This window comes from Streptomyces sp. NPDC025273 (assembly GCF_040638585.1).
In the GTDB taxonomy this organism is placed as follows: domain Bacteria; phylum Actinomycetota; class Actinomycetes; order Streptomycetales; family Streptomycetaceae; genus Streptomyces; species Streptomyces cinereorectus.
In genome coordinates, this window is the sequence record NZ_JBEZYP010000018.1 from 55,865 (window position 1) to 113,535 (window position 57,671).

Below are 57,671 nucleotides of genomic sequence, written 5' to 3' on the forward strand. Positions count from 1 at the left end.
CGTCGCCCTCGCGGCCCGGGGCGAGCTGGCCGACTGGCTCTCCCCCAAGGGCCGCGGGCACGTGCGGAAGGTCTTCGAGAAGCTCGGCATCACCGTGCACGAGCACACCGTCGTCACCGGCGTGGAGGCCGACCGCGTCGCCACCGCCGACGGCACGTCCGTCCCGGCCGCGGTCACCGTGTGGACCACCGGCTTCGCGGCCCACCCGATCGCGAAGGCCACCGCTCTGGAGGTCACCGGCACGGGCCAGATCGTGGTCGACGGGACCATGCGCTCGGTCTCGCACCCGGAGGTGTACGCCATCGGCGACGCCGCCATGGCCGTGGGCCCCGGCGACAAGCCGCTGCGGATGTCGTGCGCCTCGGGCGGCTTCACCGCATGGCAGGCCGCCGACGCCGTAGCGGCGCGCCTGACCGGCGGCAAGCTCCCGAACGTGCCGATCCGCTACTTCAACCAGTGCATCTCGCTGGGCCGCAAGGAAGGTGTGATCCAGTACGTCACCGCCGACGACCGCGCGGTCCGGGCAGCCCTGACCGGGCGGCTCGCCGCCGTCTACAAGGAGTTGGTCTGCAAGGGCGCGGCCTGGGGCGTCGGCAACCCGACGCTCGGTATGCCGACCCGGCGCCGCCGCGTCGTGCACCAGCCGACCGCCCGGGCGGGCTCGGCGGCCGAGGCGTCGGCCTGACGACAGCTCGGTCTCAACCCACGTGGGCTTCACGGCCGTCGGCGCACAAGCGAGAGGCCCTCAGGATTTCTCCTGAGGGCCTCCGGCCTGCTGTGCACTCGGCAGGATTCGAACCTGCAACCTTCTGATCCGTAGTCAGATGCTCTATCCGTTAAGCTACGAGTGCTCGTCCTCGGCCTGAGCCTCGGTCTCGCTTCCCGGGCTTTTCTGCCTGGTCGGCGTTGCGGGAACAACATTACATGACCTGCGCCGTCACGCGAAATCCATTAGCCGCACTGCCCCTGACCTGCGAAAACTCCATCCTGGAGCCTTGTTGGCGACCCCTGCGCGAGCATGCGCCGGCCCGAACACGACCGAAGCCCCGTGCCAGGGGCACGGGGCTTCGGGATCTTGCGGAGGCGGAGGGATTTGAACCCTCGATGGGCTTTAAAACCCAAACCGCATTAGCAGTGCGGCGCCATAGACCGGACTAGGCGACGCCTCCAGCACACCCCGCGTGAGCGCGAGTGGTGCGTGCAGATGATGACACAGTCGAGCGTGCTGTCACCAATCGCCGCCCACCGTACTAGGCAGGTGGGCGGCGAGGCAAAGCGCCCGGCAGGCCTGTTCCGTCCGGCCCCCCATGAGTTGCGCAACGTGCGGACGTGCGGAGCGTTAGACAGGGCGAGGGCTCCGCCCTCCGTCCGCCACCGACCACCTGTCCCGGCGCGCACGCACACAGCGGGGCGCGCAGGAGAAACCCGGCGCGCCCCGTCGCGCGCCAGAACAACAGGAGCCCGCATGCTGCGCCGTCTCACTCTCACCGCCGTCGCCTCCCTGGCCGCGCTGTCCGCCGCCGCGCCCGCCGCCACGGCCGTCTCCCCTCTCTTCCCGCTGCCTCCGCTGCCCGTGTTCCAGGGGGACCGGCTGGGGGGCCAGGACGCGCGGACCCGGCTCACGGTGACGGTCTCGGAGTCCGGCAATCCGGCGGCCGACGGAACGTTCGAGCTGGAGTGCGGTCCGGCGGGCGGCAGCCACCCCTCGGCTCAGCGGGCCTGCGAGCTGCTGGACGAGGCCGCGGAATCGGGCGAGAACCCCTTCGTACCGACGGACCGGAACGCCATGTGCACCCTGCAGGCCGGAGGGCCGGCCGCCGCCCGGGTCAGCGGGACCTGGGAAGGAGAGAGCGTGGACGCGCGGTTCAGCCGCGCCAACGGCTGCGAGATCGCGCGCTGGAACAACCTCGTGCCGGTGCTGCCGTCCGCGAGGTAGCGGCGATCGGCGGCTGAATCGCCCCGGCGAGTCGCCCGGTGGCCTGCGGGCGACTCACCGGCGGCACCCGGGCAGGCTGCCGCGGGGCGTGCGCCGGGGCTCCCACGACGGGGGCGGGCGTATGCCGGCGCACGTCACAGGGGGCGCTCGCGGTCAGGTCACAGGTCACCGGCGTACACCGTGTGCACAGAACCTTGGTGAGAGCTCCCCCTCATCCGCCGCCGCGCAGGCCGTCCCTGCCTTTAGACTCGTCGCGTGACAGCCTGAGGCCCGAGGGGCAGGATGGGGCCCGCTGTCGGCAAGGTGCGGTATTCAGGGAGGAAGCGTCTCGTGAGCAGCAGGCCATCCCGAGGCGCTGCTCGCCTCGCTGCCATACTCGACGCCCTCCCGGACGGGCTCCTGCTCGTCAACTGCAACGGCACGGTCGTCAACGCCAACACCATCGCCCTCGAAATGTTCGAGACCCCGGGCACCGCGCTCGTGGGCCGCGGACTGCTCGATCTGCTCCCCGAGTTCGACTCCAGGCTGATCCCGGGGTCGATGCGCAGGCCGGACGCCGCGGACGAGCAGGGCAGGACCAAGCCGACGCGGATGACCGCGCGCCGGACCGACGGCACCGAATACCCCGTCGAGGTCACCAGCGCCAGCCTGGACAGCGGCCAGGCCGGGTACAACGACATCAACTCCAGCTACACCGGTGACGAGCTGCTCATGCTCGTCGTACGGGACCTCTCCGGCACCGTCGACACCGAGGCCGAGCTGGCCCGTTCGCAGCGCCAGACGGAGATGATCCTGCGGGCCGCCTCCGAGGGCGTCGTCGGTACGGACATGGACGGCCGGGTCGTCCTGGTGAACCCCGCCGCCGCGCAGATCCTCGGCTTCCGCGCCAGCGACCTCGGCGGCAAGGAACTGCACACGCTGATCCTGCACTCGCGGGCCGACGGCGAGCCGTTCCCGTACGACGGTTCCCCGCTCGCGGACACGCTCAAGTCCGGCCGCAAGCACCGGGTACGCGGCCAGGTGCTGTGGTCCAAGAGCGGCGACCCGGTGCCGGTCGACCTCACCACCGCGCCGGTGCGCGACGGGGACCAGCTGGTCGGCGCCGTGATGACGTTCACCGACCGCAGGCCCTACGAGGAGCTGACCCACCAGCACACCGACGAGGTCACCGTACTGACCGACCGGCACGCCGCCGAGGTCGCCGAGCTCACCGAGAGCCACCGGGCCGAGGTCGCCCGGCTGACCGAGCAGCACGCCGCGGAGCTGGCCGACCGGTCCGAGAGGTACGCCTCCGAGCTGGAGGAACAGGGCGACCGCCTCACCGGACTCGACGCACGGCACACGCAGCTGACCGCGGTCCTGGGCGAGTCCCTGCGCGGTCCGCTGGAGGAACTGCGCGGCGAGCTCTCGACGCTCGCCGCCGATCCGGCCGGCCAGCTCTGGCCCGAGGCCAACCAGATCCTGCACCACCTCGCCGCGGGCTACGCCCGGATGACGACGCTCGTCGACAACGTACTCAGCTACCAGCGTCTGGACAGCGGCACGGAGGAACTCGTCAAGCAGCCGGTGCTGCTGGACTCGGTGGTGACCGCCGGCATCGACGGCGCGGTCGAGCTGATCGGGCCCGGCCGCGCGCAGTTCGCGGTGCACGCGCCGCCGATCGAGGCCGAGGTCGACGCCGGTCGCCTGATCACGGCGCTGGCCCATCTCGTCGCGGACGTCGCCGGTGTCGACTCGACCGGCAAGGCCCGGCTGGTGCCGGGCGGCGGTTACGTCGATTCGACGATCGTCGTCGCGGCGGCACAGCGCGGGGAGGTCGTACGGATCGAGGTGCGTGGGCCGTTCGCCGGGGGCGACCCGGTGCACGTACCGATCGTGCGCGGGATCGTACGGGCGCACGGGGGCGTGCTCCAGACGCACGAGATGCCGGGGATGAGCGGCAGCGCGTACGTCCTGGAGGTGCCGCTCGGCGCGGGCGCGGGGACGATCGCGCCCGCACCGGTACCGGTGGCCGAGGAGGCCGCCGCTCCGGAACCGGCTCCCCAGCCCGCGCAGGGCGCTCGGCGCAGGGCGCGCAGGGCGTCGACGGACGCGTTCCTGGAGAGCCGTCCGGACGGGGCCGGGGACACCGCGGCGGCCGAGCCGACCGGGCGCCGCAGGGCGCGCCGTGAAGCCGGCCCCGCGCAGGACCAGCAGGGCCAGGGCGTGATCCCGCCCCAGCAGGGTGAGGGCTCCGGGCGCAGGCGCGGCTGGCCCAGCCCGGCGGAGACGGGTGCCGAGGTCCGGGCGGAACAGCCCCGGCAGGCCCTGGCTCTCCCCGCGGCTGCGTCCGCCGCCCCTTCCGAGGGGTCCGTGGTGACGGCGGCCGAGGGTGCGCAGGGTGGTGGTGGCCGGCCGCAGCGCGGGCAGACCGTGCCGCCCCAGGGGGTGCCGCACGAGGCCCAGGGGATGCGTACGCGTCCCGGCGGCGGGAATCAGACCGCACTTCCGGCTCTCGCCCCGGCCGAGGCGCCGCAGCAGGGACATCAGGCACAGCAGTCCGGAGGGCGGCGGGCCCGCCGGGCGCTCGCGGGCCCCCAGGAGCACTCCGCTCCGGCCGAGGCCGCGGCGCCGCGCAGCGCGTTCGCGCTGCCGCCCGCCGACGCGGACCGCGTCCAGCCGGGGGCGCCCGGCGCCCCGGTTCCGCCCGTCGTGCCCGGTGCGACGGTCCCGCCGGTCGCTCCGGGGGCCGCGGTCGCGCCCGCCCCGCCCGTCGTACCCGCCCCGCCCGTCATGCCCGAAGCAGCACCCGTCGTGCCGGAAGCTCCCGTCGCCGGTGGTCAGTCCGTTCCCGCCGTACCCTCCGCGCCGGCCGGTCCGCCGCCGGAGCGCCACGACGTCGTACGGGCCGCGCCGGACGCGGACCACACCCCGGTGCGGGCGCACCCCGTGGCGTCCGGCCGCCGCAGGGCACGCCCCTCGGACACGCCGGAGCAGCCTGGTCAGCCGGCCGGTCCCGGGCAGCCCCTGCCCGCCGTTCCTCCACAGCCCGACTGGGTGGAGACCGGCGCCTCGGGGCAGGGCCCCGCCGCGCTCACGCCGCACGACGACGCGCCCGACGGAGCCGACGCACCGGCTTCGGCGGCCGACGGGTCCTGGGTGGGCCCCGGCAGCACCACGCACACCACAGGCACCATCGCCGCGCCGGCCGGGACCGGTCCCGTGACCGCGCCGGTACCGGCGCCTCGTCCGGACGACGACGCCCACGGCCCCGTACCCGAAGCCAGGCACCGGCCGCTGCCCGCCGAGGAGCCGATGCCCGCGTCCGCCTCGTCGGACTCGACGCAGGGCCGCGCGTTCAGCGTGCGGACCCTGGGGCAGGGCGTGCCGTTCGCGCAGCACCTCGCGCATCAGCAGAACCAGACGCTCGGCGGCGCCGGTCGCCGGCGCAAACTCGCCGCCCCGCCCGAGAGCGAGCGCCCGGCTCCGGCCGCCCCGGCGCAGCCCGTGGCACCGGCTCCCGTCTCGCCGCAGCCGGGCGCCGCGGGCGCGCCGGGAGGCGCCGTAGCGGGCGGCACGACGCAGGGCTCCGGCTCGGGGCAGCTGCTGTCCGCCCCCGCGGCCGAGGGGCGCGCTTACGCGATAGGGGCGCCCGACGAAGGTGCTGCCGAGGGACCGGAGCCGCTGGACGGGCCGGGTGGGGCCGTCGAGGTGGCCAACCGTCCGCAGCCCCGGCCCGTCGACGACGAGCTCCCTCCGGAGCCGTTGGACAACCCGCGGCGGCTGCTCGTCTGGCCCGCCCCGGACGTATCCACCCAGCAGGCCCTCAGCGACCGCGGCTACCGCCCGGTGATCGTGCACTCCCGCGAGGAGGTCGACGCCCAGATCGCGGCGTTCCCCGCCGCGCTGTTCGTCGACCCGCTGACCGGGCCGATCACGCGTACGGCGTTGCAGTCGCTGCGCCAGGCGGCCGTGGCGGCGGAGGTCCCGGTGCTGGTGACGGCCGGTCTGGGACAGGCCACCCGGGAGGCCGCGTACGGTGCCGACCCGGCCGTTCTCCTCAAGGCGCTCGCCCCGCGGGACAGCGACCAGCACCCGCCGCGGGTGCTGGTGATCGAGGAGCACGAGGAGATCGCGCTCGCCCTGACCGAGACGCTGGAGCGTCGCGGCATGCAGGTCTCGCGGGCGGCGGGCGACAGCGAGGCGGTCGACCTCGCCACCCGGATGCGGCCGAACCTGGTGGTCATGGACCTCATGCAGGTGCGTCGCCGGCGCGCCGGGATCATCGACTGGCTGCGGGCGAACGGCCGGCTGAACCGCACGCCGCTCGTCGTCTACACCTCGACCGGTATGGACGAGGCGGAGCTCGGGCTGCTCGCTTCGGGCGAGACCGTGCTCTTCCTGGCCGAACGTTCGACGAGCGACGAGGTGCAGTCCCGCATCGTCGATCTGCTGGCGAAGATAGGGACGAACTGACGGCAGGCGCCGTCATCGGACGACGCACGGGGCGAGGGCGGTACGGGACTTCCCGTACCGCCCTCGCCCCGTCGTGCCGACGCTCCGGTCAGAGCTGCGTGATGTCCAGCTCGCCGTCCGCGTACTGCTTGCGGATCACCTTCTTGTCGAACTTGCCCACGCTCGTCTTCGGCACCGCCGCGATGATCGTCCAGCGCTCCGGCAGCTGCCACTTGGCGATGGACTGGGCGAGGAAGGTCTTGAGCGCCGCGTGGTCGGCGGTGGCGCCCTCCTTGAGGACGACGGTCGCGAGGGGGCGCTCACCCCACTTCTCGTCGGGGACGGCGACGACCGCGGCCTCGGCGACATCCGGGTGCGCCATGATGGCGTTCTCCAGCTCGACGCTGGAGATCCACTCGCCGCCGGACTTGATGACGTCCTTGGCCCGGTCGGTGAGCGTGAGGAATCCGTCGTCGCTGATGACGCCGACGTCGCCGGTCTTGAGCCAGCCGTCCTCGCTGAACTTGTCCTCGGGTCGCAGGCTCTCGGCGTCGGCGCCGCCGTAGTACGCACCGGCGATCCAGGGTCCGCGGACCTCCAGCTCACCCGCTGACTCACCGTCCCACGGCAGGAGCTCGCCGCCCGGGCCGACCAGCCGTGCCTCGACACCGGCCGGGAACCGGCCCTGGGTGATGCGGTACGGCCATTCCTCTTCATCGGTCAGCCCGGCGGGCGGGTTGGCCATGGTGCCGAGCGGCGAGGTCTCCGTCATGCCCCAGGCGTGGCAGAGGCGCACACCGAGCTTGTCGTAGGCCTCCATCAGGGAGGGCGGACAGGCGGCACCTCCGATGGTGACGCGAGCCATGGACGTCAGGTCGCGCGGCTTCGCGATGACCTCGGCGAGCAGGCCCTGCCAGATCGTGGGAACGGCAGCGGCGTGCGTCGGCTTCTCCTGCTCGATCATGTCGGCGAGCGGAGCCGGCTGCAGGAAGCGGTCGGGCATGAGCATGTTGACGCCGGTCATGAACGTCGAGTGCGGCAGACCCCAGGCGTTCACATGGAACTGCGGGACGACCACGAGGGTGGTGTCCTTGTCCGTCAGGCCCATCGACTCGGACATGTTGACCTGCATGGAGTGCAGGTAGATCGAGCGGTGGGAGTAGACGACGCCCTTGGGGTCCCCGGTGGTGCCGGAGGTGTAGCACATGGCGGCGGCCTGGCGCTCGTCCAGCTCGGGCCAGTCGTAGGTGGTGGGACGGCCGGCGAGAAGCTCCTCGTACTCGTGCACCCGCGGCGCGACACCGGCGAGGGCGGAGCGGTCGCCCGGACCGGAGACGACCACGTGCTCGATGGAGGGCAGGTGGGGGAGCAGCGGCACGAGCAGCGGCAGCAGCGAGCCGTTGACGAGGACGACCTTGTCGTCGGCGTGGCCGACGATCCAGACCAGCTGTTCGGCGGGGAGCCGAAGGTTGAGTGTGTGCAGCACGGCCCCCATGGAGGGGATCGCCAGATACGCCTCGACGTGCTCGGCGTTGTTCCACATCAGTGTCGCGACCCGTTGGTCGCCGTCGACGCCGAGCTCGTCGCGGAGGGCGTTGGCCAGTTGCGTGGCCCGCCTGCCGATCTCGGCGAAACTGCGACGGTGCGGCTCGGGTTCGCCGGTCCAGGTCGTCACCTGCGACTTCCCGTGGATGGTCATCCCATGAGTGAGGATGCGGGTCACAGTCAGCGGTACGTCCTGCATGGTGCTCAGCACGGCGTCCTCCCGGTGGGCGCTACGCGGCAGTAAGGTTCCGCTGATTCTGCGCACATACCACTTGGTATGTCACTACTCCCCGGAGTACGAATCGGTCTCGGTCGGCAGAATCGGGCTACGGCGTACGCCCCTGCGGCTCAGCGGACCGGGTGCAGCTCCGGGTCCTCGCGGAGCTTCCCGAGCGCCCGCGACACCGCGCTCTTGACCGTACCGACGGACACACCGAGGACCTCGGCGGTCTGGGCCTCGCTCAGATCCTCGTAGTACCGCAGGACGACCATGGCCCGCTGCCGGTCGGGAAGCCTCAGCACGGCGTGCCACATCGCGTCGCGCAGCGACTGCTGCTCGGCAGGGTCGGGGGCGGGGGCGGCCTCCCCCTCGGGCAGCTCCTCGCAGGCGAACTCGTCGACCTTGCGCTTGCGCCACTGCGAGGTGCGCGTGTTCACCAGGGCGCGGCGGACGTACCCGTCGAGGGCACGGTGGTCCTCGATCCGCTCCCAGGCGACGTAGGTCTTGGTGAGAGCGGTCTGCAGCAGATCCTCGGCGTCGCTCGGGTTCGCGGTGAGGGAGCGTGCGGTGCGCAGCAGTACGGGTCCTCGTGCCCGTACGTACGACGAGAACGATGCGTAGCGACGGTGTCCGGCGGAGGCAGCGACCGCCCTGGAGGCGCCGGTGCAGACTGGCGTGGTCATGACTCCACGCTAGGAGCGGGCGCCACCGAGGGGATCGGCCCCAGGTCCCGAAGGGGCGTCCGCCTCAGGTTGTACGGGTGGGGCGGGCCCCACCTCCTGAAGGTGGAGGGACCACAGGCCCGCCTCAGGGTCCGCTCCCCGAGGACGGACCCCCGCCCCCGCCTGCGGGCGGCGGTCAGGGCGACGGCCCCGGGCACGCCGCCGCCATGGGGTCCTCGCGCGGACCGTCAGCCGGCCCGGCGCCTCACCAGAGCGGCGAGAAGTTCACCGCGACGGTGCTCGTGGACTGATCGATCACCGTGAAGGCCGATCCGCTCACCTGGGCCGCATTGCTGTGGTTCGACGCGCCGGCGCCGACGGCCTGCTGCTGCGACGTGGACGCATTGCCGAAGTTGTCGCCGCCGACACCCCCGGCCCCGATCGTCGCCACGGCCGCGTTCGACCCGTCGTTCGCGAAGGAACCGTTGTCCGCCTCCGCGACCCCACCGAACAGTGCTGCGGCAAGAGGCAGGGCGGCAGCGGCGGCGAGTGCACGAGTGGTACAGGTGCTTGCCATGTCAGTTTCCTCCGGGAAGCGAAAGTGCGGCTGGTCCGGGGCGAGTTGGCCGACTGCCCCGGTACTGGTCACGACGTCGCGAGAGCAGAACTGCCCACCGGATCCATGGCGAACCACCCGTGATCCCCGATTCACCCTCAGGCATGAGGAACGACCGGCAAACCCCTCGCCCATCCCCCCGGCCCAGCACCCGCGCCGCGCCGGGGACACGCGACACCCCTCCCACCCCCTTCCCTTTCTCGAACACACGTACGAACATAGAGCTCATGGCCATCATCGACCGGCAGACCGCCACCCTGGCCCTGGCCCATGCGCTCTCCGCCGCCGAGCGCGGGCTCCCCGTCTTCCCACTGTCCGCCACGAAGCTCCCCGCGCTGCGCTCCCCCCACCGCGACGAGGTCCCGCCCGCCCGCTGCCGAGGTGCCTGCGGACTGCCCGGTCACGGCGTCCACGACGCCACCACCCACCCCGCCGCGGTCCGGGCCCTCTTCGCCGCGGCGCCACGGGCCACCGGGTACGGCATCGCCTGCGGACGGCCGCCCCACCACCTGATCGGCATCGACCTGGACATCGACACCACCCATGGCAACGACTCCGTGGCCGCGCTCCACCAGCTCGCCCTCCAGCACCTCTTCACCATCCCCGCCACCGTCACCGTGATCACCCCCAGCGGCGGCCGGCACCTCTGGCTGACGGGGCCGTCCGGCATCGACGTGCCCAACTCCGCGGGCCGCCTCGCCCCCGGCATCGACGTCCGCGGAGCGGGCGGCTACCTGGTCGGCCCAGGATCCGTCACCACACACGGCAGCTACCGGCTCGCCCCCGGCACGGCCCACCTCCCGCCCGCCCCCTGCCCCCGCGCCCTCCTGCGCCTGCTCACACCCCCCAAACGCCCCCACCACCCCACGGGCAGCCCCTCCCGGACGGGCCATGAGGGAAGGGGACTGGTGCAGTTCGTCCTCGCGGCCCACGAGGGACAGCGCAACACCCGCCTCTTCTGGGCAGCCTGCCGCGCCTACGAGAACGGCTTCGGCGACGCCCTGGCGGACGCCCTCACCGACGCGGCGGTCCGCACGGGCCTCTCCGAACAGGAAGCCCGCGCCGCCATCGCCTCAGCCGCCCGGCTGACCACGAAACGTCCCTGACGGACCCTCGCGGTCAGTCCCCGCCCCGCCGGCTTCCGGGATCCTCATCGCAGGCGCGCCGCCTCACGTGCCTCGACGACGCGGGTCTGCACGTCCAGCACCACATCGCGAAGGCGCCCCGGCTTCACACCTTCGGCGTCCAACAGCTCGTCCAGGCGTGGATGCGTCAGGTACCTGACCATCCAACCACCGTGGCGCCGCAGCACCGAGCGGTCGACCGAGATCACTTCCTGGACATCCCGCCGCAGCTCGTCGGTCCAGCCCTGCTCACGGTCCACCTGCCCCAGAGGGGCCTTCAGGGCTGCTACGGCCTCGCCCAGAAACTCCGTCAGATCCATGGCGCTCCCCCTGTGGTGCCCGCTGTGCCGCCCGAACCGACGGGCAACCATGGTGCCCGCCGGCAGCGGACATGGGAACGGCCCCTGACCGATACACCTGGTCAGGGGCCGTTCATCTGCGGTGGGTGTGGGATTTGAACCCACGGTCACATCGCTGCGACGACGGTTTTCAAGACCGTTCCCTTAGGCCGCTCGGGCAACCCACCCCGCCTCGTGGCCCGACCCGGCAACCGGATCCGCCTCGACGCGAAGGACAGCCTAGCCGGTCAGCTGTCGCCCTTGCGCTCGCCCAGGACGAGCTCGGCCGTGGCCGTCCTGCCGTCGCGCTTGTAGGTGAGCGTGACCTTGTCGCCCGGCTTGTGGGTCCAGATCTCACCGATGAGGGTCGGTCCGCTCTCGACCACGGTGCCGTTGAACTTCGTGATCACGTCACCGGCCTTCAACCCCGCCTTGGCCGCGGGCCCGTCAGGCGTGACGGCCGGGGTGCCTTCAGCGCCCTTCTCGGAGATCGCGGCGCCGCCGGTCTTCTCCTCCATCGTCACCATCGCACCGATCACCGGGTAGACCGGCTCACCGGTCCTGATGAGCTGCTCGGCGACGTTCTTCGCCTGGTTGACCGGGATGGCGAAGCCGAGGCCGATGGAGCCCGCCTGGGACTGGCCGGCACCGCCTCCGCTGGTGGACTGGATCGCCGAGTTGATGCCGATGACCGCGCCGCCGGCGTCCAGCAGCGGACCACCGGAGTTGCCCGGGTTGATCGACGCGTCGGTCTGCAGGGCGCTCATGTACGAGTTCTTGTTGCTGGAGCCGTCCCCGGAGGCGACCGGGCGGTTCTTGGCGCTGATGATGCCGGTGGTCACCGTGTTGGACAGCCCGAACGGCGCACCGATCGCGATGGTGGAATCGCCCACCGCGACCTTCTCCGAGTCACCGAGGGGCAGCGGGGTCAGTCCGTCCGGAGCGTCCTTGAGCTTCAGCACGGCCACGTCGTAGCCCTGTGCCCGGCCGACCACCTCGGCGCCGTACTTCTTACCGTCGGAGAACGTCGCGGTCAGCTGGCCGCTGTCCGCCGCGGAGGCCACCACGTGGTTGTTGGTGAGGATGTGGCCCTCCTTGTCGTACACGAAGCCGGTGCCCGTACCGCCCTCACCGTCGCCGGACTGCGCGTCGATGGTGACGACGCTGGGCAGTGCCTTCGCCGCGACACCCGCGACGGTGCCCGCGGCGCGCTTGAAGTCCTTCGGGCTGTTGGAGGCCGCGACGGTGGTGGAACCCGAGGAGGAGCCGTCGTCGTTGCGGTCGGCGGCCCAGAAGCCGAGCGCACCGCCGACTCCCCCCGCGACCAGGGCCGCCACCACGACGGCGGCGACCAGGCCGCCCGCGCGGGGCTTGCGCGCCGGCTCGGCCGCCACCGGCGCCGGGGCGCCCCACACCGGGGTGCCGGTGCCGCCGCCGTCCGCGTACGACGGGACCGCGGGCGGGGGCGGCGGCCAGGCCGCCGAGGCGGCCTGGGGCTGCTGCGGCGGGGACGGGGGCTGGTAGGCCTGCTGGTCGTACGCGGTGGGGGACGGCTCGGGGCCGTCCTGGTGCGTTGCGGCCGGAACCTGGGCCGTCGGCACGTCCGCAGGCGGGGTGGACTCCGGCACGGACGAGCCTCCCTGCGGGGCGCCCCCGGGAGCGGCAGCCGGCACGGGAGGTGCTGACGGAACAGACGGTACGGACGGAACCGCGTTGCCCTCGTTGCCCTCGTTCTCGGTGCTCACAGCTCTTTACTCCTCGGTTCCACTCGGCATTCGGCAAGAGATCCGCTGTGCACGTGTCTGCGGTCAGCCTTTCCCACAGCACGTCAGGCCACTGTAAGCAGGACCTGTGCATCCGCACACCAATCTTTACATCAGGCAAAACGGTCTTACACAACAAGGGGTACGCACCCACCGCGTCCCGGTGACACCATGACGCCGTGACCCACGCACCCCGACCCGCCGCAGCCCCTCCCATCCAGGTCATCGCCCATCGCGGGGCCTCGGAGGACGCCCCCGAGCACACCCTGGCCGCGTACCGGAAGGCGATCGAGGACGGTGCCGACGCCCTGGAATGCGATGTTCGCCTCACCGCGGACGGCCAGCTCGTCTGTGTGCACGACCGCAGGGTGAACCGCACGTCCAACGGCCGGGGCGCCGTCTCCGCCCTGGAGCTCGCCGATCTCGCCGCACTCGACTTCGGCTCCTGGAAGGACCGCGAGGAGTCCCCGGACTGGGATCCGCTGCCGGGTGAGCTCACCTCCGTACTCACGCTGGAACGGCTCCTCGAGCTGGTCACCGAGGTACGGGCGGCCGGGCGGCCGATCCAGCTGGCCATCGAGACCAAGCACCCCACGCGCTGGGCCGGGCAGGTCGAGGAGCGGCTGCTCCATCTGCTCAGGCGGTTCGGGCTGGACGATCCGTCGGCCGACCGACCGTCCCCGGTACGCGTCATGAGCTTCTCCGCGCGGTCGCTGTACCGCATCCGGGCCGCCGCACCCGCTCTGCCCACGGTCTACCTGATGCAGTTCGTCTCGCCGCGACTGCGCGACGGACGGCTCCCCGCCGGAGCCCGGATCGCCGGCACGGGGATGCGGATCGTACGCAATCACCCCGGACACATCGAGCGAATGCACCGCGCGGGCCACCGTGTGCACGTCTGGACCGTGAACGAGCCGGAGGACGTCGACCTCTGCGTGCGCCTCGGAGTGGAAGCAATTATCACAAACCGCCCCAAACACGTCCTGTCGCAACTAGGCCGTTCTTAGCATCAGTCACAGGGGGTGCACCGGCGCATTCACTCCGCACCCGATCGTTACGAGTGCATCACCAGCGGGGCATGGGCCGGTTTCCCGCGAAGCCCAGGAGGGCATCCAATCCGTGGCGTGGGGCGAAGGAGGTCTCGGGGGTGGCGTTTGTGGTGGCACAGGAAGTGCCCACGTCGTCGAGCATGGCCGTACCCCATGGCCCTGCCGGCGTGGGGCAGGCGCGGCATTGCATGCGTGAGCAGCTGCGCAGCAACGGCGTGTCGGACACGGTCGTCGACGATGCTGTATTGATCCTTTCCGAGCTCCTCAGCAACGCCTGCCGGCATGGCAGGCCGCTGGGTCAGCACACAGAAGTCGGTGACGGAGACATCCGCGCCGCCTGGCGCGTGGACAGAGCGGGCGGCCTCACCGTCGAGGTCACGGACGGCGGCGGCCCGACCAGGCCTGTTCCGGCCACCCCGTCGGTGACCGCGCGTGGCGGACGCGGGCTCAACATCATCAGTGCCCTCGCGGAGAAGTGGGGCGTACGGGACGACACCTCGGGTGAGGTCACGGTCTGGGCCCTGGTCTCCTCGGACCATGGACGCAAGGCCTTCCCGGCACCCGCCGCGCACCTCGGCCGCACGGCGCCCGGCCGTCGCGAGCGGGACGGGCTGCACGGGCGGAGCGGACGCGGCCCGCTGGACGAGTTGGACTTCGCCGACGTTCTCGACGCCTTCGACGACGCGGGCTGAGGGCCGACGGCGGACCACACGGCGTAGCGGGGCCGCGGTGGGCACACCGGCAGGTGTGCCCCGGCGGTGGCAGGGACGGCTAGGCTCGCGGCCGAGACCTCACTGTCGCAATCGGGAGAACGCCCACCATGGCCAAGAAGCGCCCTCAGTCCAAGGCCGGGAAGCAGCAGCTCAAGGATGGTGAGATCCCGGTCGTCGGGGCCCGCGAGCCCTGCCCGTGCGGTTCGGGCCGCCGGTACAAGGCGTGTCACGGACGCGCCGCGGCCCAGGCCGTGACCGAGCTGGTCCAGCGCCCCTTCGAAGGGCTGGCCGGCGAGTGCGACTGGATCGCCCTGCGCGAACTGGTCCCCGCGGCCACGGTCGAACTGACCCTGAAGGACGGGCTGCCCGAGGGTGTGCCCTCCGTGAAGCTCGCGACCGTGCTGCCGATGGCCTGGCCGGCACTGCGCCGTGATGACGGGTCCGTCCTGCTCGCCCTGCAGAACGACACCTCGTCCGGCGACCTCAGCCGCGACCTCGCGGACACCCTGCTGCGCGCGCTGGAGGCGGAGCCGGGTTCGCCGGTCGCCGCCCGCCGCGTACCCGCCGACGGCCCCCGGCTGCAGGACGTCCTCGACCCGGCGGCCACGTTCGAGCCGGTCGTGCACTCCGGTTTCGAGTTCTGGGTACCGGACGCGGAGAACGCATCGGCCGAGGTGTCCGCCTCCCTGGAGCGCGCCAACGCCGCGGCGATCCCGACCACTCTGCTCTCCGGCGTGGATGCCGCCTACTGGTGCGAGACGCCGGAGAAGAACCATCTGCGCTGGGTCATGCCGCACCCCGAGGAGCAGCTCCTCGACGCACTCGCCCGGCTGCACGCGGCGGGCGCCTCCTCGCTCGGCGAGGACACCCGTCTCGTCGGATCGTTCCGGGCACACGGGCTCATGGTCCCGGTCTGGGACCTGCCGAGCACGATGGGCGCCGAGGAGTGCGAGAAGCCCGCGGCGCAGTTCGCCGAACGGCTCGCCGAGGCACTCGCCTCGGACGCCCCCCTCACCGGCGAGGAGCGTCGGGCGCGCGGCGGGCTCACCAACCGTCAGGTGACGCTCAGCTGACGGTGACGAGCACCCGGGGCGGGTGCGGTGACACCGGTCACACACCCCGTACTCGTCGGTAAATCGCTGTCCGAATAGGCGAGATCGAATTTGCTAACGGCAGATCTCTTGTTACCGTTCTGGAAGCCCGGTCGCTGGTGCATCCCCCGTCGCCAGCGATCGGGCGTCCTCATTTCCGGGCAGGGACAGCAGGGGCGCACGCCGGAGCACGTACGGATCCGGCGCACCCACGGCACTCGCCCCGCTCCACGTCGGCGCTCCGCCCCCTCCACAGGCTCGGCACAGGTCCACGCCCCGGGCGGCTCCGCGTGCAGCGTGAGTCGTGGTCACGCCGCGGCGCCCCCTGACGACGCGCGCCCCCTCGGCCACGGTCCTCCGCGATGCCGAGCCATTGACTTTCGGACAGAAGTGCGAGCCCGGGGCCGGAGGGAACACCGCGCCCGGCACCTCGGGAAGCATCGGCTTCAGCGTCCGCGCACGCGCCCCGCTCACGCGGAACTCGGGCGGACCCACCCCCTGACGAGTGAGCCGCCCTTTGTTCCCGCGTCTGCCGTTCGTGCGTCAGTACGTGAGCCGGCTTCCGCCGTCCGGCGCGCCGTTGCTCGCCTCGACCAGTGCGTCGAGGACCGATTCCACATCCGGGAGCCAGGGCACGGCAGGCCCCGCCGCCGGTGCCCGTTCCCAGCGCACCTGCCCTGTGCCCACCTCGGAGGGAGGCAGGACGAGGTAGCCGCCCTCGCCGTGGAACCGCAGCGAGCTGGGCACCCGGTCCTTGGCGTGCAGCAGCTCTCCGAGCCGCTCCAGGGTGTACGGGGCCACCAGCAGCGACCACCGGGTGGGCGTCGCCACCACGGGGCCGAGGCGCAGCCCCATGCCGTCGAGCGCGCTCAGTGCCCGCGCGCCCGCCACGGCCGGGAGGCTCAGCGCACAGGGTGCCTGATCACCGGTGGCCAGTACGACGGGGGCGGTGGGCCGGTTGGTCCACCACCAGCGCACCATGCGCGCGTCGGTGGTCGCCGCCAGGAGTCCGGGATCGAAGGGGTGTGCGCCGGGCACGGCGCACTCGGGATCGGGGCAGGCGCAGCCGCGTTCGCCGCGCACACCTGCCGCAGCCGGTCCCACCCCGGGGAGTACGGGCCACTTCCAGGCGGTGGCACAGGTCAGCGCCGCATCGAGCTGGGCGGAACTTCCCTTGCGCCGGGGCCTGCGTCGCCTTCCGAGGATCTCGCGCATGAGCGCTCGTTCCTTTCCGTTGAACGCCGAGGTCCACATCACAGACGTGTTCGTTACACCACGTGTGCGTCTCTTCGCTGTGCGTGCGTGCTCATCGGGTCTGCGGTACGGACGACGAGTCGGTACCGAACATGAGCCGAGCAGTGTGGAACCGAACAGAATGGAGCTGAGCCGAGTCGAATCGAGTGGAACCGAACACCGAACCGAGTCCAGTCAAAAAATCGCGCGGGCGGCGTGCGCAGCGCGCTTGCCGTCCCTGGTGCAAACCCCGTCACTCGGGGGTGGAGGTGCGGCCGTCACGAGTGAGGACGCCCGGGCTCACTGTCGGGTTCCGGGGCGATCACAACTGCCCCTGGCCATCCACGACTACGTACCCAGCATGCCCGGAATGACGCTCCCTCCGGCACTTCACCCCGAGGTCGCTCCCTGTCGAGCACGCCCAGTCGACCGCAAATAGCCGCACGGGGGTGCATTTTTTGGACAAGTTAACAGACTCGCGGACACTGCAGATACCGCAGGGACAATGCTGGACATCCGCTTACTTGTACGTGTAGATGTGGGTGCATGTACGCGTGGATGCACTGATAGCGACGCAGAACGAGATGGGGGTTTGCGATGCTATTCAATGAAATGCACCAGCTGGAAAGCCCGCAGCCATGAGCGCCCCACATCTGCCGAAAGTGGCTGGAATCGATCCCATGGTTCCCGTTTCAACGCACACTCCCGCACCTCTGACGTCCGCGCCCGCCGCGCCCGGAGCATTCATCCAGGACCGGCTGGCGGGCTGGGTCTCGGACCTCACCACGTTGCACGAACTCACCGAGCGACTGGCCGGGACCAGCACCCTCGACAGCGCCCTGCACGAACTCCTGGGCGCCGGAGCCGCTCTGGTCGGAGCCCGCCGCGGACTCCTCGTGCTCGAACCGGCCGACGGGGGCGGACCCTCCCTCACCATCGGCCTCGGGCTCGCCCACGCGGAACTGGGGCACATCGAGACCGTGCCGCGCAGCGCCACCTCCTACGGCCGGTTCCTCGACGGCCTTCCGGACGCCGACGGGCCGCTGGCCAGCCCCGACATCCTCGGCGACACGAGCCTCGACCCCCGCTGCCGCGAAGTCGCCGCCGGGCTCGGATACGCCGCCAGTTACGCGCTGCCCCTCACCACCGGTGCCGCCGGCCGGCTCGGCGTGGCGGTCTGGCTGTACGACGAGCCCGCCGAACCACTGGAACGGCAGTGCCATCTGGTCGGCCTGTACGCCCGCTATGCCACCGAACACCTGTCCCGGCTGCTGGAGTTGGAACGCACCAGGGCCGACGCCGCCGTCATCGCCGAGGAGCTCCTCCCGAGCCGCCTGCCCCGGGTCCCCGGAGTGCGGCTCGCCGCCCGTCACCGGACCACCCCCGCGGGCGGCGGCGAGTGGTACGACGCCCTGCCCCTCCCCGACAACGCCCTCGGTCTGGCCGTCGGCTCGGTCGGCGGTTCGGGTCCGCGCGCCCTCGCCGCGATGGGCCGGCTCCGCGCCGGGCTGCGGGCCTACGCCGTGATGGAGGGAGAGGACCCCGTCGCCGTGCTCTCCGATCTCGAGCTGCTGCTGCGGCTGACCGAGCCGGCCGGCGCGGCCACCGCGCTCTACGCCTACTGCGAACCCGACCGCCGCACGATCGTGCTCGCCGGGGCCGGACACAACCCTCCCCTGGTGACCGGCGACCGGCGCACCCGGTTCGTGGAGACGACTCTCTCCGCGCCGCTGGGCATGCTCTCCTGCTGGGAGGCGCCGAGCGTGGAGTTCTCCCCGGGGCCCGGCGAGACCGTGCTGCTCTACACGGACGGGCTGCTGCGCCGCACCGGCGACTCGACGGACCGGGCGTTCGCCCGCCTGCACGCGGCGGCGGCCGGCGTGCCGGGGGCTCTGCGTCAGGACCCCGGCGCCGTCGCGGACCATGTCCTGCGGACGGTCCTGCCCGACGGACTCGCGAGCGACCGCACCGAGGACGTGGTCGTTCTGGCCGCGCGCTTCGACTGACGGCAGCACCGGACCTGTAAGAGGTCTTCCGGCCCTGGGCCCCCTTCCGTACGCCCGTACGATGGATGGGTCCAGTGTCGTATAAGGAGACGAATCGTGTCTGAGGAGCTCACCCCGGAGACCCCGGAAGCCACCGAAGCAGAGCCGATCAAACAGCGGAAGAACGGCCTGTACCCGGGCATTTCCGATGAGCTCGCCGAGAACATGAAGTCCGGCTGGGCCGACACCGAGCTGCACGGTCTGGAGCCGATCGCCCAGGCCGCGTACACCGCCGCCCGCCGTGCCGCGCTCTCCGCGCGCTTTCCCGGTGAGCGGCTCGTCGTCCCGGCGGGCAACCTGAAGACCCGCTCCAACGACACCGAGTACGCCTTCCGCGCCTCCACCGAGTACGCCTACCTCACCGGCGACCGCACCCAGGACAGCGTCCTGGTGCTCGAGCCGGCCGGCTCCGGCGACGAGGCCGGGCACGAGGCGACGGTCTACCTGCTGCCCCGCTCCGACCGCGAGAACGGCGAGTTCTGGCTCGACGGCCAGGGTGAGCTCTGGGTCGGCCGCCGTCACTCCCTCGCCGAGGCCGAGCAGCTGCTGGGCATCCCCGCGAAGGACGTCCGCGAACTCCCGGCCGCCCTCACCGAGGCCACCGGTCCGGTGCGCAACGTCCGCGGCCACGACGCGGGCATCGAGGCCGCCCTGAGCGACAAGGTCACCGCGGAGCGCGACGAGGAACTGCGCGTCTTCCTCTCCGAGGCCCGCCTGGTCAAGGACGCCTTCGAGGTCGCCGAGCTGGAGAAGGCCTGCGACGCCACGGCCCGCGGCTTCGAGGACGTCGTGAAGGTCCTCGACAAGGCCGAGGCCACGAGCGAGCGCTACATCGAGGGCACCTTCTTCCTGCGCGCCCGGGTCGAGGGCAACGACATCGGCTACGGGTCGATCTGCGCCGCCGGCGCGCACGCCACCACGCTGCACTGGGTCCGCAACGACGGTGCGGTCCGCGCCGGCGACCTCCTGCTGCTCGACGCGGGCGTGGAGACCACTGAGCTCTACACCGCCGACGTGACCCGGACGCTGCCGATCAACGGCTCGTTCACCCCGCTGCAGCGGAAGATCTACGACGCGGTGTACGAGGCCCAGGAGGCGGGCATCGCCGCCGTGAAGCCCGGCGCCGCCTACCGCGACTTCCACGACGCGGCGCAGCGCGTCCTCGCCGAGAAACTCGTCGAGTGGGGCCTGCTGGGCGATCTGTCCGTGGAGAAGGTCCTGGAGCTGGGGCTGCAGCGCCGCTGGACCCTGCACGGGACCGGCCACATGCTCGGCATGGACGTCCACGACTGCGCCGCGGCCCGCACCGAGTCGTACGTCAACGGCATCCTGGAGCCGGGGGTGTGTCTCACCGTCGAACCCGGACTGTACTTCCAGGCCGACGACCTGACCGTGCCCGAGGAGTACCGGGGCATCGGCGTGCGGATCGAGGACGACATCCTGGTCACCGAGGACGGCAACCGGAACCTGTCCGGCACACTGCCGCGCCGGGCCGACGACGTCGAGGCGTGGATGGCCCGGCTCAAGGGCTGAAGACGCCGGCAGGGCCGATATGCGCCGGAGGGCGCGCTGCTCAGGACACCATGAGCAGCGCGCCCTCCCGCCATTTCAGGACCTTGTCGAAGCTGACGAGCGCGCCGCGACCCGGGCGGTTGCCGAAGTGGACATGGTCGGCGAGCTCCTCGATCAGGCCGAGCCCCCGGCCGCTCTCCGCCATGGCCGTCGGATCTCCCGGAGGTCCACCACCGTCCGCCTGCGCGGACGGCGGACGAACCGTCGGGCACCCGGCGGACTGCTGCGGTTGCGAGGGATGTGCGACGGATGAGCGTGCGGCGGCGCGAAGCGTGCGCCGGGTGGGGAATCCGGGCCCCGAGTCGGCGACCTCGATACGGCATCTCTCACCGTCCAGATAGGCGGTGACCCGGTACTGGCCGCAGTCACGTGCGGACCGTGCGTACGCGGCACGAGGAGGGCCTGCGCCATCACCGGCAGCCTCCGCGTCCCCCAGGGCCCCACCGTGTTCGACGGCGTTCGCACAGGCTTCGCTGAGCGCGACCGACAGGTCGTAGGAGATGTCCGGATCGACCCCCGCGGTCTCCATGGTGCCCAGCAGGAAACGACGGGCGAGCGGCACGCTCGCAGCTTCGCGCCGCAAATGGAGTGACCACCACATGCTCATGCTCCAGCCTCCTGGCTGCGGCTCGACATACCGATACGTATTGCCGCGCGAGGCGGTTCGTAAGCACCGATCCGCTGTGACAGCGCTCATTCGGCGGACGCGAATGTTCCGTATGCCGGTGTATGCCCGGCCGGCACCGTGCTCACGGAGCAGCCCCGAACAGTGCCAACACCCTCCGATCACCTCCGAAGGGGACGGATGCCGACCTTCCGGACCTGCCGTACGGGAGCCGGGGACGCAGTGCGATGATGAGCCCGCCATGTCTATGCCCGTCGCACGCGCCGGGGCCGGTCTGCGGCTCCTGAGGACCGCGGTGTTCACCGCGGTCTGCGTCGTGCTGGCCGCGGCAGGACATGCGTTCGCCTCCGGTGCGGCCGTGCCCGGATGGACCGTCCTGGCCGGCTTCCTCGGGGTCTTCGCTGTCGCCGCGGTGCTCGCCGGGCGTGAACGGACCCTCCTCTCGATCGCCGCCGCCCTGGCCGCCGGACAGATCGTCCTGCACGCGCTGTTCGGGCTGGGGCGTCACGCCCCGGGCCCCGCGATCGCCTCCGGGGACGACTCCCTGATCCGGTTCGCCGCCGGACTCGTGTGCGGTGCGGGACCGGCGCAGCTGAGCGCCGGTGAGGCCCGTCGCATCGTCACCACCGCGGGCATCGATCCCGCGACCCTGACGGGCGGTCACACGCACCTCACATCCGGAGCGGCAGCCGTCCCGGACGGCGGCGCCCTGGCCGCCCTCGTGCCGAGCCTGCCCATGTTCCTCGGGCACCTCCTCGCCGCACTCGCCACCGGCTGGCTGCTGCGCCGCGGCGAGATCGCGCTCTTCCGGCTGGCCGGCCTGTCGGCGTACGGCGGCCGCCAGCTGGTGGCCGGGGCCCGGCTGCGGGCGCTGCGGGCCGCCATGGCCCTCGTACGCGCACTGCGTGCGGGCCTTCCGGGCCGGCCCACGACGGGCCCGCGGCCTCTGGGTACCGCCGTGGACGCTCCGGTGCCCACCCGCGGGGATCCTCTGCAGCACATGGTGATCAGGCGCGGGCCGCCGCCCGTATGCGTACGCGCAGCCTGACGCGACCCCTCCGCCGGAACCGGTGACGAGAGGTGGTCGCGATGCCGTCGCGCACCCGCGCGCCGGACCATCGTTCTTCTCGTTCCTTGTGGAGTGATCCCTGCCATGAACGTTTCACGCATCGCCATCGCTGCCGGCATCGCAGCGTCCACCGTCCTGCTGCTCGCCGGCCCGGCCTCCGCACACGTCAGCGTGCAGCCGCAGGGCGAGGCCGCCAAGGGCGGCTACGCCACCATCAACTTCAAGGTCCCCAACGAGCGTGACGACGCCTCGACCACCAAGCTCGAGGTCAGTTTCCCGACCGACCACCCGCTGGCCTCCGTCAGCCCGCAGACGGTACCCGGCTGGAAGATCGAGGTCACCCGGAGCAAGCTCCCGAAGCCCCTCGACGTGCACGGGAAGAAGATCAACGAGGCCGTTTCCAAGGTCACCTGGACCGCTGACGGCAGTGGCATCGAGCCCGGCTACTTCCAGCAGTTCCCGCTTTCGGTCGGACAGCTCCCCGAGGACGCCGACCAGCTGGTCTTCAAGGCCCTTCAGACGTACAGCAACAAGGAAGTCGTCCGCTGGATCGAGGAGCCCGTCGAGGGCGGCGAAGAGCCCGCGAGCCCTGCTCCCGTCCTCAAGCTGACCGCGGCGGCGGCCAACGCCCACGGCGCGGCCGCGGACGACAAGAGCAGCGAGACGGGCCACGCCGATGACGCCAAGGCGTCCTCGCGGACCGCGGCCTCTTCGAGCGGCAACGACAGCACCGCCCGCGTCCTGGGCGTCGTCGGCATCGTCATCGGCATCGCGGGCGTCGCCTTCGGCGTCCTCGCCGGCCGTCGCCGCAGCGCCTGACCCGACGGCTCCCCCACCCGTACCACAGACCAGGAATCAGCTCTCCATGCGCAACAAGAAGACGGTGCCGGCCGCGGTGTTCGCCGCCGTGGCCGCACTGACCCTGTCGGCCTGCGGCAGCGACACCTCCAGGGACACGTCCGTCGCCGACGTGTCCGCGGAGAACAGGTCCGAGCCGGCGACCGTGCTCGACCAGCCGTTCACGAAGCCCGATCTCGTGCTCACCGACACGCACGGCAAGACGTACGACTTCCGTGAGAGGACCAAGGGCAAGCCGACCCTCATCTACTTCGGCTACACCAACTGCCCGGATGTGTGCCCGCTGACCATGAGCAACATCGCGCTCGCCAAGCGCGCCCTGCCGAAGGCCGACCAGGACAAGCTCCAGGTCGTCTTCGTCACGACCGACCCCGAACGGGACACCCCGGCGTCCCTGGGCAGCTGGCTCAAGGCCCAGGACCCGGAATTCACCGGTCTCACCGGCGACTTCCCGGCCATCCAGGCGGGTGCACGGCAGATCGGCATCGGCATCGACGCGCCGAAGAAGGAGAAGGACGGCACGGTCGTCTCGATGCACGGCGCCCAGGTCATCGCGTTCTCCCCGAAGACCGACAAGGGATACGTGCTGTACGGCGAGGACACCACGGCCGAGGAATACACCGAGGACCTCCCCGAGATCCTCGAGGGGGAGAACCCGTGAACCGCCGCACGGTCCTCGCCGGGGCACTGGTCCTCGCCACCGGGCTGGCGCTGACGGGGTGTTCCTCGGACAGCAGTCCTGAGCTGGAGGTGACCGGCGCCTTCATGCCGCAGCCCGTCGGCGACATGGCGGCCGGCTTCCTCGTCGTGAAGAACAGCGGCGGGACCGACCGGCTCACCTCCGTGAGCAGCACCCTCTCGGACCACGTCACCATCCACGAGACGAAGAACCAGGCCATGCGGATGGTCTCGTCGTTCGAGGTGCCCGCCGGGGGTGAGCTCGACCTCGAACGCGGGGGCAACCACATCATGTTCATGGACCTCAAGCAGCGGCCCAAGCAGGGGGAGACGGTGTCCGTGGAACTGCACTTCGAGAAGGCGGACCCCATCACGGTCGACGTGCCCGTCAAGGAGACCACCTACGACCCGAAGAAGCAGTGAGGTACTGACACCCCATGACGGTCACCGCCCCGCACTCCGGGCCCTCTCCCGCACGACGGCCGCTCGCCGCGGTCGCGCTCCTCGCCGCGCTGATCAGCCTGCTGGTCGGCCTGGTGCTGGTCGGCGCGAGCCCCGCGTCCGCGCACGCCGCCCTCACCGGGAGCGATCCGCAGGACGGGGCGGTGGTCGCCACCGCCCCCGAGGAGGTCACCCTCACCTTCTCCGAGCAGGTCGCCATGGGTGACGGATCGATCCGGGTTCTCGACCCGAGCGGAAAGCGGGCCGACACCGGAGCACCCCGTGACCTGACGAGCGGCGGCGCCGTGCGGTACGGCATCACGCTCCACGGCGGTCTGCCCGACGGTACGTACACCGTTGCCTGGCAGGCCGTCTCCGTGGACAGCCACCCGGTCGCCGGGGCCTTCACCTTCTCCGTCGGTGCCCCCTCGGAGACCACTGTCGTGCTCCCCTCCACCGAGGCGGGCGGAGGTCTCGTCGGAACGCTCTACGGCATCGCGCGCTACGCCGCGTACGCCGGATTCATCCTGCTCGCGGGCGGATCGGCCTTCGTGCTCGCCTGCTGGCGGGACGGTGCCGGCGCCCGGCCACTGCAGCGTCTCGTCGTACGCGGCTGGGTCACGCTCACCGTGGCGACCCTGACCATGCTGCTCCTGCGGAGCCCGTACACCGGCTCCGGCAGGTTGGCCGACGCCTTCGACCTCGACGGCCTGCAGGCCGTCCTCGACACCAAGCCGGGGGCGGCGCTGGTCTCCCGGCTCCTCCTCCTCGGCGCCTGCGCCCTGTTCATCGCCGTGCTCTTCGGGGCGTACGCCAAGCGCGAGGACGAGAAGGAGAAGCAGGACCTCACCTTCGGGCTCGCCATCGGCGGAGCGGTCATCGCCGCCGGCATCGCCGGCACCTGGGCCTTGGCCGAACACGCCTCGACCGGCATCCAGCCGGGTATCGCCATGCCGGCCGACGTCCTGCACCTGCTCGCCGTCGCCGCCTGGCTGGGAGGGCTCGCCGCGCTGCTGGTCGCCCTGTACCGGACGCCGGACATCACGAGCGGCGCGGTGCGGCGGTTCTCGCGCCTGGCGTTCGGCAGTGTGCTCGTCCTCGCCGCGACCGGGCTCTACCAGTCATGGCGCCAGGTCGGCTCGTGGTCCGCGCTGACCGGCACCCGGTACGGGGTGCTGCTGATCATCAAAGTGACTCTGGTCGCCGTGCTGATCGGCGTCGCCTGGATCTCACGGCGATGGACGGGCCGACTGGCCGACCACGTGCGGACGACCGGGGCCGAAGCGGACGGGGAGACGACTGCTGCCGGGGATGAACCCGGCGAAGAGACGCCTGCGGTCGCCGCCGGAGGGAGGGATGGGGCCGACGGCGGGAAGACGTCCGAGGCCGACGGCGGGAAGACGTCCGAGGCCGACGCCGAGGAGGTGGCGCCGGAGCGTGCCGCCCAGCTCGCGCGGCAGAACGCCGCGCTGACGGCGACCAGGAGGAAGCGCGCCCGCGACGCCGATCCGGACCGCTCCGGGCTGCGCCGCTCGGTGCTGGTGGAGACGGGCATCGCCGTGATGCTGCTCGCGGTCACGACGATCCTGACCTCCACCGAGCCGGGCCGCACCGAGGAGGAGGCCGCCCGCAGCACCACCGCGGCGGCCGCGCCGGACACCGCAGCGCCGGTGAACCTGAGCCTGCCGTTCGACACGGGCGGCCGGAACGGCAAGGGGACCGTGCGGCTGGACGTCTCGCCCGGCGGCACCGGCTCCAACGACCTGCACGTCTGGATCGACGGACCGACCGGTCCCCTGGATGTTCCCGAGGTGAAGGTCGCCCTCACCCTGGAGTCCAAGGACATCGGCCCGCTGCCGGTCCTCCCCGACCGCCTCGCCGCGGGGCACTGGACCGCGAGCGGTGTACAGATCCCGATGGCGGGCGACTGGAAGGTCGAGGTGACCGTGCGCACGTCGGACATCGACCAGACGACCGTCGCCAAGAACACGAAGATCGGCTGAGCAGGTTGAGCGAGAAGAAGACAGGCAGGCCGGGCGCGACCGGCATCACCCCGGCCGGCTCCGACGGCACCGGTCCGGGCCCCGGCTCCGGGGACTCCGGCGTTTCCCGGCGACGGCTGATCGGTGGCGTGGGAGCCGCCGGGGCGGCCGGCCTGGTGCTGGGCGCGGCGGGCGGCGCGGGCGGTTATGCCCTGACGCGCGGCGACGAGCCGGCCGGGCTCACCACGATCGGTTCGACCGGGGCGATGTTTCACGGGAAACATCAACCGGGGATCACCACCCCGCTCCAGGCACGCGGCCACCTGATCGCTTTCGACCTGGCAGCCGGAGCGGGGCGCAGGGAAGCCGCCGCCCTGATGCGCCGCTGGTCGGCCGTGGCGGAACGACTGATGGCCGGCAAGCCCGCCGGAGACGACACGGGGGTGGCCTGGGACGCCGGACCGTCCTCCCTGACCGTCACCTTCGGATTCGGACGCACCTTCTTCGAGCGCACGGGCCTGGTCGCCCGCCGACCTGCCGGACTGGATCCGCTGCCCGCGTTCTCCTCCGACCACCTCGACGCCCGGCGGTCCAACGGCGATCTCTGGGTGCAGATCGGGGCCGACGACGCTCTCGTCGCCTTCCACGCGCTGCGCGCCGTCCAGAAGGAAGCAGGCGCCACGGCCCGGGTGCGCTGGCAGATGAACGGCTTCAACCGCACGCCGGGCGCGACGGCACGGCCGATGACCGCACGCAATCTGATGGGCCAGATCGACGGTACGGGCAACCCGAAGCCGGGCGAGAGCGACTTCGACGAGCGGATCTTCGTCCCGGCCGGCGGATCCCCGGCGCACGAGTGGCTGGCCGGCGGCTCGTACGCCGTCGTACGGCGGATCAGGATGCTCCTCGACGACTGGGAGAAGCTCCCGGTGGGCCGGCAGGAGCGGGTCATCGGGCGGCGCAAGGCGGACGGGGCACCGCTGAGCGGCGGCTCCGAGACCACCGCGATGGATCTCGACAAGGCAGGCACGGACGGCAGACTGCTGATCCCCGACAACGCCCACTCCCGGATCTCCTCCCCCGCGAAGAACGGGGGCGCCGCGATGCTGCGGCGTCCGTTCTCGTACCACGACGGCATCTCGGACGACGGCACTCCGGACGCGGGACTGCTCTTCATCTGCTGGCAGGCGGATCCGTTCAAGGGCTTCATCCCGGTCCAGCGCAAGCTCGACCGGGGGGACGCGCTCTCACCGTTCATCCGGCACGAGGCGAGCGGCCTCTTCGTCGTTCCGGGTGGTGCCGCACCCGGGGAGTACGTGGGGCAACGGCTCCTGGAGGCGTGAGTCCGCACTCCCCTCCGTCGGCCCATTAGGGTGACCGTATGTCAGCCACGCGCTACGCCTATCTCGGCCCCGAAGGCACCTTCACCGAGGTAGCCCTCCGTACCCTTCCGGAAGCCGCCACCCGCGAGCTCGCGCCGATGCTCTCCGTGCCGGCCGCACTGGACGCGGTGCGCAACGGGGAGGCGGCGGCGGCGCTCGTCCCCATCGAGAACTCCGTCGAGGGCGGGATCACGGCGACGCTCGACGAGCTGGCCTCCGGCGCACCGCTGATGATCTATCGCGAGGTGCTGCTCTCCATCACGTTCGCGCTGCTGGTACGCCCCGGGACGAAGCTGTCGGACGTCAAGACCGTCACCGCGCACCCCGCCGCCCAGCCGCAGGTACGCAACTGGATGGCGGCCCATCTGCCGAACGCGGTGTGGGAGTCGGCCGCGTCGAACGCGGACGGTGCCCGTCTGGTCCAGGAGGGTCGCTACGACGCCGCCTTCGCCGGAGAGTTCGCGGCCGCGACCTACGGGCTGGAACCGCTGGTGACGGAGATCCACGACGCGGAGAACGCACAGACCCGCTTCGTGCTGGTGGGCCGCCCGGCCAGGCCCTCGGCACCGACCGGTGCGGACAAGACGTCCGTCGTCATCTGGCTCGGCGACGACCACCCGGGTGCGCTGCTCGAACTGCTCCAGGAGTTCGCCGTACGCGGGGTGAACCTGATGCTGATCCAGTCACGGCCCACCGGGGAAGGCATCGGCAACTACTGCTTCGCCGTGGACGCGGAGGGCCACATCGCGGAGCGCCGGGTCGGGGAGGCACTGATGGGGCTGAAGCGGATCTGCCCGAAGGTGCGCTTCCTGGGTTCGTACCCGCGGGCCGGGGTGACTCCTGAAGAGGTGAGGGCCCTGCGCACCGGTACCTCGGACAAGGACTTCACCGAGGCGTCGGACTGGCTGGCACGCAGCCAGGACGGTCGGGTCTGACCTGCGTAAAGGCCCGGAAAGGACCCTGGGCGCGCGATCCGCGCCGGGCGGGCGCGTGCGCGCTGGGGCCCGGGACTGCTCCGCCGGGCGGCTGGAAGGGCTGGGCTCGGCGCTGAGACCGGCGAACTCTGCACCGTCCTCCCTGCAGGGTTCCAGGGTTCCGTTACCCACAGAGTTATCCACAAGTCATCGCTCCACCTGGGGACAAGTCGACACCGCAATGCCGCATGGTCGACAAATCGGCCCCCGTGATCCCTGACCCCCGAAGATCTACAGCCATGCCCGCGTCACCACAATTCCATTGATCCACTCGACAATGAGGGGAATTCCCACCCGAACGAGTGCACGGATCGGGTTTGAGTGGTGAATCAATAAGCCGTCATGCGGCTTTCGGAACGATCCCTTCCGGGATCCACAGATCTTCTTCACAGCCTGTGGATAACTAAATCAATCCGCGACCACCTGTGGACAAGACCCGGCCCACACCCAACTGCCACCTGGGGGCCGGCGACGCGTCAGGCACACGAGGGCACTCGCTCCCCTTTCGGGGCATTGAGACCCCGCTGTCGACACCCGGACACCCCAGCCTTCGTGCGGCCCATGATTCCCCACCAGGATTCCAATTCCGGCAATTCGGGCAAAGCGACGCGCTTGTTGATATCGGTTCGAGCGGTGGATCCCCGCACCGGTAGCCTTGAGGGGTGATTGACCTTCGCCTGCTCCGTGAGGACCCCGACCGTGTTCGCGCCTCCCAGCGCGCCCGTGGAGAGGACGTCGCGCTCGTCGACGCCCTGCTCTCCGCCGACGAGCTGCGCAGGTCGTCCGGCGTCCGCTTCGACGAACTCCGCTCCGAGCAGAAGTCGCTCGGGAAGCTGATCCCCAAGGCCACCCCCGAGGAGCGCGCCGAGCTCCTCAAGAAGGCCGATCGGCTGAAGGCCGAGGTCAGGGCGGCCGACACCGCACAGGACGAGGCCGACGCCGAGGCCAAGCGGCTTCTGCTCCAGCTCGGCAACATCGTCCACGAGGACGTGCCGGTGGGCGGCGAGGAGGACTTCGTCGTCCTGGAGACGCACGGCACGATCCGTGACTTCGGTGCGGAGGGCTTCGAACCCAGGGACCACCTGGAGCTCGGTGAGGCGCTCGGCGCCATCGACATGGAGCGCGGCGCGAAGGTCTCCGGGTCGCGCTTCTACTACCTGACGGGTGTCGGCGCGCTGCTGGAGCTCGCCCTGGTCAACGCGGCGATCGCGCAGGCCACCGAGGCCGGTTTCGTCCCGATGCTGACCCCCGCGCTGGTCCGCCCGCGCGCCATGGAGGGAACGGGCTTCCTCGGCCAGGCCGCGGAGAACGTGTACCACCTGGAGAAGGACGACTACTACCTGGTCGGCACCTCCGAGGTCCCGCTCGCGGCCTACCACATGGACGAGATCCTCGACGCCGACAAGCTGCCGCTGCGGTACGCGGGCTTCTCGCCGTGCTTCCGCCGCGAGGCCGGTACGTACGGCAAGGACACCCGGGGCATCTTCCGCGTCCACCAGTTCGACAAGGTCGAGATGTTCTCGTACGTCGACCCGGCCGACGCCGAGGCCGAGCACCGCAGGCTCCTGGACTGGGAGAAGCAGTGGCTCACCGGTCTTGAGCTGCCGTTCCAGGTGATCGATGTCGCCACCGGTGACCTGGGTGCCTCGGCCTCCCGGAAGTTCGACTGCGAGGCGTGGATCCCGACCCAGGGCAAGTACCGCGAGCTGACGTCCGCTTCCAACTGTGACGGCTTCCAGGCACGCCGGCTCTCCGTGCGTATGCGCGACGGGAAGAAGGTCCAGCCGCTCGCCACGCTCAACGGCACGCTCTGCGCCGTACCGCGCACGATCGTGGCCATCCTGGAGAACCACCAGCTGGCCGACGGTTCCGTGCGGGTGCCCGAGGTACTGCGTCCGTACCTGGGCGGCCGCGAGGTCCTGGAGCCGGTCTCCAGGTGAGCCTCTCCGTCTCCTTTCCCTACAAGCTCGTCGCGACCGACCTCGACGGCACGCTGCTGCGTGACGACGGCACGGTCTCCGCGCGCACGCGTGAGGCGCTGGCAGCGGTCACCGCGGCCGGCGCGGCGCACATCATCGTCACCGGACGGGCGGTGCCCTGGACCCGGCACGTCCTGGACGACCTGGGCTACGACGGCCTCGCCGTGTGCGGTCAGGGTGCGCAGGTCTACCACGCGGGCGAGCACAAGCTGCTGACCTCGCTGACCCTGGACCGGCAGCTCGCGGGCCTCGCACTGTCCAAGATCGAGGCGGAGGTCGGTCCGCTCGCGCTGGCCGCGAGCCGTGACGGCCTGGAGGGCGAGGTGCTCGTCGGGCCCGGATACCGCGTACAGGACGGGCCGCTGCCCGCCCTCATCGTGGACGACCCCGCCGAGATGTGGACCGCTCCGCTGAACAAGGTCTACATCCAGCACCCGGAGCTCGGGGACGACGCGCTGGCGAAAGCCGCACGCCAGGCCGTCGGCAGCCTGGTGGACATCGTCATGGCGGGCCCGGGAGTCGTCGAGATCCTGCCCCTGGGGCTGAGCAAGGCGACCGGTCTCTCGCTGGCCGCCCGCCGTCTGGGGCTGAAGGCCGCGGACACCGTGGCCTTCGGCGACATGCCGAACGACATCCCGATGTTCGGCTGGGCGCGGCACGGTGTCGCCATGGCCAACGCGCACGACGACCTGAAGGCCGTGGCGCACGAGATCACCGCGTCGAACGAGCACGACGGCATCGCGGTGGTTCTGGAGGAGCTGCTCCGGACGGCCGCACGCGCGTAGGGCGTGGGCCGACGGTCCGCTTCCTGAGGCTACTGCGGCACCGGCCGCGGACCACCCCGACGGGAGCTCGACGGACTCGGCCTGCCGGTCATCGCCACGCTCCTCTCCCGGACTTCGTGGGCGCCGTGGCCGTGTGCGCCCTCTCCCTCACTCTGCCCGGGGGTGCCGTCCCGGGGCCACCCGTTCCGTGGCCCGAGGAGTACAACCCCCTTCCGCCGGACGGGGGTTGTACGAGCTCAGGTCAACGGAGCGGGCCTCACTCCTCGCCCGCGAGCTTCAGCGCGCGCAGCTTCTGGCCCGCGTACCAGGTGGCGGCGACCGTGACTCCGGCCAGTAGGATCGTCGCGAGTGGCAGACCGACGTCCGAGGTCACCAGACCGTCCCCGGCGACTTTCTCGGCAACCGACAGGGACCACTGCTGCACGCTGAGCGTCCTGGCCCCCGGCACCAGGCTGCCGAAGAGCGCCTCCCACACCAGGGCGTACACCAGGCCGAACACCACCGCGTGCCGGCTGACCGTGCCGAGCAGCAGGAACAGCGCGCTGTACGCGATCGAGGCGACCAGCGCAGCGATCGTGTAGGCCACGGCGATCTGGCCGCCGTTGCCGTTGAGGATCATGCCCGCGACGAACGTCGGCAGCGCCGAGAAGAGCATCGTCACGGCGATCGCGACGATCAGCTTGGTGAAGATGATCGTCGGCCGCTTCACCGGCTTGGCCAGCAGGTAGACGATCGAACCGTCGTCGATCTCCGGACCGATGGCGCCCGTGCCCGCGATGACGCCGATCAGCGGCACCATGGTGGCGATGGCGAAACCGCCCAGCACCCCGGAGGCGACCTGGTCATCGGCCCCGGCGAACGCCCGTACCGCCACGGCGATGACCACCAGCAGCACGGGCAGGACGAACAGGATGGCGGCCCGGCGCCGGCCGAGCAGGGCCCGGTAGGTGAGCCGGGCGACTGTGGGGTCGTACATGACGCTTCACAGCTCCTTTCAGGCCACTACTCAGGCCGCTACGAGATAGGAAAAGACCGATTCGAGGGACTCGTCGGACGGTGAAACGGTCAGCAGCCGGATGCCGTGTTCGCGTGCCACCTTCGGCAGCAGGGTGGTGAAGCGGCCGAAGTCGACGGCCTGGATACGCAGGGCCCGTTCGGTCAGGTCGACCTCGATCCCCGCCGTCGACGGGTCGGCGATGAGCGCGGCTGCGAGGGCCCGGTCGTCGCTGGACCGCACGAGATAGCGGTGCGGCCGGTCCGTCATGAGCCGGCGGATCTTGCGGAAGTCGCCGGAAGCGGCGTGCCGTCCCGCCACGATCACCTCGATGTGCGAGGCGAGCTGCTCGACCTCCTCCAGGATGTGGGAGGAGAACAGGACCGTGCGGCCCTCCGCCCCCATCCGGCGCAGCAGCTCCATCAGCTGCATCCGCTGGCGTGGGTCCATACCGTTGAAAGGCTCGTCCAGGAGCAGCACGGAAGGGTCATGGACCAGTGCCGATGCCATCTTCACGCGCTGGCGCATGCCCTTGCTGTACGTGGAGATCTTACGGTCCTGGGCGTACTCCATCTCGACCGTGGCCAGTGCCTTGTGAGCGGCGGCGTCCCCCAGCCCGTGCAGCTCGGCGTTGGCCACGACGAACTCGCGGCCGGTCAGGAAGTCGTACATGCCCTCCCGCTCCGGCACGATCCCGATGGCCTTGTAGACCGCCTCGTTGCGCCAGATCTGCGTACCGTCCAGGGTGACCTTCCCCGTCGACGGGGCGAGAAAGCCGGCCATCATGTTGATCAACGTGGACTTCCCGGCGCCGTTGGGCCCCAGCAGCCCCGTGACCCCCGGTCCCACGGTCATGCTCACGTCGTTGACGGCGACCACGTTGCCGAACCAGCGCGAGGTGTGGTCGATCTCGATGGTGGTCACAGCCCGACCCTCCGGTAGCGGCGCATCAGTACGGCGTACGAGCCGGCGACGAGCGCGAGAACAACGATCAGATAGGCCACTCCGGCAGCGGCGCCCGGGCCCTCACCGCCGGGGAAGGACGACGTGGCACCGAGGAACGCGGTCTGCACTCCGTCGATCAGCGTGATCGGGGAGAACAGTCCCAGCCAGGTGATGGCTCCGCCCGATCCCGACTGCCAGGCGATCGCCTGGACGGTGGAGACCGCGCCGTACGTGATGGTCAGGACGGCGATCACCGCGGCGACACCGAAGCCGCGGCGCGGGGTCAGTGCGGCCACCACCAGTCCGAGGCCGGCGAACAGCACGGAGAGCAGCGCCACCGAAACCATCCCCTGCCCGAACCCCTTCGTCTGGTCGGCGAAGTCGAACTCGGCGAGCAGCGCGCCCGCGTAGAGGATGACGAGCGGCAACCCGGTGAGGATGAGGAGCGCCGTCGCCATGGCCGCGAACTTGGCGACCACGTAGTCGAGGCGCTCGATCGGCCGTGAGAAGTACAGCGGCACGCTCTTGAAGCGCAGGTCCCTGGACACGGACTGCGGTGCCTGGGAAGCGATGAAGAGCCCGATCACGGCCTGCAGGTAGATCGCGAAGGCCGTGTACTTGATGGGCAGTTTCGTCATGCTCGGGGTGGCCATGGCCACCGCGACGAGGATCAGTGCCACCAGGCACATCACCCCGCACAGCAGCATCGGCAGCACCTTGGACTTGGCGGACCGGCCCAGTCCGAACGAGCCGCGCAGCGACTGCGAGAAGAGCGAACGGCGGGCGTAGGCCCGGCCCAGTCGGGCACCGTCGTAGGAGCGGTACCCGATGTTGTGGATCCGGGAGGTGTCGCTCCCGGTGACGGTCCCGGTCTCAGTGCTCATCGCGACCGCTCTCCTTCTGCTCTCGGGCGCCGGCTGCCGTGGCCACGACTGCCTGTGGTGCCTCTTCGGTGCGGAAGACCTCGGCGATGTGGTGGCGTCGCTGTTCCATCCGGACGAGACCGAGTCCGAGCCCGGCGACACTGTCGCGGACCAGGTCGTACGTCTCCTCGCCCGTGGCCTCCACCAGGAGGATGTGTCCGGCACCGGGCAGACCCTCGGCATCGAGGCCGTCGAGTCCGACGAGCTTGACCCCGGCCCCGGTGAGCGCCCGGCGCAGGGCGTCCGTGCCGTCGGGGTGGTCGTCGCTGTCGGTGACCTCGACCGCCAGGGTCGTGGTGATCTGGGTGAAGTCGCTGGTGGAGCTGGAGCGCAGCAGCGAGCCGCCGTCGATGACGACGACGTGGTCACAGGTGCGCTCCAGCTCGCCCAGGAGGTGCGAGGTGACCAGCACCGAGATGCCGAAGTCGGTGTGGACGCGGCGGATCAGGCCGAGCATCTCGTCGCGGCCGACCGGGTCCAGGCCGTTGGTCGGCTCGTCGAGGAGGACCAGCTGCGGGTCGTGGACCAGTGCCTGTGCCAGCTTCACCCGCTGCTTCATACCCGTCGAGTAGCCGCCGATGGGGCGGTAGCGCTCCTCGTACAGACCGACGTGGCGCAGCGTGTCGGCGGTGCGCTCGCGCGCGGCCGTCGGCGGCAGCCCGGACATCCGCGCCATGTGGACGACGAATTCGGTCGCCGAGACATCGGGCGGCAGGCAGTCGTGCTCGGGCATGTACCCGACGCGCTCCCGGATCGCGGCGCCTTCGGTGGCGACGTCCAGTCCGAGCACCGCGGCCCGGCCCTCGGTGGCGGGGGACAGACCCAGCAGGATCTTGATCAACGTGGACTTGCCGGCCCCGTTGGAACCCACCAGGCCGGTTACGCCCGGTCCGATGTCCAAGGAGAGCCGGTCAAGCGCGGTCACCCGGGGGAACCGCTTGCTCAGGCTTTCGGTCGCGATCACAGTCACGTCCTCGACGGTAGTGGTGCGCGCCACGGGAGTCGTCAGACCAGACGGCTGTATACGCGTCCGACTCCAGGCGTACGGACCCGTAGGGGGACCCCACGGGGGATGACCCGAAACCGGCGAAGCCGGCCACCCGGAGTCGTTCACGCGGGCTCCCCCAGGGTGCCCGCACCGGTGTTCGCACGGCGTTGTCCACAGGAGCGGGGCATCCCTTGACGCAGCCGCCGGGGGTTGCCAGATTCGTCGGTGTCACGTGACGGACACGTACTGCCGTGCCGGGACACCGGACGAGGGGGGACCGTGAATCTGCGAGGCGCGCGTGAGCGCTGGGTACGTACGGGCGGGATCGATCTGTGCGTCGCCGAGTCGGGCGACCCGACGCGGCCGACGGTCGTGCTGGTGCACGGATATCCGGACAGCAAGGAGGTCTGGTCCGAGGTCGCCCACCGGCTGGCGGAGCGGTGGCACGTGGTGCTGTACGACGTGCGGGGACACGGCCGGTCGACGGCCCCCAGACCGCTGCGTGGCGGCTTCACGCTGGAGAAGCTGACGGATGACTTCCTGGCCGTCGTGGACGCGGTGAGCCCCGACCGGCCGGTCCATGTGGTGGGGCACGACTGGGGTTCCGTCCAGTCCTGGGAGTTCGCCACGGTCGAGCGGACGAAGGGCCGGATCGCCTCGTTCACCTCGATGTCGGGACCGTCCCTGGATCACTTCGGACACTGGATCAGGCAGCGGATGTCCCACCCGAGTCCGCGCGGGCTGGGGCAGTTGCTCGGCCAGGGAGCCAAGTCCTGGTACGTGTACGCGCTGCACACACCGGTGCTGCCGGAGCTGGCCTGGCGCGGGCCGCTCGGCAGGCAGTGGCCCCGGATACTCCAGCGCTTGGAGAAGGTGCCCGCGGACGGGTATCCGACGACCTCACTTCCGCGGGACGCGACCCACGGGGCCTGGCTCTACCGTGACAACGTCCGGGCCCGCCTGCGCAGGCCGCGCGCCGACGCCTCCGCCCATGTGCCGGTCCAGCTGATCACGCCGACCGGCGATGTCTTCCTGTCGGAAACGCTCTACGACGAACTGGACTCCTGGGTTCCGCAGTTGGTACGTCGTACGCTGCCGGCCAGGCACTGGGTGCCGCGTACCAGACCGGATCAGCTGTCCGCCTGGATCGGCGAGTTCGTCTCCGCGTGCGAGGCGGAGTCCGCTCCGGACGGCCCGCGTGTGCGGGACACCGTGGCCACGGGTGCCCACGCGGATCGCTTCGGTGGCCGGCTGGTCCTCGTGACGGGCGCCGCCGCCGGCATCGGACGGGCCACCACGCTCGCCTTCGCCCGCGCCGGGGCCCGGGTCGTGGCGGTGGACCGGGACGGCGAAGGCGCGGCCCGGACGGCGGACACGGCCCGCCTGATCGGCGCGGCTGCGGCGTGGAGCGAGGCGGCCGACGTCGGCGACGAACAGGCGATGGAGAAGCTGGCGGAGAAGGTCGCCTCGGAGTACGGCGTGGTCGACGTCCTGGTGAACAACGCCGGTACAGGGCTGTCCGGTTCCTTCCTGGAGACGACGAGCGAGGACTGGCGGAACGTCCTCGACGTCAATCTCTGGGGGGTCATCCACGGCTGTCGCCTCTTCGGCAGGCAGATGGCCGACCGGGATCAGGGCGGTCATATCGTCAACATCGCCTCGGCAGCCGCCTATCAGCCGTCACGCGCACTGCCCGCGTACAGCACGTCCAAGGCCGCCGTCCTGATGCTCAGCGAATGCCTGCGGGCGGAACTGGCCGAGAAGTCGATCGGTGTCACCGCGATGTGCCCGGGCATCGTCACCACCGGTATCACCTCGACGGCGCGCTTCGCCGGGGCCGACGAAGCGGAGCAGGCACGCCTACGGAAGCGCGCGGGCCGTCTGTACGCACTCCGTAACTACCCACCGGAGAAAGTGGCTGACGCGATTCTGAGCGCCGTGGTGCACAACCGCGCGGTGGTCGCCGTGACCGCGGAGGCCCGCGGCTCCAGGCTGCTGTCCCGCATCAGCCCCGGGCTGTCACGCGGGATCGCCCGGTTGAAGCCACCACTCTGAACGAGCGGCGGAGTTCCCCGCGACGGGCCTCTAAGCCGGGCGAGCGGAGCCGGGTTGACCCCGTCCACACGCGTCCGCCCACAACTCCGCATGACACGACCCCATATGACTCCACGGCGCCGGCACCCGCCGTGCATCAAGGGAGTGTTCGGCGTAGGAGTCACCTGGTGAAGGTGTCCGTCCACGAACACAGCTGCCGCGCAACGACGTTACTCCCGAAGCGCACATATCGCTTTCACGGGAGGCTAGTTACCCAAAGGGTGCCAACCGCCCGTCACTTGTCCACAGAATCGCCAAATTGCCTGTGGATAACACAAGTTGGCTGTGGATCAAACCTAGGGAGTGTGGTGAGTACCGAGAACTTCCGACAAAAACCGGGTGCGCCGCGAATCGCTCCGCGGGCACTCTGACGTGATGGACGCACACCGCACCGTGAAGGTGTCCAAGTACCTCTCGAAGCACCTGCGGCACCAGCCGGACCGCATCGGCATCAGCCTCGACGCCCATGGCTGGGTGCCTGTCGACGAGCTGCTGCGGGCCTGCGCCCGGCACGGCTTCGCCGTCTCCCGGGCGGAGCTCGACCACGTCGTCGCAGCCAACGACAAGCAGCGCTTCGCCGTGGCCGGCGACCGCATCCGCGCGAACCAGGGCCACACCGTCACGATCGACCTCGGTCTGCCACCGGCCGAGCCGCCCGCGTACCTCTACCACGGGACGGTGGCCCGGGCCCTCGGCGCGATCCGCACCGAGGGGCTGCGGCCCATGGCCCGGCACCACGTTCATCTGTCGCCCGATCGCGGGACGGCCACCCGCGTCGGCGCCCGCCGCGGTGCCCCCGTCGTCCTGTCCGTCGACGCGGGCGCCATGCACCGGGCGGGGCACCTCTTCCATGTCACGGCCAACGGTGTGTGGCTCACCGGTTCCGTGCCGCCGGGCTTCCTCCGCCTGCCGCGGTAGGTCTGCCGCGGCTCAGCGCATCCGTGCCCGCCCCGGCGGCCGTCCCGGAAGCATCACCGTAGAGTCTTCGCCATGTCGTCCTCTCGCCGCCTGAGCACCCTGATCCTGCCCGTCCGCCGCTGGCACGACGGTGGCCGGGCCCCGTGGGTCCGCGCCGAGGAGCTGGGTTTCCACGCGGCGTACACGTACGACCATCTGGCCTGGCGGACCTTCCGTGACGGGCCCTGGTTCGGGGCGGTCCCGACGCTGACAGCCGCCGCTGCCGCCACCGAGCGGCTGCGTCTGGGCACCCTCGTCACCTCGCCCAACTTCAGGCACCCCGTGACGCTCGCCAAGGACCTCATCACCCTGGACGACGTATCCGCCGGACGGATCACGCTCGGCATCGGCGCCGGAGGAAGCGGAATCGACGCCACGACGCTGCGCCGGAGCGACGAGGAGCCGTGGACCCCACGGGAGCGCGCCGACCACTTCGACGAGTTCGTCCCGCTGCTCGACCGGCTGCTCACGGAGCCGTCCGTGACGCATGAAGGACGGTTCTACGCGGCCAACGAGGCCCGGAACATCCCCGGCTGCGTGCAGCGCCCCCGGCTGCCGTTCGCGATCGCCGCGACCGGGCCGCGCGGGATGGGACTGGCCGCGCGGTACGGACAGGCGTGGGTGACCACGGGCGATCCGAAGCTGTACGAGTCCGGGACGCCGGACCAGTCCGTGGAGGCCGTCCGCGGGCAGATCTCCCGGCTCGGCGCAGCCGGTGAGGCGGTCGGCCGGGATGTCTCGGAGCTGGACAAGATCCTCCTCACCGGCTTCACCCCAGGCCGTCCGCTGCGCTCGTTCGACGCGTTCGTGGACTTCGCGGGGACACACTTCGCACTCGGGTTCACCGAGATCGTCGTCCACTGGCCGGTGCCGGACTCCGATTTCGCCATGTCCGACAAGGTCTTCGAACGGATCGCCACCGAAGGCCTTACGCAGCTCGGCTGACCGTCCGGGCCGCGCCCGGGCCGGATTCACCACCGATGGGCCTTCGTCATATGCCGACGTCACGTACCGCAGTTCAGGGGCTCGCGATCTCAGATGTGCGCCCCTGCGCACGACCGTGCACCCCCGTACGGGAGAATGGCGGGGTGACCTCAGCTACCGACTCGCCTCTCCCCGCCGTGACCCGGCTGATCGCCACCGACCTGGACGGCACGCTGCTGCGTGACGACAAGACCCTGTCCGACCGTACGATCGCCGCCCTCGCGGCTGCCGAGGGCGCGGGCATCGAGGTCTTCTTCGTCACCGGCCGGCCCGCCCGCTGGATGGACGTCGTCAGCGACCATGTCCACGGCCACGGCATGGCGATCTGCGCGAACGGGGCCGCCGTCGCCGATCTGCGGGCGGACGGGCGGCTGATCGAGGTCCACCCGCTGGAGCGCGCCGCCGCCCTGGACGTCGTCCGGGTCCTGCGCGAGGTCGCCCCGGGCACGTCGTTCGCCGTGGAGCTGACCACGGGCATCCACTACGAGCCGGCCTACCCGCCCTTCCACATGGACCCAGGAGCCACCGTCGCCCTCGCGGAGAAGCTGCTCCACGAGGAGGTACCCGGCACCGGCGCCCCGGTCCTGAAGGTGCTCGCCCACCACCCCGAACTGGCGCCGGACGCCTTCCTCGCGCTGGCCGGCGAGGCGGCGGCGCACCGGGCCTCGTTCACCCGCTCCAGCCCCACGGCCCTGCTGGAGATCAGCGGCCAGGGCGTCTCCAAGGCCGGCACGCTCGCCGCCTGTTGCGCGGAGCGCGGCATCGCGCAGGCCGAGGTGGTCGCCTTCGGGGACATGCCCAACGATGTGGAGATGCTGGAGTGGGCCGGGGCCTCGTTCGCGATGGGCAACGCCCATCCGGCCGCGCGCGCCGCCGCGTCCGGCGTGACCCTCACCAACAACGAGGACGGTGTGGCGGTCGTCATCGAGCGGATCCTCGCCACCCGCTGACATCAGCCCTGCAAGACGTCGCAGAGAGCGGCCAGGAGGCCGGGCCGGCGGACGGCCGGCGCCGTCAGAGCGGGACCTCCCAGACCACCGTCGTACCGGTGCCGCCCTCCCCGGGCCCGAACCAGCTCGCTCCGCCCAGCGACTCCGCACGGCGGGCGAGGTTGCGCAGCCCGCTCCGCCTCCCGCTGTCCGGGATACCCACCCCGTCGTCGGCGACGGACAGCCGTACGGCGTCCCTCCCGTCCGGCAGGACGGCGGTCGCGTCCACGCTCACCTCGACGCGTGAGGCCCGGGCATGCCGGAAGGCGTTGGACAGCGCCTCCCGCAGGGCGGCGATGAGGTTCTTGCCCGCGAGCTCCCCGACGAGGGAGTCGACGGGTCCCAGGAAGCGGTGCGTCGGCTTGAAGCCCAGGGGCACGGCCGCCATGTTGATCTCCCGCTGCACCCGGGTCCGCAATCCGGACGGGGCCTCGGCCGGCTCCTGCCGCAGCGCGAAGATCGCGGTCCGGATCTCCTGGATGGTCACATCCAGTTCGTCGACGGCCCGTCCCACACCGGCCCGCACCCCGGGGACCGCCGATCGGCGCTGGGCGCGCTCCAGCATCATCCCCGTGGCGAACAGACGCTGGATGACCAGGTCGTGGAGGTCCCGGGCGATCCGGTCCCGGTCCTCGTAGACGGCGAGCCGCTCCCGGTCCCGCTGGGCCTCGGCCATCTTGAGGGCCAGCGCGGCCTGCGCGGCGAATTGTGTGGCCAGTGTCCGCTCCGCCCCCGTGAACGGCCGCTCGCCCCGCCCCCGCGGGATGGCGAGGGCGCCGAGCACCCGTCCGCCGCTGCGCAGGGGGAGCAGCATGTGGGGACCGAACTGATCGGCCAGCCTGGTGATCATCCGGGGGTCGGTGGCCGCGTCGTCCATGAAGACCGCCTCGCCCCTGAGGAGAGCGGCGACCACGGCGCTGTCGCGCGGGATGATCACCCCGAGGGACGCGGACGGCTTGTCGCCTGCGACGGCGACGATCTCCAGGCCCCCCTCCTCGGCCGGCAGCAGCACGATGCCCGCGGCGGCGTCGGCGAGCCGACGGGCCTGTTCGGCGACGACGGTCAGGGCGTCATCGGCGTCCCCACCCGACAGAAGAGCGGTGGTGACCGCCACCGAGCCGTCGATCCACCGCTCGCGCTGCCTCGCGGCCTCGTACATCCGCGCGTGGCCGATGGCGATCCCGGCCTCCGTGGCGAGCACGCTCAGCATGTGCAGGTCGCCCTCACCGAACAGGGCCCCGCCCCGCTTCTCCGCCACATAGAGGTTCCCGAAGACTTCGCCCTGGACCCGGATCGGGACTCCGAGGAACGTCCGCATCCTGGGGTGCGCGGGGGGAATACCGGCGGAGCGCGGATCAGCCGACAGATCGGCCAGCCGGATGGGGACCGGGTCCCGGATCAGCGCCCCCAGAAGGCCGGTCCGGCCGTCCGGCGGACGCCCGATACTTCGGGCCACCTCCTCCGGAACCCCGTGGGTGACGAACTCGCAGAGGTGGTCGCCCGGTTCGTCGACGACACCGATGGCGGCGTAGCGGGCGTGGGTGAGTTCGGCCGCCGTCTCGCAGATGCGGTCGAGAGTGGAGCTGAGCTCCAGGCCCGTGCCGACGGTCCTCGTGGCTTCCAGGAGCTGCGGCACGCGGGCGGTCAGCTCCGCGGAGAGCCCCTGAAGGCTCGCGTCGTCCCGCGTCGTGGGGTCGGGCGAGTCCTTCGGGGCCTGCTCGGGCATGAATCGAGCCTAATCAGTGCCCATGGGTCCGGAAAGTCGGCGCTCGGCCGGCACTCCGCGTCAGGGCCGCGCCGACGCCGCCACTCGGTCCGCCTCGGCCGGCCGCGCGGTACCCGCCTTCACCGGAGCCGGTTCCTGTTCGCGTTCCAGCATCCGGCGCAGCGGCCCGTCCTGCGCGGCCAGAGCGGCGTACGGACCCTGCTGCACCACCCGGCCGCCGTCCAGCACCAGAACCTCGTCCACGGCGTCGAGTCCCGCCAGCCGGTGCGTGATCAGCACGGTCGTCCGCCCCCGCGTGGCGGCGAGCAGGTCTGCGGTCAGAGCGTCCGCCGTTGCCAGGTCAAGGTGCTCCGCCGGCTCGTCGAGGACGAGAACGGGGAAGTCGGCGAGGAGCGCCCTGGCCAGCGCGAGCCGCTGTCGCTGCCCGCCCGAGAGCCGGGCACCGTGTTCGCCCACCAGAGTGTCCAGACCGTCCGGGAGGGACTGCACCCAGCTCAGCAGCCGGGCCCCGGCCAGGGCCTCCCGCAGCTCGTCGTCGGTCGCCCCCGTGCGGGCGAGCCGCAGATTCTCCCGGATGGAGCTGTCGAAGACATGCGCGTCCTGGGCACACAGTCCGACGAAGGTCCGGACCGTGTCCCCGTCCAGAGCGGACGCCTCGGCACCGCCGAGGCGGTACGTCCCTTCCCGGGCGTCCAGGAACCGGAGCAGGACCTGCGCGAGCGTCGTCTTCCCCGAGCCGGACGGACCCACCACGGCCACCCGCTTTCCGGCGGTCAACGTCAGATCGACGGAGTCCAGGGCATCGCGCTCCGCTCCCCCGTACCGGGCCGACAGCCCCCGTACGGCGAGCGGGAAGGGCGAGGCGGGCGCCTCGGCCGGTACGAGGGGTTCCCGGACCGGCACGGGGGCGTCCAGGACCTCGTGGACCCGCTCCGCACTGCGCTTGATCCGTTGGCGGAACTGCACGGCGAGCGGCAGGCCCGTCACGGCCTCGAAGGCCGCGAGCGGGGTGAGGACGACGACGGCGAGCTCCACGCCCGCCAGCCGCCCGTCGTACACCGCGGGAAGGGCGACGGCCGCCGCGCCCACGACGGTGAGTCCGCAGATCAGGGCGGAAAGCCCACCGCCGAGTGCGGTCGCGGTCGCCGCGCGGGAGGCGATCCGGGTGAGGTCCGCGTCGGCCGTACGCACGAGCTCCTTGCGCGCGGGCAGTGCCCCCGCGACGGTCAGCTCGGCCGTCCCGGCGAGCAGATCGGCGATCCGCACGGCCAGTGCGGACCGTGCGGGCGACAGCCTGCGCTCGGCATGCCGGGCGCAGGCGCCGCTCACCAGCGGTACGCCCACCCCGGCGAGGAGCAGGCCGGCAGCCAGCACGGCGCCCGCCTCCGGGAGCAGCCAGCCGGTGAACCCGACGGCCGCCGTCCCGACCGCGACCGCGGTTCCCGCGGGCAGCAGCCAGCGCAGCCAGTAGTCCTGCAGCGCGTCCACGTCGGAGACGAGCCGGGACAGCAGGTCGCCGCGCCGTGTCGTCCGCAGGCCGGCGGGCGCGACGCGTTCGAGCCCCTGGTACACGGCGACCCTGAGCTCCGCGAGCATCCTGAGCACCGCGTCGTGGGACACCAGGCGCTCGGCGTAGCGGAATACCGCCCGGCCGATGCCGAAGGCACGGGTCGCGGTGACGGCGACCATCAGATGGAGGACCGGGGGCTGCTCGGAGGCGCGTGAGATCAGCCATCCGGAGACAGCCATGAGGCCGACGGACGACCCCACGGCGAGACTTCCCAGCAGCAGGGCCAGGCCCAGCTTGCCGTGCTGGGCGCCCGCGGCCTGCCGGACCCGGGCGAGCACCCGGCCGCCGGACCGGGGAGCCGTGCCCTTCGGCCGCCCGGGTTCCTCCGCATCCGTCCGCTCGACGGCGGCCGCGGCTCCGGAAGAGTCACGACCGGCCGGCACCGGCGCGGGCACCGCGCCGGTCGCGGACGACCCGGCCGCCCGCGGCTCCAGGGTCACCACCCGGTCCGCGACCGAGAGCAGTGCCGGACGGTGCACGACCAGCAGGACCGTGCGTCCCGCCGCCAGCCTCCGTACGGCATCGACGATGCCCGCCTCCGTCTCCCCGTCCAGGCTCGCCGTCGGCTCGTCGAGGAGCAGCAGCGGCCGGTCGGCGAGGAACGCCCTGGCCAGCGCGAGCCGTTGCCGCTGGCCGGCGGACAGTCCGGCGCCTTCCTCCCCCAGCGGGGTCCGCAGACCGTCGGGCAGGCCCGCCACGAAGTCGTACGCCCCCGCCGCCCGCAGCGCCGCCCTGACCGCGTCGTCGTCCGCGTCCGGGCGCGCCAGTCGTACGTTCTCCGCGACCGTTCCGGCGAACAGGTGCGGACGCTGCGGAACCCAGGCGATCTGTTCGCGCCAGCGTTCGGCGGAGAGGTCGGACAGATCGGTACCGCCGACCCGCACCCGGCCCTCGTCGGGCACCACGAATCCCAGCAGCACGTTCAGGAGCGTGGACTTGCCGACTCCGCTGGGACCGACCAGGGCGACGGTCTCTCCCGGCTCCACCACCAGCGATGCCGAATCCAGGGAGGGTTCGCTCCGGCCGTCGTGCCGGACCGTGACGCGCTCCAGCTCCAGCCGCGGCGACGGCGGAACATCCTGGGTGCCACCGGCCGGGGACTCGGTCTCCAGCACCGAGAAGATCTCCTCGGCGGCCGAGAGCCCCTCCGCCGCCGCGTGGTACTGCGCCCCGACCTGACGGATCGGCAGGTATGCCTCGGGGGCCAGGATGAGGATGACCAGGCCGGTGTAGAGGTCGAGTTCGCCGTGGACGAGCCGCATTCCGATGGTCACGGCGACCAGCGCCACGGAGAGGGTCGCCAGCAGCTCCAGGGCGAAGGAGGACAGGAACGCGATCCGGAGCGTCCTCAGGGTGGCCCGGCGGTACTGCGACGTGATGGTGCGGATCGATTCGGCCTGCGCCTTGGCGCGCCCGAAGACCTTCAGAGTCGGCAGTCCGGCGACCACGTCGAGGAAGTGTCCGGAGAGCCGCGACAACAGCTGCCACTGCCGGTCCATCCGGGACTGGGTGGCCCAGCCGATCAGAATCATGAAGAGCGGGATCAGCGGCAGCGTCACCACGATGATCGCGGCCGAGACCCAGTCCTCGGTGACGATCCTGGCCAGGACCGCCACCGGCACCACGATCGCGAGCCCGAGCTGCGGGAGGTAGCGCGAGAAGTAGTCGTCGAGCGCGTCGACGCCTCGTGTGGCCAGCGCCACCAGCGAACCGGTGCGCTGACCGCTCAGCCATTCCGGGCCGAGGTGCGCGGCCCGTTCCATGAGCCGGCCGCGCAGCTCCGACTTGACCGCGGCACTCGCCCGGTACGCGGCCAGTTCGGTGAGCCAGGCCACGAGTGCCCGGCCCAGCGCGACGGCAGCGAGCAGCAGCAGGGGTGTGCGCAGTCCGGCGACGGTCAGCCCGTCCTCGAACCCGCCCACCACCACCTCGGCGACGAGCATGGCCTGGGCGATGACCAGGGCCGCTCCGACCAGCCCGAGTCCCACCACGGCCACCAGGAAGAAGCGGGTGGCGCGGGCGTGGCGGAGAAGGCGCGGGTCGATCGGTTTCACGTGAAACAGCTCCCCGGTGAGCTCGTGTCGTCCGGTTGCCCGGTGAGTGCCTGGACGAGTTCGGCACTCGTGTGAGTCCGGTGCGCGTGCGGGTTTCGGCGCACGCGCACCCGGTGGGTGTTCAGTGCGCGTCGGCGATGTGCTGGGTGCCGATGCGCTTGCGGAACACCCAGTACGTCCAGCCCTGGTACAGCAGCACCAGCGGGGTGGCGATGCCGGCGCACCAGGTCATGATCGTGAGGGTGTACGGGGTGGACGAGGCGTTCGTGACCGTGAGGTTCCAGGCGTCGTTCAGCGAGGACGGCATCACGTTCGGGAAGAGCGTCAGGAAGAGCATCGCCACGGCCGCGGTGATGGTCAGGCCCGAGAGCGCGAACGACCAGCCCTCGCGGCCCGCCGCGATCGCTCCGATCGCTCCCACCAGCGACACCACGGCGATGATCATCGCCAGCAGGCTCCAGCTGTCGCCGTTCTCCGCCTGGGTCCAGACCAGGAATCCCAGTGCGAGCACCGCGGTGACCGGACCGAGCTTGAGCGCCAGCTTGCGCGCCCGCCCCCGGATGTCCCCGACGGTCTTGAGCGCGGCGAACACCGAGCCGTGGAAGGTGAAGAGGGACAGCGTGACCAGCCCGCCCAGGAGGGCGTACGGGTTGAGCAGGTCCCAGAGGTTGCCGACGTACTCCATGTCGGCGTCGATCTTCACGCCGCGGACGATGTTCCCGAAGGCCACGCCCCAGAGCAGAGCCGGGATCAGCGAGGTCCAGAAGATCGCGTGCTCCCAGTTGGTCTGCCAGCGCTCCTCGGGCCGCTTGGCCCGGTACTCGAAGGCCACGCCGCGCACGATCAGGCAGATCAGGATGATCAGCAGCGGCAGGTAGAACCCGGAGAACAGCGTCGCGTACCACTCGGGGAACGCGGCGAAGGTCGCGCCGCCCGCAGTGAGCAGCCACACCTCGTTCCCGTCCCAGACCGGCCCGATCGTGTTGATCAGGACGCGCCGTTCCTTGCGGTCACGGGCGAGCAGCCTGGTCAGGACTCCGATACCGAAGTCGAATCCCTCCAGGAAGAAGTAGCCGATCCAGAGGACGGCGATGAGCACGAACCAGACGTCGTGGAGTTCCATCTCTCAGCTCCGCTGTTCTCAGTAGGAGAAGGCCATCGGCCGGTCGGGGTCCTGGTCATGGCCACCGATCCTGGTGGGCGGATCGAGGTCGGCCTCCGTGAGTTCGGGCGGCCCGGCCTTGACGTACTTCAGGAGCAGCTTGACCTCGACCACGGCGAGCACCGCGTACAGCACGGTGAAGACGATCATCGAAGCGAGGACCTCGCCCTGCGAGACACCGGGGGAGACCGCGTCGCGCGTCTGGAACACGCCGTAGACGACCCAGGGCTGGCGCCCCATCTCGGTGAAGATCCATCCCCAGGAGTTGGCGATCAGCGGGAAGAGCATGGTCCAGAGCGCGGTGAGCCAGTAGAGCTTGGTCAGCTTCGGGCTCAGCGCCTTGTTCCTGAAGAGCACCAGGTGGGGCACCTCGTCCTCACCCGTGCGCAGTGCCGGCGGCAGCAGGAACCTGCGCCGGGTCAGCCACAGCCCCAGCAGACCGAGGCCGAAGGACGCCATGCCGAAGCCGATCATCCAGCGGAAGCTCCAGAAGGCGACCGGGATGTTGGGCCGGTAGTCACCCGGACCGTACGTCTCCACCAGTTGTTCGTTGATGTCGTTGATGCCGGGGACGTACGAGGTGAAGCTGTTGTCCGCGAGGAAGGACAGCACTCCGGGTATGGAGACCTCGACGGTGTTGTGCCCTTCGGCGACGTCACCGACCGCGAAGAGCGAGAAGGGCGCACCGTCCTCGCCCTCCCACAGCGCCTCGGCCGCGGCCATCTTCATCGGCTGCTGCTCGAACATCACCTTGCCGAGGGTGTCGCCGCTGATCGCCGTGAGCGCTCCCGCTGCCACGACCGTGACGAGTCCGAGCCGCAACGAGGTCCGCATCACCCGGATGTGCTTCCTGCGTGCCAGGTGGAAGGCGGAGATGCCGACCATGAAGGCGCCACCGACCAGGAAGGCCGCCGTGATGGTGTGGAAGAACTGGGCGAGCGCCGTGTTCTGGGTGAGCACCTGCCAGAAGTCCGTGAGCTCGGCACGGCCGCGTTCCTCGTTGATGCGGTAACCGACCGGATGCTGCATCCAGGAGTTGGCAGCCAGGATGAAGAACGTGGAGAGGACGGTTCCGAGGGAGACCATCCAGATGCAGGCGAGATGGATCTTCTTCGGCAGCTTGTCCCAGCCGAAGATCCACAGCCCGATGAACGTGGATTCGAAGAAGAACGCGATCAGGGCCTCGAAGGCCAGCGGGGCGCCGAAGACGTCACCGACGAACCGCGAGTAGTCGGACCAGTTCATGCCGAACTGGAACTCCTGGACGATGCCGGTGACCACACCCATGGCGATGTTGATCAGGAAGAGCTTGCCCCAGAACTTGGTGGCTCTGAGGTACTTCTCGTTGTCCGTGCGCACCCAGGCGGTCTGCAGGCCGGCCGTGAGCGCGGCGAGAGAGATCGTCAGTGGGACGAACAGGAAGTGGTAGACGGTGGTGATGCCGAACTGCCATCGCGCCAGGGTCTCTGGTGCCAGAGCTAGATTCACGCCCATTTCTCCTTGCGTCGCCGTGATCACAGCCGCAGCCGCCCCTTCATTCCCACCGATCATGGGAGCAAACGGGGCACGCTTGTGAACGCGTTCACATTCACAAGCAATTATCGCGCACACGGTTTCGAAGCCGACGAGCGGGGGGTGGTTTCCGGCCGACCCCGACCGAGCCATCCGAAATCGGACGTCACCTCGCCGGGACGGAAGCCGGCCGCGAGGCCCGCTGCACGACGGCCCCGGACCTCGTCGTCCGAGGTCCGGGGCCGTCGGGAGCGCGGACGGCCCGCGGGCCGTGCGCATGCCGCCCTACCGCTCCTCGCGGTACGACTCGGCCACCTTCAGGAACACGTCGTTGGCCTCGGTCTCCCCGACCGTGACCCGCACGCCCTCACCGGCGAACGGCCGGACCACCACACCGGCCCGTTCGCACGCCCCTGCGAAATCGAGCGTACGGTCGCCGAGCCGCAGCCAGACGAAGTTGGCCTGGGACTCGGGAACGGTCCATCCCTGCCGCACCAGCCCCTCGCGCACCCGGGCGCGCTCGCCCACCAGGGCACCGACCCGCCCCAACAGTTCGTCCTCGGCCCGCAGCGAAGCTACCGCGGCGTCCTGCGCGACCTGGCTGACCCCGAAGGGGACGGCCGTCTTGCGCAGCGCCGCCGCCACCGGCTCGTGCGCCACGGCGAAACCGACCCGCAGGCCCGCCAGGCCGTAGGCCTTGGAGAAGGTCCGGAGCACCGCCACATTGGGCCGGTCCCGGTAGATCTCGATGCCGTCCGGTACGTCGGCGTCCCGGACGAACTCCTTGTACGCCTCGTCGAGCACCACCAGCACGTCCCCGGGCACCCGGTCCAGGAAGCGCTCCAGCTCCGCCCTGCGCACCACGGTGCCCGTCGGGTTGTTCGGGTTGCAGACGAAGATCAGCCGCGTACGGTCCGTGATCGCGTCGGCCATCGCGTCGAGATCGTGCACATCGCCGCCGGTCAGCGGCACCTTGACCGATGTCGCACCGCTGACCTGGGTGATGATCGGGTACGCCTCGAAGGAACGCCAGGCGTAGATGACCTCGTCACCCGGGCCCGAGGTGGCCTGCAGCAGCTGCTGCGCCACGCCGACCGAGCCGGTGCCGGTGGCCAGATGCGCGAGGGGCACACCGAACCGGTCGGCCAGCTCGTTCATCAGACCGGTGCACGCCATGTCCGGGTACCGGTTGAAGTGGGCCGCCGCGGCGAGTGCCGATTCCATCACCCCCGGCAGCGGGGGGTACGGGTTCTCGTTGGAGGACAGCTTGAAGGCGACCGGTCCATCGGCCGACGCCGGCTTCCCCGGCACATAGGCGGGAACGCCGTCCAGCTCGGCGCGCAGCTTGGGGCTCGTCTCGCTCACCGCAGGTCCTCCTCGACCGTCCGTGCACATCAATACTGCTCACCTTATGAGGATTGGGCGCCCCTGCGAATGGCCGGGCGGCGAAATCGTCCCCTGCGCGGGGAAGCACCGGTAATGCGCGGGGCCGACCCGGTCCCCGGAGGGGGAGCGCCGCACATCCCGACGCGCGCCGGTGGCTCACTCCGTGGCGCGCATCCCTCGAAGAGGTGAGTTGAGACCTCTTCGAGACATGAACCATTTAGCAGGCACATGCGCGCAGGCACATGACACATCGCCACACACCTCGCCAACGCCCTTGATTTGCAAGGCATTTAACTCTTAATGATCATGCAAAAACGTGCCTGTCGACAGGTGCATCTGCGCCCCGTCCCACCCCCCGCCGGAGCCCTACTATCGGCTCGCCATGACAGCAGCAGGGAAGCACCAGGTAAGCCGGACAGAGACACCCCGGCGCGGCGGCCGGCCGGGACGGGCGGGCATCCGGGATGTTGCCGCAGCGGCCGGAGTCTCCATCACGACCGTCTCCGACGCGCTCAACGGCAAGGGCAGGCTCCCGGATGCCACCCGCCGCCATGTCCGCGAGGTCGCCGAGCGGCTGGGCTACCGCCCGTCCGCCGCGGCCCGAACCCTCCGTACCGGCAAATCGGGGCTCATCGGCCTGACAGTGACCACGTACGGGGACGAACCCTTCACCTTCACCGAATTCGCGTACTTCGCGGAGATGGCGAGGGCCGCCACCTCGGCGGCGCTCGCCCGCGGCTACGCCCTCGTCATCCTGCCCGCCACCTCACGTCATGACGTCTGGTCGAACGTCGCCCTCGACGGCACGGTCGTCATCGACCCCTCCGACCAGGACCCGGTGGTCACCGAACTCGTCCGGCAGGGCCTTCCCGTGGTGTCCGACGGCCGTCCGGCCGGCACACTGCCCGTCACCGCCTGGGTCGACAACGACCACCGGGCGGCCGTGCTCGACCTTCTCGACCATCTCGCCGCCGCGGGAGCCCGCCGTATCGGGCTGCTGACCGGCACGACCACCGACACGTACACCCGCCTCTCCACCACCGCCTACCTGCACTGGTGCGAGCGGGTCGGCCAGGATCCGGTCTACGAGTCCTATCCGGCCCACGACCCCTGCGCGGGCGCGGTGGCCGCCGACCGCCTCCTCGCCCGCCCCGACCGCCCCGACGCCGTCTACGGCCTCTTCGACCCCAACGGGACCGATCTGCTGGCCGCGGCCCGCCGCTACGGCCTGCGGGTCCCGGAGGATTTGCTGCTGGTCTGCTGCAGCGAGTCCACCGTGTACGCGTCGACCGAGCCGCCCATCACAACGCTCTCGCTCAAACCGCGCAGGATCGGCACGGCGGTCGTCCAACTCCTCATCGACGCCATCGAAGGGGTCGAGCACGACGGTCCGGTGGAGCAGGTGATACCGACGGAACTCATCGTCCGGACCTCCTCGCAACGGCGTCCGCCCCGCACCACGGTCAGCGCGCCGCGCTCACCCGCAGGGGACTGATCGGATTAATCCGGATCAAACGGCAGGTGGACCACGTGTGCGCCCGGATTCACCACCCCTGGTGCGTCACACAGCACGGTCCGCATTCCTATGATGGGCGCACGACACCGCGGACCACCTCTACCAGGCACGGCCCGTCAGGTGTACGGCTGCGCGACGGTGGTGGAGGGGTCGATGACACAGGGGGCCGGTCAGGAACCCGTAGTGCGGACGGCGACGTTGCGTGACTTCCGCGTACCGCCTTATGCGCAGGCGCCGTTGTCGCCCCTGCCGCATCCCGGCGATGCCACCGTGGGCGACGAGCCCCCGGAGGGTTACACGCCCACCGCGCGCGATCTTCCGGTGATCAACCGCGGGGACACCGTGCAGGTGCGGACCGTTCCGGAGCCGCGTCCGGTCGCCGACGGGGAGCGTGGTCCGCTGTACGTCGTCGGAGACGTGCACGGCTATCTGGACGAGCTCCTGGCCGCCCTCGGCGAGCAGGGCCTCGTGGACGCCGACGGCCACTGGTCCGCCGGCAACACCAGGCTGTGGTTCCTCGGCGACTTCACCGACCGCGGCCCGGACGGCATCGGCGTCATCGATCTCGTCATGCGGCTCTCCGCGGAGGCGGCCGCGGCCGGCGGGTACTGCAAGGCCCTGATGGGTAACCACGAACTGCTGCTCATCGGCGCGAAGAGGTTCGGCGACACCCCGGTGAACTCCGGCGCCGGAACCGCCACCTTCCAGGCCGCCTGGCTGCTCAACGGCGGCCAGAAGTCCGACATGGACCGGCTCCAGGACCTCCACCTCCAGTGGATGGCCCGGCTCGACGCCGTCGTGGAGGAGGACGGACATCTGCTGATGCACTCCGACACCACGGCGTACCTCGACTACGGGTCCACCATCGAGGACGTCAACGACGCGGTGCACGCCATTCTCACGCGGCACGACGCCGACGAGTGCTGGGACCTGTTCCGCAAGCTCACCAAGCGGTTCGCCTTCCGCGACGAGGGCGGTGCCGACGCGGTACGCGAACTGATGTCGACGTACGGTGGCCGGCGCGTCGTCCATGGTCACAGCCCCATTCCGTATCTCCTCGGCGAGGTCGGTCCGGAGGAGGGCGAGGACAGCCCCCGGGCCGCGGTGGACGGTCCGCACGTGTACGCGGACGGGCTGGCCATCGCCATGGACGGCGGAGTGACCATGGCCGGAAAGCTCTTGGTCGTCGAACTCCCCCTGCATGACTGACGATCGCCGGGGAAGGCGCACAGCGCCGTCTGCCGGGCCAATTTCCGGCAACCCCCTGTCACCCCGTGCGGTAGGCGCTCTACCATCGGCGTATCAGTAGCAGGCTCTCCTCCGTTTCCGCCCGATCGCCCGGCCCACGCGGTCGGTCAGGCCCTACGGAGCATCGGGGGATGCACATGAAAAGCGCTCCGCACCTGCTGGCCGAGGACCGCCCCGAGTACGAGCGGATCCTCGCCGACGCACTGCGTCACGCCCACGAACGCCCGGATCTGGACGGGGTCGGGGACCGGCTCAACACGGAACAGCTGCGGACGATGGCGCTGGACGCCACGGCTCAGATCACCACGGCCGCCGCCCCCGAGTACGAGCACTACGTGAGCGTCCGCGGCGAGCTGCGAAGACCGTCCGACCCGGCGGACCCCGAGTCCGTCCTCCAGCCCGCCACGGACGAGCCGGACCGGACGGGCGCGGGCACCCTCGCCGTGATCACCGCGCTGGCCCCCGTCCTCGCTGGTTCTGCCGCCGTGATATTCCTGCTGGTCGGCTACCTCCTGAAGGCCTTCAGCCCCACCCTGGCCTTCGCCGGCACCATGGTCGCCGCCGGATGGTTCTTCGCGGCGGCCGCCGCCGCGGCCATTCTGGTCGCCGCGGCGGGACTCCTGGTCACCGCGCTGCGCAACGGCGCCACGGCCCTGCCCGCTCCGGACGCGGAGGACGAGCTGCCCGAGGACGTGGCACGGGCCAGGGAGGCCTGGCGTCACGCCCTGCTGGAGCGCGGCATCCTGCCCTTCCTGCGGGACGCCCTGGCCGACCCGGCCGCGGGGCCCGCCGCGCGGACCCCGCACCGCTCACCGCACCGCATCCCGAAGATCGGCTACAGCAGCCCGACCTTCTCCGGGCCGCAGGACGGCCCGTCGGCGGGGCCGCGTCCCACCTTCACCAGCCCCGACTTCACCAGTCCGGACTTCGGCGGTCCCGAGCACCGGCCGGAGTGAAACCGGCCGTTCCCGCACCGGGCCCCCGGGTCTCCGGGGCCGGTGCGGGGGCCCTGGCCCTGGCTCGCTGTCCCACGGCCCGTGCCACCGCACGGCAGAGGCCGGGGCAGCTCGTGCTGCGCCCGGCCTCTGCCGTCGTGTGCGGTGCTCCGATCCTTCGGAGCGCCCCGTCAGACTCCCTGGGGAGCCAGCTTGGGGTTGGCGCCGTACTCGTTCGCCTCACGCACACCCTCGAGGCACATGAAGACGAGCAGGACGATGCCGCCCACGAGCGGGACGAACGCGATCAGGAACCACCAGCCGGAACGGCCGGTGTCGTGCAGGCGACGTACGACGACGGCGAGCGACGGCACCAGGACGGCAAGGATGTAGATCATGTAGGGGATCTGCGACTCGATGGCGAAGCCTATGCCCATCAGGACCGCGGCCACGATGGCATTGAAGAGTACGAACATCCAGTACTCCTTGCGGCGCGCACGCCCGCTGAAGCCCGCGTAGTTCTTGAGTACGCCCAGGTACCAGTTCACTGCGATTCCCTCCCCTGGCGCCCCCGTCGGGGACGCACACCTTTTCGGCCAAGCACAGCGGAAGGTAAGGCATACATAAGGAAGTGGTCAAGCGCACGAAGACTCCCGGCGAAACGTACATCTACCTGCCACAGTTCTGTGTCCTTACCGTCTCCGAACACCGCCTGAAACCAAGGCAGGACAGGAATAACCATGTTAAACCAGCCATTCCCAACACGCTTCGTGAGCGATGCACACAAACTGAGAACAGCCCAACGGCGCCGCCCCGGAGGCATGTTGCCCAGGGCGGCGCCGTTGACGCGTCCGCGGGCGTCCGCCCGGGCGGACGCCCGCGCACCGGATCTCAGTCCGCGATCGGCAGATAGACCCTGTTGCCGGACGCCGCGAACTCCTTGGACTTCTCCGCCATCCCCGCTTCGATGTCGGCCTGCTCGGCGCCGTGCTCCCGCCGGATGTCGTGTGAGATCTTCATCGAGCAGAACTTGGGGCCGCACATCGAGCAGAAGTGCGCCGTCTTCGCCGGCTCGGCCGGCAGCGTCTCGTCGTGGAACTCCCGAGCCGTGTCCGGGTCGAGCGCCAGGTTGAACTGGTCCTCCCAGCGGAACTCGAACCGGGCGTCCGACAACGCGTCGTCCCACTCCTGCGCGCCGGGGTGGCCCTTGGCGAGGTCCGCGGCGTGTGCCGCGATCTTGTAGGTGATGACACCGGTCTTCACGTCGTCCCGGTTCGGCAGCCCCAGGTGCTCCTTGGGCGTGACGTAGCAGAGCATCGCCGTCCCCCACCAGGCGATCATCGCCGCCCCGATGCCCGAGGTGATGTGGTCGTACGCGGGCGCGACATCGGTGGTCAGCGGGCCGAGCGTGTAGAACGGCGCCTCTTCGCAGATCTCCTGCTGGAGGTCGATGTTCTCCTTGATCTTGTGCATCGGGACATGTCCCGGGCCCTCGATCATCGTCTGGACGCCGAACCGCTTGGCCACGGAGTTGAGCTCGCCGAGCGTGCGCAACTCGGCGAACTGCGCCTCGTCGTTGGCGTCGGCGATGGATCCGGGGCGCAGCCCGTCACCGAGCGAGTACGTCACGTCGTAGGCCGCGAGGATCTCGCAGAGCTCCTCGAAGTGCTCGTAGAGGAAGGACTCCTTGTGATGCGCGAGGCACCACGCCGCCATGATCGAGCCGCCGCGGGAGACGATGCCGGTCTTGCGACGGGCGGTCAGCGGGACATAGGGGAGGCGGACACCGGCGTGCACCGTCATGTAGTCGACGCCCTGCTCGGCCTGCTCGATGACGGTGTCCTTGTAGATCTCCCAGGTCAGCTCCTCGGCCCGGCCGTCGACCTTCTCGAGGGCCTGGTAGAGGGGGACGGTGCCGATCGGCACGGGGGAGTTGCGCAGGACCCATTCACGGGTGGTGTGGATGTTGCGGCCGGTGGACAGGTCCATGACCGTGTCGGCACCCCACCGGGTGGCCCACGTCATCTTGTCCACCTCCTCCTCGATGGAGGAGGTGACCGCGGAGTTGCCGATGTTGGCGTTGACCTTCACCAGGAAACGCTTGCCGATGATCATCGGCTCGATCTCCGGGTGGTTGACGTTGGCCGGCAGGACCGCCCGGCCCGCCGCGATCTCCTCGCGCACCACCTCCGGTTCGACGCTCTCCCGGATCGCCACATACTCCATCTCCGGGGTGATCTCGCCCCGGCGCGCGTACGCGAGCTGCGTGACCGGCTGCCCGTCGCGGCTGCGGCGTGGCTGACGGGGGCGGCCGGGGAAGACCGCGTCGAGGTTGCGCAGGCCACCACGCGGTGAGGTGTGCTTGAGCCCGTCGTCCTCAGGGCGAGCCGGCCGGCCCGCGTACTCCTCGGTGTCCCCGCGCGCGATGATCCAGTTCTCCCGCAGGGGCGCGAGCCCCCGGCGGACATCGGTCTCGGTGGAGGGGTCGGTGTACGGGCCCGACGTGTCGTACAGGGTCACGTCCTCGCCGTTGGTGAGGTGCACCTGACGGACCGGCACCCGGAGGTCCGGGCGCGAGCCCTGGACGTACCCCTTGTGCCAGCCGATGGACTTCCCGGCCTCGCCGTCCGCCGTGTTCTGGGCGTTCTGCTTCGAGGCAGGCGTGCGTGCGTCCGCTGTGGTCATGAGACCTACTCCCTACGCCGGCATTACCCGGTAACAGGTTCGTCGGTCGGCGCAGCGTTTCCCGCACGGATGTACGGAGGTCAGCGCCCTCTCAGCCCGGTGCTCCGAGCTCCCGCGTGTACAAAGGTGACACCACGCTAGCCTCCCTTCTGGCGTGCTGGCCAGAGGGCCTCCCCTGTTCTTGGGATGATCGCCGGGTGACGTCCCCCCGAAGCGCCCCCGAACCCCACGGCCCCGCATCCGGCAGCACACAGAGTCATGCGCACGGCCACACCCACAGCCACGGCCCTGCCGCGCCCGTGTCCAAGCATCTGCGCAAGGTCATCGCTGCCGTGCTGATCCCGTTCGCCACCGCGGTCCTCGTCGGCCTCGTGGCGTTCTGGCCCGGTGGCGCCCCCGCCCACGAGCGCACCGGCGTCGGTTTCGACCGGCAGACCCAGGACGGCAAGGTGGTGAAGGTCGTCGACGTCGACTGCGCGGACGTGAACGCCGCGCAGGTGCCACCTACCGGCGACACCTCGACGCCCTCGGGGCGCGAGGCCGTCAACGAGCAGGCGGGGCTGTGCAAGAAGGCCACGGTCGAAGTGACGACCGGTGACGACAAGGGCCGTACGTTCGTCGAGGTCGTCCAGCCCGACGCCTCCAGGCAACTGAGGGAGGGGCAGGGAGTGGTCGTGGCGTACGCCCCCGACGCGCCCCGCGATCTGCAGTACTCGGTGACCGACGTGGACCGGTCGTTCCCCATGGCCCTGCTGGCCGGGATCTTCGCCCTCGCGGTGATCGTGGTGGGCAGGCTGCGCGGGCTGATGGCACTGATCGCGCTGGCGGTGTCGTTCGCCGTGCTGACGCTGTTCATCCTGCCGGCCATTCTGCAGGGCTCGAATCCGCTGGTGGTCGCGGTGATCGGGTCCAGCGCCATCATGCTGATCGCGCTCTACACCTGCCACGGGCTGACGGCCCGTACCTCCGTGGCCGTCATCGGGACGCTCATCTCACTGCTGCTGATCGGGCTGCTGGGTTCACTCTTCATCGGGTGGGCGAGCCTCAGCGGCAACACCGACGACAACACCGGTCTGATCCACGGGCTGTACCCGGAGATCGACATGAGTGGCCTGCTGCTGGCGGGCATCATCATCGGCTCGCTCGGTGTGCTCGACGACGTGACCGTCACCCAGACCTCGGCGGTCTGGGAACTGCACCAGGCGGACCCGGCGATGGGCGTGCGCCGCCTCTACCGGGCGGGCATCAGAATCGGCCGCGACCACATCGCCTCGGTCGTCAACACGCTCGTCCTCGCCTACGCGGGCGCGGCGCTGCCTCTGCTGCTGCTCTTCTCCATCGCCCAGAGCAGTGTCGGGACGGTGGCCAACAGCGAACTGGTCGCGATGGAGATCGTCCGGACGCTGGTCGGATCGATCGGGCTGGTCGCCTCGGTGCCGGTGACGACGGTGCTCGCGGCCCTGGTGGTCTCCGCGGACCGCACGGGGCTCGGCGCGGAAGCCGAAGCTCCTGCACCCGTACGGACCGGGAGGGGCCGACGCCGTAAGGCATGAGCGCGGGCGCCGGGCACTCGCCCCGGGTCGCCTGGGCCGGGACTCCCGTTCCTCAGCCGGCGTTCTGCTCCTTGGCGAGGATGCGGCCCAGAGCCTCTTCGAGGTTGCCGTCGAAGTCACCCAGCGTGTGCTCCTGCCCCAATGGCACCAGCTTGTCCGTCCGGTCGAGGAATGCCACAAGAGGAGCCGTGCCGGCGCGGAAGAGCGCACGATCCGTGCCGACCTGGAGGCGGATGTGTACATCCGAAAGACCCTCGGGTTCGGTCGGGCCGATGTGCACATCACCGTCACCGCTCGGGCTGTTGAGACCGTCGAGCAGCAGCTCACGGCCGAATG

45 protein-coding genes, 3 tRNA genes and 1 riboswitch (2 of these 49 running past the window's edge) are annotated in these 57,671 nt (G+C 70.9%); of the genes, 26 read left to right on the top strand and 22 right to left on the bottom strand.

What is annotated here, in order from left to right:
• On the top strand, positions 1–685 hold the 3' portion of the coding sequence (locus tag AB0F38_RS25590; RefSeq protein ID WP_361897776.1) for an FAD-dependent oxidoreductase. 515 nt of this gene lie to the left of the window's left edge; 685 of the gene's 1,200 nt are visible here — the last part of the coding sequence; its start codon lies beyond the left edge, outside the window; it ends in the stop codon at positions 683–685.
• A 93-nt stretch (positions 686–778) separates the two neighbouring features.
• Here the strand turns inward: AB0F38_RS25590 and AB0F38_RS25595 are convergent.
• Both AB0F38_RS25595 and AB0F38_RS25600 read right to left on the bottom strand, forming a co-directional pair.
• Positions 779–851: transfer RNA gene (locus AB0F38_RS25595), tRNA-Arg, on the bottom strand.
• A gap of 227 nt (positions 852–1,078) precedes the next feature.
• A tRNA-Ser gene (locus AB0F38_RS25600) sits at positions 1,079–1,169 on the bottom strand.
• 296 nt (positions 1,170–1,465) lie between these two features.
• On the opposite strand from AB0F38_RS25600, the gene AB0F38_RS25605 reads away from it, so the two are divergent.
• Both AB0F38_RS25605 and AB0F38_RS25610 read left to right on the top strand, forming a co-directional pair.
• Positions 1,466–1,936, top strand: coding sequence for an SSI family serine proteinase inhibitor (locus tag AB0F38_RS25605; protein WP_361897779.1), 471 nt, complete (start codon positions 1,466–1,468; stop codon positions 1,934–1,936).
• Between the two features lie 330 nt (positions 1,937–2,266).
• A complete protein-coding gene (locus AB0F38_RS25610; protein WP_361897782.1) occupies positions 2,267–6,391 on the top strand; it encodes a PAS domain-containing protein in 4,125 nt (1,374 codons plus the stop codon).
• 88 nt (positions 6,392–6,479) lie between these two features.
• Here the strand turns inward: AB0F38_RS25610 and AB0F38_RS25615 are convergent, their stop codons facing one another.
• From AB0F38_RS25615 to AB0F38_RS25625, 3 genes are all read right to left on the bottom strand, one after another.
• Positions 6,480–8,126, bottom strand: coding sequence for a long-chain fatty acid--CoA ligase (locus tag AB0F38_RS25615; protein WP_361897785.1), 1,647 nt, complete (start codon positions 8,124–8,126; stop codon positions 6,480–6,482).
• A 137-nt stretch (positions 8,127–8,263) separates the two neighbouring features.
• A complete protein-coding gene (locus tag AB0F38_RS25620) occupies positions 8,264–8,818 on the bottom strand; it encodes a SigE family RNA polymerase sigma factor (protein WP_361897788.1) in 555 nt (184 codons plus the stop codon).
• A gap of 244 nt (positions 8,819–9,062) precedes the next feature.
• Complete coding sequence (locus tag AB0F38_RS25625) at positions 9,063–9,374, bottom strand: hypothetical protein (protein ID WP_361897791.1); 312 nt, start codon at positions 9,372–9,374, stop codon at positions 9,063–9,065.
• 266 nt (positions 9,375–9,640) lie between these two features.
• On the opposite strand from AB0F38_RS25625, the gene AB0F38_RS25630 reads away from it, so the two are divergent.
• Positions 9,641–10,519, top strand: coding sequence for a bifunctional DNA primase/polymerase (locus tag AB0F38_RS25630; protein ID WP_361897793.1), 879 nt, complete (start codon positions 9,641–9,643; stop codon positions 10,517–10,519).
• 44 nt (positions 10,520–10,563) lie between these two features.
• Here AB0F38_RS25630 and AB0F38_RS25635 read toward each other — a convergent pair whose 3' ends face one another.
• From AB0F38_RS25635 to AB0F38_RS25645, 3 genes are all read right to left on the bottom strand, one after another.
• The gene (locus AB0F38_RS25635) at positions 10,564–10,857 is read right to left on the bottom strand and encodes a hypothetical protein (protein WP_361897796.1); all 294 of its coding nucleotides are present in this window, start codon (positions 10,855–10,857) and stop codon (positions 10,564–10,566) included.
• Between the two features lie 119 nt (positions 10,858–10,976).
• Positions 10,977–11,063 (bottom strand) — tRNA-Ser (locus AB0F38_RS25640).
• Between the two features lie 60 nt (positions 11,064–11,123).
• Positions 11,124–12,620, bottom strand: a complete 1,497-nt coding sequence (locus tag AB0F38_RS25645; RefSeq protein WP_361897799.1) for a trypsin-like peptidase domain-containing protein — start codon at positions 12,618–12,620, stop codon at positions 11,124–11,126.
• A gap of 197 nt (positions 12,621–12,817) precedes the next feature.
• Here AB0F38_RS25645 and AB0F38_RS25650 point away from each other — a divergent pair, with 197 nt between their 5' ends.
• The 3 genes from AB0F38_RS25650 (at position 12,818) to AB0F38_RS25660 (ending at position 15,473) form a co-directional block, all read left to right on the top strand.
• Positions 12,818–13,645, top strand: a complete 828-nt coding sequence (locus AB0F38_RS25650; protein ID WP_361897802.1) for a glycerophosphodiester phosphodiesterase — start codon at positions 12,818–12,820, stop codon at positions 13,643–13,645.
• A 53-nt stretch (positions 13,646–13,698) separates the two neighbouring features.
• Complete coding sequence (locus AB0F38_RS25655; RefSeq protein WP_361897804.1) at positions 13,699–14,379, top strand: ATP-binding protein; 681 nt, start codon at positions 13,699–13,701, stop codon at positions 14,377–14,379.
• Between the two features lie 128 nt (positions 14,380–14,507).
• The gene (locus AB0F38_RS25660) at positions 14,508–15,473 is read left to right on the top strand and encodes a DUF5926 family protein (RefSeq protein ID WP_361897807.1); all 966 of its coding nucleotides are present in this window, start codon (positions 14,508–14,510) and stop codon (positions 15,471–15,473) included.
• Positions 15,474–16,034: 561 nt separating this feature from the next.
• Here the strand turns inward: AB0F38_RS25660 and AB0F38_RS25665 are convergent.
• Entirely contained in the window at positions 16,035–16,706 is a 672-nt protein-coding gene (locus AB0F38_RS25665; protein ID WP_361897810.1) for a bifunctional DNA primase/polymerase, read from the bottom strand.
• A 698-nt stretch (positions 16,707–17,404) separates the two neighbouring features.
• Between AB0F38_RS25665 and AB0F38_RS25670 the strand changes: the two genes are divergently transcribed.
• On the top strand, positions 17,405–18,730 hold the full coding sequence (locus tag AB0F38_RS25670; RefSeq protein WP_361897812.1) for a PP2C family protein-serine/threonine phosphatase: 1,326 nt from the start codon (positions 17,405–17,407) through the stop codon (positions 18,728–18,730).
• A 96-nt stretch (positions 18,731–18,826) separates the two neighbouring features.
• The gene (locus AB0F38_RS25675; RefSeq protein WP_361897815.1) at positions 18,827–20,302 is read left to right on the top strand and encodes an aminopeptidase P family protein; all 1,476 of its coding nucleotides are present in this window, start codon (positions 18,827–18,829) and stop codon (positions 20,300–20,302) included.
• 40 nt (positions 20,303–20,342) lie between these two features.
• Here AB0F38_RS25675 and AB0F38_RS25680 read toward each other — a convergent pair whose 3' ends face one another.
• Complete coding sequence (locus tag AB0F38_RS25680; RefSeq protein ID WP_361897818.1) at positions 20,343–20,948, bottom strand: ATP-binding protein; 606 nt, start codon at positions 20,946–20,948, stop codon at positions 20,343–20,345.
• A 259-nt stretch (positions 20,949–21,207) separates the two neighbouring features.
• On the opposite strand from AB0F38_RS25680, the gene AB0F38_RS25685 reads away from it, so the two are divergent.
• The 9 genes from AB0F38_RS25685 (at position 21,208) to AB0F38_RS25725 (ending at position 31,114) form a co-directional block, all read left to right on the top strand.
• Positions 21,208–22,014, top strand: a complete 807-nt coding sequence (locus AB0F38_RS25685; RefSeq protein WP_361897821.1) for a hypothetical protein — start codon at positions 21,208–21,210, stop codon at positions 22,012–22,014.
• A gap of 105 nt (positions 22,015–22,119) precedes the next feature.
• Positions 22,120–22,854 carry a YcnI family protein gene (locus AB0F38_RS25690; protein ID WP_361897824.1) on the top strand — a complete coding sequence of 245 codons (735 nt, stop codon included), beginning with the start codon at positions 22,120–22,122 and terminating at the stop codon, positions 22,852–22,854.
• Between the two features lie 46 nt (positions 22,855–22,900).
• The gene (locus tag AB0F38_RS25695; protein WP_361897827.1) at positions 22,901–23,554 is read left to right on the top strand and encodes an SCO family protein; all 654 of its coding nucleotides are present in this window, start codon (positions 22,901–22,903) and stop codon (positions 23,552–23,554) included.
• Positions 23,551–23,994 (top strand): copper chaperone PCu(A)C, encoded by a 444-nt coding sequence (locus tag AB0F38_RS25700; RefSeq protein WP_361897829.1) that lies wholly within the window; start codon positions 23,551–23,553, stop codon positions 23,992–23,994. Before AB0F38_RS25695 ends, AB0F38_RS25700 begins: the two co-directional genes overlap by 4 nt.
• 14 nt (positions 23,995–24,008) lie before the next feature.
• Complete coding sequence (locus AB0F38_RS25705) at positions 24,009–26,015, top strand: copper resistance protein CopC (RefSeq protein ID WP_361897832.1); 2,007 nt, start codon at positions 24,009–24,011, stop codon at positions 26,013–26,015.
• 44 nt (positions 26,016–26,059) lie between these two features.
• Positions 26,060–27,337, top strand: coding sequence for an iron uptake transporter deferrochelatase/peroxidase subunit (gene efeB, locus AB0F38_RS25710; protein ID WP_361897984.1), 1,278 nt, complete (start codon positions 26,060–26,062; stop codon positions 27,335–27,337).
• A 38-nt stretch (positions 27,338–27,375) separates the two neighbouring features.
• On the top strand, positions 27,376–28,311 hold the full coding sequence (gene pheA / locus AB0F38_RS25715; RefSeq protein WP_361897835.1) for a prephenate dehydratase: 936 nt from the start codon (positions 27,376–27,378) through the stop codon (positions 28,309–28,311).
• Positions 28,312–29,012: 701 nt separating this feature from the next.
• A complete protein-coding gene (gene serS, locus AB0F38_RS25720; RefSeq protein WP_361897838.1) occupies positions 29,013–30,290 on the top strand; it encodes a serine--tRNA ligase in 1,278 nt (425 codons plus the stop codon).
• Positions 30,287–31,114, top strand: a complete 828-nt coding sequence (locus AB0F38_RS25725; protein ID WP_361897842.1) for an HAD-IIB family hydrolase — start codon at positions 30,287–30,289, stop codon at positions 31,112–31,114. The genes serS and AB0F38_RS25725 overlap by 4 nt, the downstream gene beginning before the upstream one ends.
• A gap of 256 nt (positions 31,115–31,370) precedes the next feature.
• On the opposite strand, the gene AB0F38_RS25730 is transcribed toward AB0F38_RS25725, so the two are convergent.
• The 4 genes from AB0F38_RS25730 to AB0F38_RS25745 are packed head-to-tail and all read right to left on the bottom strand — an operon-like array spanning position 31,371 to position 34,940.
• Positions 31,371–32,090, bottom strand: a complete 720-nt coding sequence (locus AB0F38_RS25730) for an ABC transporter permease (protein ID WP_361897845.1) — start codon at positions 32,088–32,090, stop codon at positions 31,371–31,373.
• Positions 32,091–32,120: 30 nt separating this feature from the next.
• A complete protein-coding gene (locus tag AB0F38_RS25735; protein WP_361897847.1) occupies positions 32,121–33,032 on the bottom strand; it encodes an ABC transporter ATP-binding protein in 912 nt (303 codons plus the stop codon).
• Positions 33,029–33,937 carry an ABC transporter permease gene (locus AB0F38_RS25740; RefSeq protein WP_361897850.1) on the bottom strand — a complete coding sequence of 303 codons (909 nt, stop codon included), beginning with the start codon at positions 33,935–33,937 and terminating at the stop codon, positions 33,029–33,031. The genes AB0F38_RS25735 and AB0F38_RS25740 overlap by 4 nt, the downstream gene beginning before the upstream one ends.
• Positions 33,927–34,940 carry an ABC transporter ATP-binding protein gene (locus tag AB0F38_RS25745; protein WP_361897987.1) on the bottom strand — a complete coding sequence of 338 codons (1,014 nt, stop codon included), beginning with the start codon at positions 34,938–34,940 and terminating at the stop codon, positions 33,927–33,929. The genes AB0F38_RS25740 and AB0F38_RS25745 overlap by 11 nt, the downstream gene beginning before the upstream one ends.
• 303 nt (positions 34,941–35,243) lie before the next feature.
• Here AB0F38_RS25745 and AB0F38_RS25750 point away from each other — a divergent pair, with 303 nt between their 5' ends.
• The 4 genes from AB0F38_RS25750 (at position 35,244) to AB0F38_RS25765 (ending at position 39,949) form a co-directional block, all read left to right on the top strand.
• Positions 35,244–37,019 (top strand): SDR family oxidoreductase, encoded by a 1,776-nt coding sequence (locus AB0F38_RS25750; RefSeq protein WP_361897853.1) that lies wholly within the window; start codon positions 35,244–35,246, stop codon positions 37,017–37,019.
• 414 nt (positions 37,020–37,433) lie between these two features.
• The gene (locus tag AB0F38_RS25755; protein ID WP_361897855.1) at positions 37,434–37,976 is read left to right on the top strand and encodes an RNA 2'-phosphotransferase; all 543 of its coding nucleotides are present in this window, start codon (positions 37,434–37,436) and stop codon (positions 37,974–37,976) included.
• Positions 37,977–38,048: 72 nt separating this feature from the next.
• Positions 38,049–38,960, top strand: a complete 912-nt coding sequence (locus AB0F38_RS25760) for an LLM class flavin-dependent oxidoreductase (protein WP_361897858.1) — start codon at positions 38,049–38,051, stop codon at positions 38,958–38,960.
• Between the two features lie 143 nt (positions 38,961–39,103).
• Entirely contained in the window at positions 39,104–39,949 is an 846-nt protein-coding gene (locus tag AB0F38_RS25765) for a Cof-type HAD-IIB family hydrolase (protein WP_361897861.1), read from the top strand.
• Between the two features lie 64 nt (positions 39,950–40,013).
• Here AB0F38_RS25765 and AB0F38_RS25770 read toward each other — a convergent pair whose 3' ends face one another.
• From AB0F38_RS25770 to hisC, 5 genes are all read right to left on the bottom strand, one after another.
• Positions 40,014–41,714 (bottom strand): GAF domain-containing protein, encoded by a 1,701-nt coding sequence (locus AB0F38_RS25770; RefSeq protein ID WP_361897864.1) that lies wholly within the window; start codon positions 41,712–41,714, stop codon positions 40,014–40,016.
• 60 nt (positions 41,715–41,774) lie between these two features.
• Entirely contained in the window at positions 41,775–45,338 is a 3,564-nt protein-coding gene (gene cydD / locus AB0F38_RS25775; protein ID WP_361897866.1) for a thiol reductant ABC exporter subunit CydD, read from the bottom strand.
• A gap of 121 nt (positions 45,339–45,459) precedes the next feature.
• The gene (gene cydB, locus AB0F38_RS25780; RefSeq protein ID WP_361897869.1) at positions 45,460–46,461 is read right to left on the bottom strand and encodes a cytochrome d ubiquinol oxidase subunit II; all 1,002 of its coding nucleotides are present in this window, start codon (positions 46,459–46,461) and stop codon (positions 45,460–45,462) included.
• Positions 46,462–46,479: 18 nt separating this feature from the next.
• Positions 46,480–47,988 (bottom strand): cytochrome ubiquinol oxidase subunit I, encoded by a 1,509-nt coding sequence (locus AB0F38_RS25785; protein ID WP_361897872.1) that lies wholly within the window; start codon positions 47,986–47,988, stop codon positions 46,480–46,482.
• Between the two features lie 309 nt (positions 47,989–48,297).
• Complete coding sequence (gene hisC / locus AB0F38_RS25790) at positions 48,298–49,377, bottom strand: histidinol-phosphate transaminase (RefSeq protein ID WP_361897874.1); 1,080 nt, start codon at positions 49,375–49,377, stop codon at positions 48,298–48,300.
• Between the two features lie 403 nt (positions 49,378–49,780).
• Between hisC and AB0F38_RS25795 the strand changes: the two genes are divergently transcribed.
• The 3 genes from AB0F38_RS25795 to AB0F38_RS25805 all read left to right on the top strand — a co-directional run bounded on the left by AB0F38_RS25795 (position 49,781) and on the right by AB0F38_RS25805 (position 53,118).
• Positions 49,781–50,893, top strand: a complete 1,113-nt coding sequence (locus AB0F38_RS25795) for a LacI family DNA-binding transcriptional regulator (protein ID WP_361897877.1) — start codon at positions 49,781–49,783, stop codon at positions 50,891–50,893.
• A 174-nt stretch (positions 50,894–51,067) separates the two neighbouring features.
• Positions 51,068–52,123 carry a metallophosphoesterase gene (locus AB0F38_RS25800; protein ID WP_361897880.1) on the top strand — a complete coding sequence of 352 codons (1,056 nt, stop codon included), beginning with the start codon at positions 51,068–51,070 and terminating at the stop codon, positions 52,121–52,123.
• 170 nt (positions 52,124–52,293) lie between these two features.
• Positions 52,294–53,118 (top strand): hypothetical protein, encoded by an 825-nt coding sequence (locus AB0F38_RS25805; RefSeq protein WP_361897883.1) that lies wholly within the window; start codon positions 52,294–52,296, stop codon positions 53,116–53,118.
• Between the two features lie 170 nt (positions 53,119–53,288).
• On the opposite strand, the gene AB0F38_RS25810 is transcribed toward AB0F38_RS25805, so the two are convergent.
• Both AB0F38_RS25810 and thiC read right to left on the bottom strand, forming a co-directional pair.
• Positions 53,289–53,645: a DUF805 domain-containing protein gene (locus AB0F38_RS25810; protein WP_361897886.1), complete on the bottom strand. Its 357-nt coding sequence runs from the start codon at positions 53,643–53,645 to the stop codon at positions 53,289–53,291.
• 343 nt (positions 53,646–53,988) lie between these two features.
• Positions 53,989–55,782: a phosphomethylpyrimidine synthase ThiC gene (thiC, locus tag AB0F38_RS25815; RefSeq protein ID WP_361897889.1), complete on the bottom strand. Its 1,794-nt coding sequence runs from the start codon at positions 55,780–55,782 to the stop codon at positions 53,989–53,991.
• Positions 55,775–55,908, bottom strand: a riboswitch (TPP riboswitch). Its footprint overlaps the gene before it by 8 nt.
• A gap of 71 nt (positions 55,909–55,979) precedes the next feature.
• Between thiC and AB0F38_RS25820 the strand changes: the two genes are divergently transcribed.
• Positions 55,980–57,335, top strand: coding sequence for a YibE/F family protein (locus AB0F38_RS25820; RefSeq protein WP_361897892.1), 1,356 nt, complete (start codon positions 55,980–55,982; stop codon positions 57,333–57,335).
• Between the two features lie 52 nt (positions 57,336–57,387).
• Here AB0F38_RS25820 and AB0F38_RS25825 read toward each other — a convergent pair whose 3' ends face one another.
• A protein-coding gene (locus AB0F38_RS25825; RefSeq protein WP_361897895.1) for an SsgA family sporulation/cell division regulator crosses the window boundary here: on the bottom strand, positions 57,388–57,671 show its 3' portion. The gene runs 154 nt beyond the window's last position; 284 of the gene's 438 nt are visible here — the last part of the coding sequence; its start codon lies beyond the right edge, outside the window; the stop codon is at positions 57,388–57,390.

What these genes read in the sequence shown, in the direction of transcription:
- AB0F38_RS25605 (WP_361897779.1), top strand. Translation starts at nt 1,466, where the DNA reads ATGCTGCGCCGTCTCACTCTCACCGCCGTCGCCTCCCTGGCCGCGCTG.
- AB0F38_RS25620 (WP_361897788.1), bottom strand. Translation starts at nt 8,818, where the DNA reads ATGACCACGCCAGTCTGCACCGGCGCCTCCAGGGCGGTCGCTGCCTCC.
- AB0F38_RS25625 (WP_361897791.1), bottom strand. Translation starts at nt 9,374, where the DNA reads ATGGCAAGCACCTGTACCACTCGTGCACTCGCCGCCGCTGCCGCCCTG.
- AB0F38_RS25630 (WP_361897793.1), top strand. Translation starts at nt 9,641, where the DNA reads ATGGCCATCATCGACCGGCAGACCGCCACCCTGGCCCTGGCCCATGCG.
- AB0F38_RS25635 (WP_361897796.1), bottom strand. Translation starts at nt 10,857, where the DNA reads ATGGATCTGACGGAGTTTCTGGGCGAGGCCGTAGCAGCCCTGAAGGCC.
- AB0F38_RS25660 (WP_361897807.1), top strand. Translation starts at nt 14,508, where the DNA reads ATGGCCAAGAAGCGCCCTCAGTCCAAGGCCGGGAAGCAGCAGCTCAAG.
- AB0F38_RS25665 (WP_361897810.1), bottom strand. Translation starts at nt 16,706, where the DNA reads ATGCGCGAGATCCTCGGAAGGCGACGCAGGCCCCGGCGCAAGGGAAGT.
- AB0F38_RS25670 (WP_361897812.1), top strand. Translation starts at nt 17,405, where the DNA reads ATGGTTCCCGTTTCAACGCACACTCCCGCACCTCTGACGTCCGCGCCC.
- AB0F38_RS25680 (WP_361897818.1), bottom strand. Translation starts at nt 20,948, where the DNA reads ATGAGCATGTGGTGGTCACTCCATTTGCGGCGCGAAGCTGCGAGCGTG.
- AB0F38_RS25685 (WP_361897821.1), top strand. Translation starts at nt 21,208, where the DNA reads ATGTCTATGCCCGTCGCACGCGCCGGGGCCGGTCTGCGGCTCCTGAGG.
- AB0F38_RS25690 (WP_361897824.1), top strand. Translation starts at nt 22,120, where the DNA reads ATGAACGTTTCACGCATCGCCATCGCTGCCGGCATCGCAGCGTCCACC.
- AB0F38_RS25695 (WP_361897827.1), top strand. Translation starts at nt 22,901, where the DNA reads ATGCGCAACAAGAAGACGGTGCCGGCCGCGGTGTTCGCCGCCGTGGCC.
- AB0F38_RS25705 (WP_361897832.1), top strand. Translation starts at nt 24,009, where the DNA reads ATGACGGTCACCGCCCCGCACTCCGGGCCCTCTCCCGCACGACGGCCG.
- pheA (WP_361897835.1), top strand. Translation starts at nt 27,376, where the DNA reads ATGTCAGCCACGCGCTACGCCTATCTCGGCCCCGAAGGCACCTTCACC.
- AB0F38_RS25730 (WP_361897845.1), bottom strand. Translation starts at nt 32,090, where the DNA reads ATGTACGACCCCACAGTCGCCCGGCTCACCTACCGGGCCCTGCTCGGC.
- AB0F38_RS25740 (WP_361897850.1), bottom strand. Translation starts at nt 33,937, where the DNA reads ATGAGCACTGAGACCGGGACCGTCACCGGGAGCGACACCTCCCGGATC.
- AB0F38_RS25755 (WP_361897855.1), top strand. Translation starts at nt 37,434, where the DNA reads ATGGACGCACACCGCACCGTGAAGGTGTCCAAGTACCTCTCGAAGCAC.
- AB0F38_RS25760 (WP_361897858.1), top strand. Translation starts at nt 38,049, where the DNA reads ATGTCGTCCTCTCGCCGCCTGAGCACCCTGATCCTGCCCGTCCGCCGC.
- AB0F38_RS25770 (WP_361897864.1), bottom strand. Translation starts at nt 41,714, where the DNA reads ATGCCCGAGCAGGCCCCGAAGGACTCGCCCGACCCCACGACGCGGGAC.
- cydB (WP_361897869.1), bottom strand. Translation starts at nt 46,461, where the DNA reads ATGGAACTCCACGACGTCTGGTTCGTGCTCATCGCCGTCCTCTGGATC.
- AB0F38_RS25795 (WP_361897877.1), top strand. Translation starts at nt 49,781, where the DNA reads ATGACAGCAGCAGGGAAGCACCAGGTAAGCCGGACAGAGACACCCCGG.
- AB0F38_RS25800 (WP_361897880.1), top strand. Translation starts at nt 51,068, where the DNA reads ATGACACAGGGGGCCGGTCAGGAACCCGTAGTGCGGACGGCGACGTTG.
- AB0F38_RS25805 (WP_361897883.1), top strand. Translation starts at nt 52,294, where the DNA reads ATGCACATGAAAAGCGCTCCGCACCTGCTGGCCGAGGACCGCCCCGAG.
- thiC (WP_361897889.1), bottom strand. Translation starts at nt 55,782, where the DNA reads ATGACCACAGCGGACGCACGCACGCCTGCCTCGAAGCAGAACGCCCAG.